The following is a 50,136-nucleotide window of genomic DNA, read 5'->3' as shown; positions in this document are numbered from 1 at the left end:
AACGTAGCAGCGCATCCGTGTAGCCGAAGAAGTCGGTCAGGAAGATGGATAAAAACCATATACCCATCGGGATGCAAAACAGACCGCCAATAACAGAGAAGGCCACACCAAAATGATCAACCTCCCATTCATGCGCGCTCAACGTGCTAACTATGAGATATGTTCCTGAAAGCGTGCACAAAAGAAACACGAATGCGGCCAACCCAACCATACCCTTGAACGTACTCACTCCTTGCCCAATCTCAAGGGTGGTGTGGTTCATCCGGTAGACCATGCGATCGCCGTTGGGCGGGACGCCAGTGTTGGTCCGCACGGAACCGAGAGATCGCCATTGGCGCAATGCACGATCCAGCGGACCATACGCTCCCGCTTTGCGCATGCGACGGATCCACCAGCTTTCTTTCTTTAGCTTGACTGTAGCCATTGTGTTTAATAAGAAAGAAGGCCAGACAGAATATCGGCTCCAATACCGCGCTCGACCAGGACAGGTTTTCCATCCGTCGGAATGACCAGATCGGGTTGAGCCGGATCCGGGAAGTACTGCAAGTTGATCGTCGCGACACTGTACTGCCGATGATCGACGCGCAAGACACCTTTATATTCGTATCCTCCTGAAGGACTTTTCACCAGGCGTGGAGGTGCCTCCCAATAGAAGCTCATGGGCGATTTCGATGCCGTGGGCATTGGGCGCATCTCCTGCATGTGTGGATCGCTTAGTTCACCAGGCAGGTACGATGCGGGATGAACTTCTTCGTTCAGGATGGTTTTGTTGGAGTTGCTGTCGGCAAGCGAGATCGCGCATTTGATGACGCTCGACGTCGATGCGCCCGGCAGCGAAAGGCTGAAGCTCACCGAGTCGTAGCCTGTCACGCCCACGATTGCCCGGTTCATTTGCAAACCGGACCAATCCGTCTCCAGACGGTATGCATACATTACATCGCGAAGCGCTGCCATTTCTGCCCGGGGATCGCGATAGCGCTTGGGCGCTTTACCGTAGTAGCTCATCGCCACCCAGTCCTGCAAAGGGGAATTGGTAGCGACAATCGCTTGCCATGCGAACCACACACCCATACCAATGAAAATAACCCCGGCGGCGATCCAGCCGATCATTGGAATTGTGGCCGCGGCCGCGCCGACAGGTGCGAGGAATGCGAGGATGCCAGTAAAGGCGTCTGCAGCGGACCCGGCAGCTAGTGCACCACCGGCTGAGGTTACCGCTGCAAAAAAGAAAGCTGTTGAGGAACGACGATAGTTTTTCGCTGCCTCATCGTTCCCCACGGACTTCCGATCCACATACTTGAAATACATCTGCACACTCTCGGCAAATGTCGACACCGCCGCAAACAACCCTCCACCAAATGCCACCTTCGCGGCGGCGGTCTTCGCAAGTCCAACCGCTGCCTTCTCCATCCCCAGCGCAGTCAATTCCCCTATTGCCCCGATCACTGCAAGCATCCCGGACACGAGACCGGCGTACACATCCGGCGTATTTGCCCCTGGCTGTGCACTGCCCATGCTCATGCTGATGCCCGCCAAATTGATCGAGGCGAGTGCAAAACCTACCCATGGCAGCCCATTTTTAGCAAAGCCGATCAGCCTTTCGAACGCATTGAATTTTTCCGGCGCAGGAAGTGCCAACGGCACCTGCGACACACCCTTCACGGGCGTCCCTTCGATCGCTTCCGCAGGCATCCACATCCCGATAGCGGTTTTGCTGACAATCGTCTGTTCTTCGACAATCTGCGCCACTCCCTCAGCAGTCGCGACATAAACAGTTTTGGTCGCCGCGCTGTCCGCTTTCACCATCTTCAGTGGCGAGCCTTTGGGCGGCCACACGCCACGAAACATCATTGCGACGAGCTCGCTCGTCTTGTTCACAACAACGGTATTCCCGGACACAACTGTCTTTGTCGTCGCAGAGACGATGACAAGAATGAAGTACCCCGCCTTCTGATAGAGCGCAGGATTGACCTTCGCAAGACGCGGAAACTGCGCGGAAGCTGCGACTGCGATGGTTCCGAGTGCCGCAGAAGGGGGATTCTTTTCGAGCCAGGCTTTGTATTCTTCTCTGATCGCAATGAAACTCTTGACCGTATCATTCATTTTGTCGAGCCGGCCAATGTCAGGCAGGCCCGTTCCAGTCAGATGCCTGGCAAGGCCCGGCGCCGACCCCACAAGCGCTCCCCAAAGCGGCGTGTAAGGATCTTTTGCATTGGCTGCAAACCAGACATCCCACAGGTCAAGCTCGGCTTTGGTTTTACCCATACCGTGCACGCAAAGAGCGAACGCCGTCTGCCGGTCTTGCGACGACTTCATATCTTTGAGGTCGAAGTCCTGCCAGCGCAAATCAGCGTTCGAGTTTCCGTTCCACTTTGCTACGTCATCTGACAGCAGGTCGATCTGTGTGTTTCTAGTGTCAGTTTCCTTCTTGCGCGCCTGCTGATCGTCGTCCAATCGCTTTGCATCGTAGAGCTTGAGAAATTTTTCTTCCCATTGCGCCGACTCCCCCTTCTTTTCGAACACCGTCTTGAACCCAAGGATGGTGTCTCCAACGAAGCGTTCGCGCGCATGTCCGGCTCGATACGCCGCCAGTTGTCCGACCTCCTGATTGCGAAAAGCATTGAGATCGGCAGTCATGCCGATAGGGTCGAACAGCGCAAGCACAATACCCTTGCCATTCGCTTTCTGCGCGATCTCCGCCATTCTGGTCTGCATCGCGGCGGCCTGATCGTGCCGCTGGTTCAACGGCACTGTAAGCTTGCCGCTGCCATTCAGCTTGTTCCATCCCTCGGGCGCCGAGAAGTCGGCGACGTAATTGATCAGGTTGTTTTGCGTTGCGGGCAGCGCATGCTTGACCTCCTTGCCGTTGATCGCCTTTTGTACGTCCACTTTTTGCATGCGCGGTTCTGGAGACGTCTCCAGGGCGGTCAGTACACGGTCTGTCAGTCTGTATCGGCTGAATGCGACCCATACATGTGGTACGTATTGTGGTGACGGAATCGCGATGGTTTGCGCGGCGAAATCTTCTTTCTTCGCCTTGCACGTTGCATCAAGGGGTTTCTCAGTGGGAGCCGATGGTACTTGTCGAGGGTCGGCGTAGATGTTCATGCAGGCGTCCGGACCTACCTCATACACTACCCAACGGCTCTGACGCGTGCCCCGATTAGGGTAGAGAACATAGACGAATCCCCGGTCGAGCTGGCGAAGAATGTACCTGGACGCTTTTAGCGGCTTGTCTGTTACATGTTCGCCTAACGGCGAAGGCAGTGCACCGACATTCGTGACACTGGCAGGCGCGACGGCATAGCGAACCGGCAGGATCGCGAGACCTTCCTTGATGCAGTTTGGACAGCCCATATTCGTTCTCAGATGTTCCCGCTATTGATTTCCGCCGCGATGTTGCGCCATCGACTGTCCTCGATGCTGTTCGCCCAGCCGGAAAATGCTTCGTTCTCGCGGCGTAGATGTGCAATCTGGGCCGCAACAAAAGGATGCTTGTCGAAGCTGGCGTGACATCGCACTGCCAGCGTCCCAAAGGCATGAAGGTCGACTGTCTCGGTCCAGCCATGGATTTGCTGACAGCGGGCAAGCGCTGCGTCGACAAGATCGCCAAGTGCCACGTCGGTTCCGAAGTCGCGAAGTACGCTGTTCAACGCTTCGATGCGAGCGACACCATTGCGCTGCTCTCGCGTCATGAACCACACGGGCGCTATCGAATCGGGCGGGTCTTGCTGCGGGAGCACCAATAGCTGCGCGTCAACGTCGAGAAACGACCAGTGATGAAGCGTAGGTAAGCCACTAAAAAACTGAGACTCGCGCAGGTAGCGGAACAGATGACCTAAGACGCGAGGGTCATAGAAGCGAAAAACAACACATTCGTTGTCATCGAGCGGCAGGATCGCTTTTTGAGTCAACGCGTCCACGAGTGATTGCTCATCGCCCGAAAGAGAGAGCCATCCGCACACGCTCCGTGCCGTACCTTTGCCGCTTTTCCAATCGTCGACCTCGGCTTGCGCGAGTGAAATGGAACGTTCGAGCAGTCGTTGACCCGTGAGATCAGCTGGAAGCAGGAGCAGATACGGCCACGCGTGACGTGGGACCTTCTTCTCGGGCAGGGCAAGGCGATAGACGGGGATGTCATTCGACGAATGCAGCTCGGGGAAAGGATCGCCAAGTGTCGGATCAACGAAGACCGCAACGCGCTGCGATTGCTCCGTGGCATTCTGCGCGAGCTGAGCGGCAATGAAACCAGCGTCCTTTCGACGCAGCGCGCCGATGAATCCAGTTGCTTCAGACAAACGCGCCTCCTGCCGATGTCACTCGTTGCAAGGCAGAAAGGCAACTGAGTATGTCGAACGATTTCGTCTCCGCGTTGGCGTTCACGGGACCGCCTTTTTGCAGCGTGATGCAGTTGAGCTTGACGTCGCCGGGGCAATTCAACTCAATATTCCCGTTTGCCAGCTTGATTTCCGCACCACCGCATTTCAGAGAGAGGCTGCCCTTTGCGCTGATCTCGACGCTTCCTTCAGATGCCAGCATCTTGATGTTCTGGGACGCTGTCATCTCGATGCTGCCGGTCTGCGCCTGGATCTCATTCTTTCCTTGTGCGGCAACCAGCTTCATGCCCCCGGCATTTGCAAAGACGGACACGATTTGACCGGCGGCGACTGTGAAGTTTTCCATCGCTCCAGCATCGATATTTTTGCCCGCCGTAAGCGTGACGTTATCTCCTGCGCTATGCTGGATCGTTTCTGGCGTGACAAGCGCGATGGCCGCTGGAGCGGACACCAGCACGGAGGGCGATTGCAGATCTTTGAGTGCAGCGTTATTGAGCGTGTTCTGGCCTTCGAGGTCGGCAAGTACCGCTTGGGCAGTCTTGACCATTTCGCCCAGCGCTTTCATCTGGGTTAGCGCGCTCGCCAGCATCGCTTGCGCCTGCTGCATGTCCAGTTGCTGTCCGCTCGCGTTGGGCCGGTCATCGGCGGAGATAAACAACCCCTTCCCCGCGCGAATCGCCCCATACCCAGACGTTCTGAGCTCAAACCCCTCCCCCCGCTTCTGCTTCTTCGCATCAACCAGATACCCGAGATTGAGCTGGCTCTTCCCCGAATGCTCGGTCGACAGCTTGATCCCTTCCTGCCCCTCCCAATCTTCCATCCGCAGCTTGTTATTCGACTGCGTGCGAATGACGTTGCGCGATAACCAACGATCGTCGCTAGTAACGTGATCAACCGCCTGGCTATGGTGATGAAACGCGGCGATATACGGTTTATCAGGATCACCATCGCGAAACTCGACAACAGCTTCCGTCCCATCCAACGCCGGAAAGTGGAACCCTGTCTGCAGCGCGCCTGCAAAAGGTTTTGCGAGCCGCAGCGGCACACTTTCCCCGCCCGGATTCCATTCGTCGAAATCCAGGTCGAAACGGACGACGTAATAGCCTTGCTGCGTCAAATACGCATACTTGTATTTACCGGGCGACGTGACGCGAGCGCTCAGCGAACCGATAACACGGGGCCACGCATCTTCATCGAGCCTGACCCGGAATCGCCGACCGGAAGGAATCGCCCTGTAGGAATTGGAATAAGCCGTATCGCGCGCACCGCGATGCCTTACCTCGACGATAACCTGACCGTCAGGCGCATCGGCGAGCGGCGCATCGACGTGCAGGATGCGCGCGGGTTGCAGCGCGAGCACGTTGCTCTCGCCTTCATAGATGATCTGCCATGCAATCGCTGCCTCATGACGCAACTGCGCTTCCCACTGCGCGCCGTCGGCATCCAGATGATTGGTGCCATAGATGTAGGGCTTGCCGTAGGTTGTGGCATCCTCGCTTGCAACATTGGCGTTGGCCTTAAAGCGCTCCCAGGCCTTATCGGGGTTATAGTCGGCAACCGTATAACCCTGCGCGACACTGTACGAATGCGTGCTTAGCCCATATACGGCTTCCACACCCGCTTCCAGCCCAGCCGTCTCTCGATAGGGCACATCGAGTCGGGGCTGATAGACATAGTGATCAATGTCATCGGAGAAATGGACCACATCGCCGTGTTCGTCTTCCGCAATACGGCACCAGATGCCTTCCTTCTGCATGAGCATCTGCACATAGGCCAGATCGCTCACCTGATACTGCATTCTGAAAGCATGCTGCGGATATTGACGACGTAACCGGAAGCGGAACTGATGCCCCTGAAAACCATGCTTTCGCAGCACGGCCTCAATGATCTCGGGCGTAGTCTGATGCTGGTAGATGCGGCTCGCGCGAACCGATGCGAGGCGTGAAAGGTGCGCCTCGACGACGATCTCATAGCTGGTGAAGTCTCTCGTGGTCTTCAGCTTTGAGAAGCGGGTGATCCAGCCTGAAAACCTGCGAGGCTGCGCGTCGGCGGGAACGATCGAGAACTTCGCGTCCTTGCCGAGGTAGTCGGACCTGGCAAGCTGGTCCGGATGCGTGAGGGTAAGAGTAATGCGATAAGGCTCGCCGATGCGCTCGACGGCTTCGAACGAGATCACCGACATCGGGCTTTCATTTCCAGCGCCCAATACATCCAGGAAATAGGCTTGCCTGCCCGTCACGAGTCTCGAATCCGCGGGAGAAAGAGTCGTGTACTTCTGGATGTCGGACATTCCTACTCCTTTGATGGTGCGTAATCCTACACAAGACGGATTAACGGAAGCGATGTGCAAACACCCGTTTGGGCGCACAAGATAAACGTTTGACGTCTTGTTGTGAAGTGACCTTTTGATCGTTTGTTGAGTTAGCGTAATTTTTACAAAATTTGACCCAAACCCGGCTGAATTTCGCTGATGCTCTAGATCGCACCGTGTTAAAAATATTCCTCATAAGGCACGGAATCCTAACTAAGATAAATAAGATATTAAGGACGTAGACATGGCTGAAAGTTTTCAGAACGAGGTGCCTAAGGCACGGATCAACCTTAAGCTCGATTTGCATACGGGCGGCGCGCAGAAGAAGGTCGAGTTGCCGCTCAAGCTGCTCGTGATGGGCGACTACAGCAACGGTCAAGACAACCGGCCTCTCGCAGAGCGCGCAAAGGTCAACGTCAACAAGAACAATTTCGATGCCGTCCTGTCCGACTACGCACCCAAGGCTCGTATCGCCGTGGAGAACACGCTCGCGGAAGATGGATCGGAGTTACCGGTCGACCTGGAATTTCGTTCGATGGACGACTTCAAGCCCGAGAACGTTGCGAGCAAGGTGCCCGAGTTGCGTGCGCTGATGTCGGCTCGCAATCTGCTTCGTGATCTGAAATCCAATCTCCTCGACAACGCCACGTTCCGCCGCGAACTCGAACGCATCCTGAAGGACCCTGCACTGTCCGATCGCCTGCGCGACGATCTGTCGAAGATTGGCGCGTCCAGTTCCCCGGCTGCCTAAGGTCCGGTTATCCAGAAGAGCAGAACTATCATGGCAAAAAACGAAACACGTATTCACGAGACGGCTGGTGCAGATACGGTAGTGCTGGATGCGCCTGGCAAGAGCGTGTATGAATCGCTCTGCGAGAAGATCAACCTGAAGCCCGTCACGGCGGCCCGGCCAACCGATTCGTTCCAGAGTGCGGACGCGTTATCGGAGTCGTCGCTGGACGAACGTGTCGCCCAGGCGATGAACGTGTTCCTGAAGATGATCGCGGACTCGTCGCAGCAGGTCGATCGTCTCGACCGCAGCCTGCTCGATTTTCATATCGAGCATCTCGATCAAAAGATCAGCCGTCAGCTCGACGCGATCATGCACAACGAGGCGTTCCAGCAAATCGAATCGGCATGGCGTGGCCTCAAGTTCCTCGTCGACCGTACGGATTTCCGCAAGAACGTGAAAATTGAAGTGCTGGATGTGTCCAAAGACGCGCTACGCCAGGATTTCGAAGACACGCCTGAGGTCATTCAGAGCGGTCTTTACCTGCACACGTACATCCAGGAGTACGACACGCCAGGCGGCGAGCCGATCGGCTCGATCATTTCGAACTATGAGTTTGACCGTGGCCCGCAGGACATCGCATTGCTGCGCAATATCGCAAAGGTGTCCGCCGCTGCGCATATGCCCTTCATCGGTTCGGTTTCGCCAAAGTTCTTTGGCAAGGAAACGATGGAAGAGGTCGCGAGTATCCGCGACATCGGTAATTACTTCGATCGCGCCGAATACCTGAAGTGGAAGAGTTTCCGCGATTCGGATGATGCCCGCTATATCGGCCTCACGCTGCCGCGTTTCCTTGCGCGTCTGCCATACGGTCAGGACACCGTTCCCGTACGCGCCTTCAACTATACGGAATCGGTCAAGGGCCCCGACCATAACCGCTATCTGTGGGCCAATGCGTCGTTCGCTTTCGCGGCGAACATGGTGAAGAGCTTCATCAAGAATGGCTGGTGCGTGCAGATTCGCGGTCCTCAAGCGGGCGGAATGGTCGAAGACTTGCCCATTCATCTGTACGACCTGGGCACAGGCAATCAGGCAAAGATTCCGAGCGAAGTACTGATTCCCGAAACGCGTGAATTCGAGTTCGCCAACCTGGGCTTTATTCCGCTGTCTTACTACAAGAATCACGACTTCGCATGCTTCTTCTCCGCGCACTCCGCTCAGAAGCCGACGGTGTTCGAGACCAAGGCAGCAACCGCGAACAGCCGCGTGAATGCACGCTTGCCATATATTTTCCTGCTGTCGCGTATCGCGCACTATCTGAAGCTGATTCAGCGCGAGAACATCGGCACGACGAAGGACCGTCGTCTGCTCGAGCTTGAACTGAACACGTGGGTCAAGTCTCTGGTAACCGAGATGACCGATCCGGGCGACGATCTGCAGGCGTCGCATCCGCTGCGCGAAGCTCAGGTGACGGTCGAAGACATCGAGGACAACCCCGGGTTCTTCCGCGTGAAGCTGTTCATTGTCCCGCACTTCCAGATCGAGGGGATGGATATCAATCTGTCACTCGTTTCGCAGATGCCCAAGGCAAAGAACTGATTACGCTACTTCAGATAGCGAAGACTGCACGGTGGCATAGCGCCGCTGTGCAGCCCCGTCGTTTTGCGAGGCACGGCACTGCGAACCAGTGCCCAGCTTCGCGCATTAGCCAGGCATGATGAAGATTACGAGGCCGCTGTGGGCGCAGGGTATTTTTATGACCCCGCAGCACTTTCAACAGCAAGCGATGTGGGACCGGTTTGCTGACGAGCGAGTGGCGCGCATTGCCAGTCCAGACCCTTGGGGCGTCAATCGCATTGCGTTCGACACGCACGCGCTTTCGATCAACCGGTTGCACCTGACCTCGTTGGCGGCGCGGCTGCCGGATGGAACGTCTGTCGATTCGGAAACGTCGGATCGACTGCCGCCGGCACGCGATCTCGGCGAAGTGCCCGCACACCTGGACGCGGCAACGGTATTGGTCGGGCTGCCGCTGATCGATCCGCAAGGCAGCAACTGCATCGAGGACGGCGAACGTCCCGCTCGTCCGCGCCGTTTTCTGCGTGAGTACTTGCAGGTCGTTGACATCAACGGTGAGGGAAAGGAAGAAATCAGCGTCGAGCGGCATGTGCTCGCATTGCTGTTCGATTTCGAGCAGACGGGCGACGGAGATTACGTGACCTGTCCAATCGGTCGCGTTGTGCGGAACGCGCAAGGGCGTTTCGAGTTCGACACGTCATTCGTGCCGCCTTGCCTCACGTTGTCCGCGAACGAACAACTGCTCGGACGGATGAACCGGCTATCGGAAATCCTGCTGGCAAAGAGCGCGAGTCTTGCGGTGCGGCGTCGCGAGCGTTCAGATCAGATAGCTGATTACGCGGTGGCGGACGTATCGCTTTTCTGGCTACTGCATAGCGTCAATACGACGTGGCCGGACCTCGCTCGTCTGTGCCAGGCGCCGGACCAGCATCCCGAGCGGTTGTACGCGGTGCTCGCGCGCCTGGCCGGCTCGCTGCTGACTTTCTCGACGTCGGACACGTTGCAGTCCATTCCCGCGTACGATCACCGTGCACCGGAACCGGTATTCGCAGAGCTGGAGTCGCTGATCCGGACACTGCTGGACACGGTCATTCCATCGCGCGTCGTGCCTGTTGCACTTGAACGCATCAAGCCGACGGTGTGGGTGGGTCGCTTCAACGATCAGCGGCTGGTCGAGGGCGCCGATTACTACCTGTCCGTGCAAGCGGGCGTGGCGGCGCATCAGCTGCTCGAGCAGTTGCCCCGGCTGTGCAAGGCAGGTGCGCCGGATGAGGTCGAGCAGATCGTCAATTCGGCCTTGCCGGGCATCCCGCTGCGAACGATGTCGCGTCTACCCGCAGCCATTCCTGTGCGCATTGAGAACCAATACTTCGCGCTCGACGGCTCACATCCGGCGTTTTCCAGGATGCTCGCCGCGCGCGCGTGTCAGTTCTACATTCCGGCATCGATCCCGGATGTATCGCTTGAGCTCTACGCGGTGCTGCCGACATGACCAACATGATTCGCTCGCAGACCCAGGCCGATTCCCATGTGCTACCCGTCGCGTTGCGCGACACGGCCTTGCTTGTCGCTGGCCTGATGCAGGATGGCGCACCGCAGGTGTACGACACGTTCCGCGCTACGTGCAAGGACCAGGTCGGCCGACTGCGCGAACAGATGAGAGCCGTTGGACATCCCGCCGATATCGTCGAAGACGCAGCTTATGCGCAATGCGCGTTGCTGGACGAAGCCGCTCTGGGTCATCTGGTCGGCTCCGACCGGGACCACTGGGAACGGGAACCATTGCAGGTTGCAGAGTTTCGCAGCCATGACGCGGGAGATGAGCTCATTCGCCGGATCGAGCGGAGGCTCTCGGAACGGCAGCCGTCGCTCACACTGCTTGCCATTTTCAATGCGGTGTTGAGTCTTGGATTCCACGGCCGGTTCGCACTCGACGGCGATGAAGCGCGTTTCGCGCTGATACGGTCAATCGACGAGCGGCTTGAGCGTGGAGGCTGGCGGCGTGCCGACCCATCCACGACGACCGTCGTCACGACGGCTCCCTGGTCGCGCCCGTGGTATCGCCGCATGAATGCGCTCGCGTGGGTGGTGGCCGCTTGCCTGGCGTCAGGGGTGGTGTATCTGTTGCTCGATCGATGGCTGTCCGCTGCGATCGAAAACCTCGCGCGTTGATCGTGATGTCCGTATCCGCTTATCCCTGGCGATCCGTCTTTGTCTGGATTGCGCTGCTTGCGCTGACGTGGCTCGCCCTGTTTTCTCCGTTCACAGCTGGCTGGAACGGGTCGTGCGCCGCGCTCGTATTGCTGGCTGTATCGGCTTGTATCGTCATTGCGACGCGTCGGATGTGGACACGGCGTGCCTCGACACAGCACGTGCTGCGCTCCATCGATGCCGCGCTCGCGTCGTTGCCCGCGGACATCAAACGCAACACGCCGCTCGTGCTGACGGTTGGCGAACCGGGTAGCGTGCTTTCGCGCGTCTTCGACAAAAACGCCGTCATCGTCACGGATGCGGCGATCTGGGTGCGTCATGACGATCCGTCGAAGCTGATGCACCTCGCGGATGCTCTGAAGCGCTGGCGCGGCGGCCAGGGTCCCGATGCCGTCGCCTGGCTGATGACGTCCGACGACCCGGCGAGCGCCGTCACTTTGCAGGCGACGCTCAAACGCTGGCGTGTCGCGATCAACGAAGCTGGCCGCGCGGTGGGATACAGGCTGCCGGTATGCATCGCGCTGTACGCGACGGAAACCCGCGACAGGTCGCTCGATTGCCCCTGGTTCGGCGTTTCCGCTTCGGTCCAGCTGGACCCGCATTCGACGGCCGAGCAGCTTTCGGTCTTGCTCGGCGCATTCGCCGAAAGGGCGGTGCCGGAGGACCGCCGGCCGCGCGCGCTGACTGCAATACAACTGGACGCGCTCGCACGTTGGGCTTTCGAAGCCGTTTTGCCACCGTTGGTGGAGACGCAGCGCGGCATGCAGGCTTTGACGCTGAACGCTTTCGGTGTGACGGCTGTAGCGGGCCCGGTGGTTCCCGATTCGCTGTACGGACAGTTCGTCGCCACGACGACGGCGCTCGATCTGCCGGCCGCAGCGGGTATCACCCAGCGCTATCCATTGCCGATCCCGCTGATTCGTGGCATCGCGCCGCAGCCGGTTCGTCGGGCGTTGCCCGTCGCGCTGGCTCATGCGTTCGTGTGGTTTGCCGTGTGGTTCTGTGCGGCCGCCGCAGCTTCCGCGTGGCAGAACCGCGCGCTCGTTTCCGGCGTGCTGGCCCATATGGCGCGCTATGAGGCGATACCACCGGCACAGGACGCCGCGCGCGTGGACGCGCTCGCGGCAGTCAAGCGGGACCGGGACGATCTGGAGCAATACGCAAGTGCGGGTGTGCCGCCGCGGCTCGGTCTCGGGTTGTATCGCGGCGCGCCATTGCTGCCTGTCGTCAATCGGCTGATTGCTGGTTATCAGCCGCCCGCCCCCGCGCCGTCGACGATCGAACTCGACAGCATGTCGCTCTTCGACAGCGGTAGTCCGAAGCTCAAGTCCGGCTCAAACCGCGCGTTGATCGGCGCGCTCGAAATGATCAAGGCGCACCCGGACAAGCGGATCTTGATTGCCGGCCACACAGATTCCGTCGGTAGCAAGGGCGGCAACCTGGCGCTGTCGGAGGCCCGGGCCGCTGCCGTCCGCGACTGGCTCGCCGATGCGTCCGGCCTGTCCGTCACGCGCTTTGCGATACAGGGTTACGGCGACACGCGCCCCAAAGCGTCGAATGACGGCGAGGCAGGACGCGCGGCGAACCGGCGCGTCGAGATCACTCTAGTACCCGACTGCCGTGCCGATCGCGGCGACGGTTTTACCCATGGCCATCCGGCCTGCTCATAAGGAGAAGAAGAAATGGCAATTCCCGCATATATGTGGCTCAAGGATGATGGCGGCGCCGACATCAAGGGCTCGGTCACCGTTCACGATCGTGAAGGCAGCGTGGAAGTGGTCCAGTTCGATCACGGTATCCACATTCCGACCGACGGCAACACGGGCAAGCTGACGGGCACACGCGTGCACGCGCCGATCACTTTCACGAAGGAAACCGACGCGTCGACGCCGTACCTGTACAAGGCCGTGACCAGCGGCCAGACGCTGAAGTCGGTCGAAATCAAGTGGTACAAGATCGACGACGCGGGCAAGGAGAAGGAATACTTCAACACCAAGCTCGACAACGTCAAGGTCGTGGCCGTGCGTCCGAAGATGCTCGACATCAAGATCCCCGAATTCGAGAAGCACAACCATCTCGAAGAAATCGAACTGCGCTACGAAAAGATCACGTGGTCGTACAAGGATGGCAACATCATCCACGGCGATACGTGGAACGAGCGCTCATAAGCGTTCGAACATGACGGTCCGGTCTGGCGACTGCCTCGAGGGACCGTCATCGTCTCCGGTCCGCTTGTGCGGACCGGCCTGTGCCCCGCCTACCTTCTGCCATGATCGCCAGAGACTTCTCCCTGTTCCTGCGCCGCCTGAACGAGCATTGCGCACACGCCCTCGCCGACGCCGCGAGCCTGTGCGAAACCCGCGCCCATCGCGATATCGAGGTCGAGCATTGGCTCATCAAGCTGCTCGAACTCGGAGACGGAGACCTCGTGGCGCTCATACGGCGCTATGAACTGGACGTCGACGCTATCTGGAACGGTTTGCTGAGTGCAATCGACCGCTTGCCGCATGAGTTGCGCGGCAAGCCTGGCCTGTCGAACCGTCTTGGACAGTTGCTCGAAGCAGCGTGGATGCGTGCTTCTCTGGACTCGCCAGGAACGGGCAGCACCGTCATTCGCTCGGCGCATCTGCTGGCAGCACTCGCCGATACACCATCGCTGCTGCGCGCGCCGGATGCGTGGGCATTGCTGTCGGTATCGCCTGCGCAGATCGAGCGCGTGATGCCGGAGCTCGACGGGATTTCTATCGAAGCGCCGCGCGGCGACGCGAACGCGGCAGCGCAGTCACAGGCCGAAGCGGCGCCGCACCCGGTCTCGCGACACGGAAGCGCTCACGCATCCGGCCGTCAGCATTCGAATGATGCACTGTCGCGCTTCACGATCGATATCACGCAGAAGGCGCGCGAAGGGCGAATCGACCCGGTGTTCGGCCGCGACGTCGAGATTCGCCAGATGGTCGACATTCTTGCGCGGCGGCGCAAGAACAATCCGATCCTGGTGGGCGACCCCGGAGTCGGCAAGACGGCGCTGGTGGAAGGTCTGTCGTTGAAAATCGCGCAAGGCGATGTCCCGCTGGCGATTCGCGACGTCAGCGTGTTGACGCTCGACCTGGGTCTGCTGCAGGCGGGCGCGGGCGTCAAAGGCGAATTCGAGCAGCGCCTGAAAAACGTCATCGAGGCCGTGCAGCAATCGCCAGTGCCGATTCTGCTGTTCATCGACGAAGCCCACACTTTGATCGGCGCGGGCAATTCCGCGGGCGGCGCGGACGCAGCGAACCTGCTCAAGCCGGCACTCGCGCGCGGCGAGTTGCGCACGATTGCTGCGACCACATGGTCGGAGTACAAGCAGTATTTCGAGCGCGATGCCGCATTGGAGCGGCGCTTTCAGATAGTCAAGGTCGACGAGCCCGACGATGACAATGCGTGTCTGATGTTGCGCGGGTTGAAAGAGCGCTACGCGCAACATCATCGCGTGCATATCACCGACGCGGCCGTGGCGTCCGCTGTGAAGCTGTCGCGTCGATATCTGACGGGGCGCCAGTTGCCGGACAAGGCCGTCGATCTTCTCGATACGGCCGCCGCACGCGTGCGAATGAGCGGTGAGGCGACACCTTTGGCCATTTCCACGCGTGAGGCAAAGAAAGCGGCGCTCGAAGTCGAGCGCCTCGCATTGATCGAGGATCAGGCGGCGGCATCCGCAGACGTCCGCGAGCGCGTGAGCGCCATCGACAAACAGCTCGATGAACTACGCGCCGGGTTGCACGAACTGGAATCCGCATTCGCGACGCAAAAGAAAGCGGCGGCGCGGGTCGTCGAATTACGCGAGCAATGGCGGGCAACCACTGACGAAGCAGCGCGCGGCACACTGCAGCAGTCCATCCTCGAGGCCCACGCGGCGCTTACGCGGCACGGCGTCGAGGCGCTGGTTCACGCGGAAGTCGACGAAGCCGCGATCGCGTCCGTGATTGCCGACTGGACAGGCGTGCCCGCCGGCAGTCTGCTCGAAGACGAACTCGCGACGCTGGTCGAACTCGAAACGCGGCTCGCGCGGGTCGTCGTCGGTCAGGACGACGCACTTGCCGCACTTGGCAAGAGCCTGCGCACGGCGAAAGCGGGACTCAGGTCCGAAGAGTCGCCGCTTGGCGTATTCCTGCTGGTGGGCCCCTCGGGCGTCGGCAAGACGGAGACGGCGCGTGCACTGGCCGACTTGATGTTCGGCGGCGAACGCGCGCTCGTTACGATCAACCTTTCGGAGTATCAGGAGGCGCACTCCGTATCGCAACTCAAAGGTTCGCCGCCCGGCTACGTCGGTTACGGGCAGGGCGGGGTGCTGACAGAAGCGGTGCGTCAGCGGCCGTACAGCGTGATCTTGCTGGATGAGGTCGAGAAGGCACACCGGGATGTGTTGAACCTGTTCTATCAGGTGTTCGACCGTGGCTTCATGCGCGACGGCGAAGGGCGCATCATCGACTTCCGCAACACGGTAATTCTGATGACGTCGAATCTGGCCAGCGAGCAAATCGTGACCGCGATCGAAACGGCCAATGAAGACGCGAGCGAAATTGCGCAAGATGTGCCTGTGAGCGACGCGCTGCTGATGGACCGTGTTCGTCCCGTGCTGGTCGAGCACTTTCAACCGGCTTTGCTCGCGCGGTTTCAATCGGTGATCTACCGGCCGCTTTCGACTTCGACGCTTGCGACGATCGTACGCATTAAGATCGATAAGGTCGCGCACCGGATCGCGAAACGTTTCGAAGTCGCGCTGATCTGCGACGACACGCTGATCGATGAAATTGCCCGTGCCTGCCAGACGCCAGACTCGGGCGCACGGAATATCGACAGCTTGCTCGATCAACAGATTCTGCCCGTGCTGTCGCGCGAGTTGCTGGTGCGATCGGCGCAAGGCAAGTTGCCGGCCACGATAAGGGTGTCGGTTAGCGAGACGGAAGGCGTGATCGTCGATTTCGAAGAAACGTTGCTTGCCGATGAGGCTGTCGCGTGAACGGAGGCGGTCCCGGGCTCTTCGAAATGGTGACCGGGCACTTCGCGAACGGCGCAGCCGTCGACGAGTTCGACGCGCAGACACAGACGTTTCTGTCCGTGCAGGACAACATCCATCGCATTCTGAATAGTCGCCGCGACGGACTCGTGCATCTGCCGGACTATGGTCTCGCCGATTTGTCGGAGATTTACCGGCACTTACCGGCGTCGGCGCACAAACTTCGACGCGAGATCGAGGTGACGCTGCTCAAATATGAACCGCGTCTGGCTCGCATCGACATCACGATCGACGACACCGAGGCGGGCATGCTGTTGAGCTTCACGATGTCGTGCCATCTGCACAAGCAAGGGCTGGTGCGATTCGGTACGCACTTCACGCCGGACGGGCGCACCCGGCTGAAGATGCTGAACCGGGATATAGACCGGTTTTGACTCTCGCCTCCCCACCCACCCCTTCGCGCTATCATCTCTATCTTCGACGGTTCAACGACACAGCCGGACATGGCAAGAGAAAATACGACAGGAGTGGGACACCGGGCTGCGGGACCTCAGGCGGCGCGCGCATCGGCCGACGAGGACACCGCGAGCAGCACGGAAATCGCGGAATCCGCCGAAGAGGAAGCCGGCGGCGGCTCGACCTATCTCGTCCCCGGCCTCGAACGCGGCTTGCGCATTCTCGCCGAGTTTTCGGCGCGCGAACCCGTGCTCGGCGCGCCCGAGCTGTCCAAGCGCATCGGCATTCCGCGCACGACCACCTTCCGTTTGCTGCAAACGCTCGAAGCACTCGGTTTTCTCGAACGCGCGAATGGCGACCGGCATTTTCGTCTTGGCGTCGCGGTGCTGCGCCTTGGCTTCGAGTATCTGAGTTCACTCGAACTGACCGACTTCGGCACGCCGATCCTCGAACGGCTGCGTGATCAGACAGGCTTGAGCACGCATCTGCTGATACGCGACGAGCGTGATGTCGTGTTCGTCGCAAAGGCGCAGACGCACGATCCGATGTTCAGTTCGGTGAAGGTGCACGTCGGCACGCGGCTTCCCGCGCACGCGACCGTCCACGGCCAGGTGCTGATGGGCGATCTCTCGCTGATGCAATTGCGTCAGCTATATCCCGAGCAGCAACTCGAACGCTTCACCGACCGCACGCCCGCCACCGTCGACGAACTGTACGAGCGAATCCGCGAAACGGCCGCCCAGGGGTACGCGATCAGCGAGGCATCGTTCGAGCGCGGCATATCCGTGGTCAGCGCGCCCGTGCGCGATCAGACGGGCAAGATCGTCGCGGCGATGACGACGACAGTGCCGCGTTCCGATATCGGCGACGACGAACGCGCACCGCTCGTCGCGAAGGTGTGCAGCGCGGCGCTTGATCTGTCGGCGCGCCTGAACTATCGACCGTCCGCCGACGATCCGACGCTCGCGCAAACGCGTCGCTAGACGCGGCCTCTCTGTCGCGTCGCAAAAGCGCGGCAGAAAGACGAAAACAGGCGGCCTCGATGGGCCGCCTGTTTCATTTCGAGCCTTAAAAAAAGGCCTCACAACATCGCTCAGAACGAGTGATGAATGCCCGTCAGCACGATCGCCTGATTGCGGCCGCCCGACACGCCGGCCGTGAAGAACGCAGCGTTCGCATTCTCGTTCGCATGCTCGTAGAGCACGTTCACATAGACCTGAGTGCGCTTGGACAGCGCATAAATATCGCCGATTTCGAACTGCGTCCAGCGGCGGCCCGACAGCGTGGTCGTCGCGGCGCCGCCCGCGAGCGTGTTGGCCGGCGTGAACTGATAGTTCGCGCCCGCGTCCCAGCTCTGATACGTGTCCGAGAATCCGTTCGACTGCAACTTCACGCGCGTGTACAGCGCATGCACGAGCAGCTTGCCGAGCTGGTACGACAGGCCCGCGCCCATGTTCTCGACCTTGTCGGCGGAGTAGGTGGCGGCCGGCACGCCCTGGAACCTGTTGATGCCCGTCGTGATGATGGAAGGCGTGCGGTTGTGCTCGTTCGAATACACGGCCGCCGCCTTGAAGGGGCCGTTCGCGTAGTTCACGCCGAAGCTCATCGTCTTGCCTGTCGAGAAGTTCGTCGTATTGCCGAGGCCCATCATCGCGCCGACCGTGAAGCCCGCGTAGCTGGCTGACTTGAACTTCACGGAGTTGTCGAACGGTACGACTCCCGTGTCGGCCAGTTCGTCGATATTGCCCGGGTGGAACGCAAACCAGCTCGCCGCGAGATACGCGGTGCTGAGCGGGCCGAGCATGTCGAAGTTGAACGGCGTCTGATGGCCGAGCGTGACCTGTCCGAACTGGTCGGAACTGATGCCGACGTAAGCCTGCCGGTTGAACAGCGTGCCCGCTTTCGCAAAGTTGCCGGTGTTCGTATAGAAGCCGTTTTCCAGCTGGAAGACCGTGTGCAGGCCGCCGCCCAGGTCTTCGACGCCACGCAGGCCCCAGCGGTCCGGCTGCATGTTGCCTTGCTCCTCCATCCACTTCGTATGCCCCCCGACGTTGCTCACGTAAGCAATGCCGGCATCGAGGCTGCCGTACAGCGTGACGCTGCTTTGCGCCCATGCCGTCGATGTCACCACAAGTCCTGCCGCGCCCGCAGCGATGATGCGTTTCACCCTTGGTACTCCTGATCGTGTAGTCGAGAGCCGGACGTGCCGGTTTCTCTTCCTTTGCCTGTCATCTCTCTGGATGGCCTTCTGGTCGCCTGCTGAGTTGGCTATCCGCTACGTGTTCCACCTATGGGCTTATGTATCGCCTATGGAAAGTATAGAGAGTCAATAGCGCGATCAAAAAAGTTTTTGCGACAGTGAAAACCCTCATTCGTCGGATGACCCGGATGCCGTACGCGCGCGCTCTTTATGCGCAGCAACCCATTGATTTGGCCCGGTTTACGGCCTTCTTACGTTGCGAAAAAGCCGCTGTCGGTGTTTTCCCTGGAAGCGCAGAATTTTTATTTTGTCCGCGCAAACATCTTCCTATAATTGACCATACATAAACTGATGTTCCTTAGGTGGAACGTCAAACGGTCGGAACCGGTTGGTCGGAGAAGGTGAGAAATGAGTGAACAGTGGCTTTGCGCCGGACACGCCGGCGCTTTATCCGAAGACGCGCCCGTCGAGTTCAAGCTCGGCGACGGCAAGGAAATCGGCATCTACAAGGTGGGCGATGAGGTCTACGCGCTCGAGAACGTCTGCCCGCATGCGTATGCGCTGCTGACACAAGGCTTCATCGACGGCGACACGGTCGAATGTCCGCTGCACGAAGCCGTTTTTCATATTCCGACGGGCAAGTGTCTGAAGGAACCGGGCGGCCGCGACCTGAAGACGTACGCGGTGCGCCTCGCGGGTGAAGAAATCCAGATCAAGGTGGAATGACATGAAAGAAGCCGTCGTGAACTTCAATCCTTTCCTTAAGCCGTGGCTCGCGCCGCAGCCGAACAACGTCGCCGGCAAGGGCGTGATCGAAAAGCCGGGCGAGACCGGGAACATGATCTGGCAGACGCGCAAGGCTGAGCCGACGCAATACGAAAACGACTTCGGCAATGCACTGGAACAGGTGTTCGAAGCAGGTGCCGTCGAATTGCACGAAGTGGTGGCAGGTCTGAACGGCGTTGGATTCCGCACGCCGGAAGGCGCGCAGTGGAGCGAAGAGCGTCTCGCAGCGGAACTGCGGCTGCTCGCCGAGTAACGCCGCGCGATTCGACCACCCAGCGCACGACCCAAGCGAACACGGAGTTTCCCCATGACGTCTCTCTATACAACGAGCCCCGCGGCCGATCCGATTCAGGCTTATCTCGACCGCGGCATCAAGAACTACTGGTATCCCGTCGCACCGAGCTGGCAGGTGGGCAATGCGCCCATCGGTCTCACGCGACTCAGCGAGCAGATCGTGCTGTGGCGCGATCAGGACGGCAAAGTCCACGCGCTCGAAGACCGCTGCCCGCATCGCGGCGCGCGTCTGTCGCTCGGCTGGAATCTCGGCAATCGCGTCGCATGCTGGTATCACGGCATCGAAGTCGACGGCTCGGGCACTGTGCAGTCCGTGCCTGCCGTGTCGGCCTGTCCGCTCGAAGGCCAGAAGTGCGTGAAGTCGTATCCCGTCGAGGAACATGCGGGCGCGATCTTCCTGTGGTTCGGCGACGACGCGCACAAGGAGCCGACGCCGCTCGCCCTGCCCGAAGAACTGGTCGGCGCGGAGTACTCGCAGTTCCTGTGCGTATCGAACTGGAAGTGCAACTATCAGTATGCGATCGACAACGTGATGGACCCGATGCACGGCGCGTATCTGCACGCGACGTCTCATTCGATGGCAGAAGGCGACAAGCAGGCCGACATGCGCGTGCGTAAAACCGAGACTGGCCTCATGTTCGAGAAAGTCGGCCAGCGCGACGTGAATTTCGACTGGGTCGAACTCGGTGAAACAGGTTGCCTGTGGATGCGTCTCGCGATTCCCTATAAGAAGAAGTTCGGCCCGGGCGGCAGCTTTGGCATTGTCGGCTTTGCAGTGCCCGTCGATAACGACAACTGCCAGGTCTACTTCTGGCGCACGCGCAAGGTGAGCGGCTGGCAGCGCGACGCATGGCGCTTCCTGTATCGCAATCGTCTCGAAGGGCTGCACTGGGCGGTGCTCGAACAGGATCGCTATGTGCTCGAAAGCCTGGCACCGAATGCGCGTGCTCACGAATTCCTCTATCAACACGATGTCGGCATGACGCGCGTGCGCCGCATGCTGCGTCAACGCGCGCAACAGCACTTCGCGGATCTCGAAGCACTCGATGCGAAGCAGGCGGAAGCAGGCGCGCTGACGTCGACGGGGCACGCTCATGCCTGATGTGACGGTCTCCGGCTTGAGCGGACGGCGTGTCGTCGTGACAGGCGGCGCGCGCGGGCTTGGCGCAGCGTTCATCGAGGCGCTTGCCGAAGCAGACGCGCATGTCGTGTTCGGCGATGTGCTCGAAGCGGAAGGCAGCGCGCTTGCGGAGAAGCTGGGCGCGAAGGTCCACTTCATTTCACTCGATCTCGCGAGTCCCGACAGCATCGATGCGTTCGTCGCGCAGGCCGCGCAGAAGATGGGCGGCATCGACGCGTTGATCAACAACGCCGCCATCACCAACTCAGGCGGACGTTTCGCGCAGGAGTTGACCACGCAAACGTGGGACGCCGTGATGAACGTCAACGTGCGCGGCACGTGGCTGATGTGCACAGCAGCGCTGCCGCATCTGCGCGACTCGAAGCGGGGCGCGATCGTGAACATCGCGTCGGACACGGCGATGTGGGGCGCGCCGAAGCTGCTCGCGTACGTTGCGAGCAAAGGCGCGGTCATCGCCATGACGCGTTCGCTCGCGCGCGAATTCGGCGCGCACGGCATCACGGTGAACGCCATTGCGCCCGGGTTGACGGAAGTCGAAGCCACCGCATACGTGCCCGCCGAACGCCACGAGTATTACCTGAAAGGCCGTGCCTTGACGCGCGCCCAGGTGCCCGACGACGTAACGGGCCCCGTGCTTTTCCTGCTGACGGATGCCGCCCGCTTCGTAACGGGGCAGTTGCTGCCCGTGAACGGCGGCTTCGTGATGAATTGACCTTGCTCGAACCAGCAAACCACATGGAGAAAACAATGGCCGACGCCGATCTCGAACGCAAATCGTGGGATCAACCCGCCGACGCAAGCTTCGAACAATGGATGGACACGCGCGTCGCGCGGTTCGAAACGCGCCGCTATGACTGGGACGCGCTGAAGTTCCAGGCCGACTACGACCCGAAGTACCGTCGCGCGCAAATGCGCTATGTCGGCACGGGCGGCACGGGTGTCGCTAAAGACATGAACACCGTGCCCGCAGGCAACTTCACGTTTTCGACGATGGTGATTCCCGCCGGCAACATCGGGCCGAGCCACATTCATACCGATGTCGAAGAAATCTTCTTCGTATTGCGCGGCAAGATGAAAGTGATCTGCGAGCGCGACGGGCAAACATGGGAAGCCGTGCTCGGAGAACGCGATCTGATCTCGGTGCCGCCGGGCGTGTATCGCACGGAAATCAACATCGGTGAAGAAGACGCGCTGATGTGCGTGATGCTCGGTTCGTCGAAGCCGATCACGCCGACGTATCCGCCCGATTCGCCGCTCGCAAAGATCAAGCGCGATCTCGCGAAGTAATCGCACCACTCACGAAGTCATGCCCATGTCCGCAGCCTTGCCCGTCACTGTCGATCGAACCGTCACGCTGGAAACGCGCCTGTCGCACTTCCCGGCACGGCGGATCGCGATTGCACCGCAATGCGCGATCGGCTATCGCGACGCGGGTGCTGGGCATGCCGATGCGTTGCCGCTCGTGCTGTTGCACGGCATTGGTTCGGGCGCGGCTTCGTGGGTGCAACAACTCGAAGCGTTGGGCACGACGCGCCGCGTGTTCGCTTGGGATGCGCCGGGCTATGGCGAATCGACGCCCGTTGCATCGGCTTCGCCCAAGGCAGATGAATATGCCGGCGCGCTCGACGCATGGCTCGATGCGCTCGCCGTAGAACGTTGCGTACTGGTCGGCCATTCGCTCGGCGCGATCATCGCGGGCTCGTTCGCGGCATCGCGTGCGCAACGCGTCGCGGGGCTGTTGCTGATTTCGCCTGCGGCAGGCTACGGCACGGCATCCGAAGACGTGCGCGCGTCGAAGCGCGACAGCCGTCTCGCGATGCTCGCCGAACTCGGCCCGCAAGGTCTCGCGGACCAACGCAGCGCCAACATGCTGTCGCCGTACGCCGATGAAGCATCACGCGACTGGGTGCGCTGGAACATGTCGCGCATCGTGCCGACGGGTTACGCGCAGGCGACGCATCTGCTCGCCAACGCGGATCTCGCCAGCGATGTCGCGAGGGTCAACGGCCCAATCGCCGTCGCGGTCGGGGCGGAGGACTCGATCACCCCGCCGTCGTCATGCGAGCGGATTGCACAGGCGGCGCGCACGCGCCTGCAGATCATCCCGCGCGCGGGTCACGCGGGCTACATCGAAGCGGCCAATGAATACACCGCGCTCATCGACGCATTCTGCCGCGCGAGCGACGGTCAATGGAGCAAAGCATGACCCCCGAATTGACGGGCACTGCGCCTGAAGCAGAAGACGACCGCAACGACGCGGGCTATCGCGTGCCCGGACTCGAACGCGGCCTGCGCATTCTCACGGAGTTCTCGCCGCGCGAACCGGTGCTCGGCGCGCCCGAATTGTCGAAGCGCCTCGGCATTCCGCGCACGACGGTGTTCCGTCTGCTGCAGACGCTCGAATCACTGGGCTTTCTGGAGCGCGCGGATCGCGACCGCAACTATCGCCTGGGCGTCGCGGTGCTGCGCCTCGGCTTCGAATATCTCAGTTCGCTCGAACTCACCGATCTCGGCTTGCCGTTGATCGAAGCTTTGCGCGATGCAACGGGGCTGACCACGCACATCGTGATCCGCGACGGCCGCGACGTGGTGTTCGTCGCGAAGGCGCAGAGTCATGCGCCCGTGTTCAGTTCGGTGAAGGTCAACGTCGGCACGCGGCTGCCCGCGCATGCGACTACGCACGGTCATGTGCTGATGGGCGATCTCTCGCTCGACGAACTGCGCGCGCTGTATCCGGAGAAGACGCTCGAACGCTTCACGAAACACACGCCCGCTACCGTCGACGAACTGTACGAGCGCGTGAAGGACGACGCGGTGCGCGGTTTCGCGATCAGCGAATCGTCGTTCGAAAACGGTATCTCCGTCATCAGTGCGCCCGTGCGCAACGACACGGGCCGCATCGCCGCTGTCATCACCACCACCATTCCGCGCCCGCAGATCGACGCGGCGCTGCTCGACGGCGGCCTGATCGACAAGGTGCGCGGCGCGGCGGAGCAATTGTCGCTGCGGCTGAACTACCGGCCGTCGGCGGAAAGCAGGTACATGAAGGCATTGGGGCTCTGATGATTCAAATCGATCTCACCGGACAGGTTGCCGTGGTGACGGGCGGTTCGTCCGGCATCGGCCTCGCAACCGCCGAACTCTTTTTGCGCGCGGGCGCATCCGTGGCGATCTGCGGACGCGATGCCGACCGGCTCGCAAGCGCCGAAGCTGCTTTGCGCGCCCAGTTTCCGCAAGCGCAATTGCTTGCTGCACGCTGCAACGTGCTCGATGCAGACGAAGTGACGAAGTTCGCGAACGAAGTGCAGCAACGGTTTGGCCGCGCCGACATGCTCGTGAACAACGCAGGCCAGGGCCGCGTATCGACCTTCGCGGACACGACCGACGAAGCGTGGCGCGAAGAACTCGACCTCAAGTACTTCAGCGTCATCCGCCCGACGCGCGCCTTTCTGCCGATGCTCACGCAAGCCGCGCAGCATGGCAACGGCTCGATCGTCTGCGTGAATTCGCTGCTCGCGTTGCAGCCGGAGCCGCACATGGTCGCGACGTCTTCGGCGCGGGCAGGCGTGCAGAACCTGATCAAGTCGCTGGCCGTCGAGCTCGCGCCGCAGGGCATTCGCGTGAATTCGATTCTGATCGGTCTGGTCGAGTCGGGTCAGTGGCGACGCCGTTATCAAACGCAGGCGCAGCCGGGCCAAAGCTGGGAAGACTGGACCCGCGAACTCGCGCGCAAGAAAAACATTCCGCTCGGCCGCTTAGGCCTTCCTGAAGAGGCCGCACAAGCGCTCTTTTATCTCGCTACACCCCTGTCGTCGTACACGACGGGAAGCCATATCGATGTCTCCGGAGGCGTTGCACGTCATGTCTAACAAAACCACCGTCGGCGAACTGATCGCCGCTTTTCTCGAGCAATGCGGCGTCAAAACCGCATTCGGCGTGATCTCGATTCACAACATGCCGATCCTCGACGCGATCCATTCGCGCGGCAACATCCGCTATGTCGGCGCGCGCGGCGAAGCGGGCGCGCTGAACATGGCCGATGGTCTCGCGCGCGTGTCGGGCGGCCTCGGCGTCGCGTTCACGAGCACGGGCACGGCTGCCGGCAACGCGGCGGGCGCGATGGTCGAAGCGCTGACGGCAGGCACGGCGCTCGTGCACATCACCGGTCAGATCGAGTCGACGTATCTGGATCAGGACCTTGCGTACATCCACGAAGCACCCGATCAACTGGCGATGCTCTCGTCGATTTCGAAGGCCGCGTACCGCGTGCGCTCCGTCGAGACCGCACTGGCGACGATCCGCGAAGCCGTGCGCGTCGCGCAAACCGCGCCGAGCGGCCCTGTCAGCGTCGAGATTCCAATCGACATCCAGGCCGCCGAGATCGAATGGCCCGTCGACATGGCAGCGCCGCACATTAATACGCTGACGCACGACACGGCACGCGTCGCGCAACTCGCCGACGAACTCGCGAAGGCGAAGCGTCCGTTGCTGTGGCTCGGTGGCGGCACGCGTCATGCGCGTGCTCAGGTCGAGCGCCTCGTGAAGCTCGGCTTCGGCGTCGTGACCAGCGTGCAGGGCCGTGGCGTGCTGCCCGAAGATCATCCCGCGACGCTCGGCGCATTCAACGTGCAGCCGACTGTCGAGACGTTCTACAAGAGCTGCGATGCGCTGCTCGTGGTCGGCTCGCGTCTGCGCGGCAACGAAACGCTCAAGTACAAGCTCGCGCTGCCGCAGCCGCTGTTCCGCGTCGATGCCGATGCGCTCGCCGACAACCGTGGCTATCGCAACGAACTGTTCATTCATGGCGACGCAGCCGCCGTGCTCGATCAACTCGCGACGCTGCTCGAAGGCCGCATGAAGATCGACCCGGCATTTGCAGGCGATCTCGCCGCGACGCGCGAGGTCGCTGTCGCTGAAACGGGTAAGGGCCTGGGACCGTACAAGCGCCTCGTCGACGTGTTGCAACATGCCGTGGGCCGCGACTACAACTGGGTGCGCGACGTGACGATCTCCAACAGCACGTGGGGCAACCGCATGCTGAAGATCTTCCAGCCGCGCGCGGGCGTGCATGCGCTCGGTGGCGGCATCGGCCAGGGCATTCAGATGGCGATCGGCGCGGCACTCGCGGATGCGGCGGCGAAGACCGTGTGCCTCGTCGGCGACGGCGGTCTGATGGTCAACGTCGGCGAACTGGTGACGGCCGTGCAGGAGAACGCGAACGTGATGATCGTGCTGATGAACGATCAATGCTATGGCGTGATCCGCAACATTCAGGACGCGCACTACGGCGGCCGCCGCTGCTACGTGCAACTGCATCAACCCGATTTCGCGCAGTTCTGCGCGAGCTTCGGCCTCACCCACTATCGCATTTCGTCGCTGGATCAGGCTGACGACGTGATCCGCGAAGGCATCGCGAATAGCGGCCCGGTGCTGGTCGAAGTGGACATGCTGTCTGTCGGTTCATTCGCCACGGCATTCGCCGGCCCGCCCGTGCGCAAACAGGAGCCTGAACATGCCTAACGTTGCGGGCATCAATCGTCACGCGCCCATCGATATCGCGATGATCGGCTTCGGCGCCATCGGTCAGACGGTGTATCACGCCGTCGCCGCCGATCCGCAAGTTCATGTGTCGCATGTGATCGTGCCCGAGCATCAGGCCAACGCCGTGCGCGAGCAGGTCGGACCGGATGTGGATGTCGTGTGGTCCGTCGATGCGCTGAAGTCGCGTCCGCAGTTCGCGCTCGAATGCGCGGGGCACGGCGCGCTGGTGAGCCACGTCGTGCCGCTGCTGAAGGCGGGCACGGATTGCGCGGTTGCTTCGATCGGCGCGCTGTCGGACCTCGCGTTGCTCGAAGCGCTGAACGCCGCCGCCGATGAAGGCCACGCAACCGTGACGCTTTTGTCAGGCGCAATTGGCGGAATCGACGCGCTTGCGGCGGCTAAGCTCGGCGGCCTCGACGAAGTGCAGTACATCGGCCGCAAACCGCCGACGGGCTGGCTCGGCACGCCCGCCGAACAACTCTGCGATCTGCAGACGTTGACGGAAGCGCGCGTGATTTTCGAAGGCAGCGCGCGCGAAGCGGCACGCCTGTATCCGAAGAACGCGAACGTTGCGGCAACTGTCGCGCTTGCAGGCCTCGGCCTTGATCAGACGATGGTGCGTCTGATCGCCGATCCTGCCGTGACGCGCAACGTGCATCGCATCGTCGCGCGCGGCGCGTTCGGCGAGATGTCGCTCGAAATGAGCGGCAAGCCGCTGCCCGACAATCCGAAGACCTCTGCACTGACCGCGTTCAGCGCGATCCGCGCGCTGCGCAATCGCGCGGCCCGCTGCGTGATCTGATCTGACAGTCAAAGGAAGTACCACATGCCCCACACCGACATCATTTCGAGCCTCGTGCCAACCGCCGATATCTTCGTCGGCGGCGAATGGAAGCGTGGCCGCGGCGCACTGTACGCGAGCGTCTATCCCGCCGACGGCTCGGTCAACGCCGAAATCACGACGGCCGATGCCGACGACGCGCGCGAAGCCATCGAGGCCGCCGACATGGCGTGGCGCAAGCCGAACTGGTCCGGTCTGAAGCCGCATCAGCGCGCGCTGATCCTGTATCGCATCGCCGATCTGATCATGGCGAAGCACGAAGCGCTCGCGCAACTGCAACGCCGCGACAACGGCAAGCCGATTGGCGAAACACGTGTGCTGGTCGCGAGCGCGGCGAATACGTTTCGCTATTTCGCAGCATGCCTCGAAACGCTCGACGAAGAGGTGACGCCTTCGCGCGGCGACTATCTGACGATGAGCGTGCACGAGCCGATCGGCGTGATCGCGGCGATTACGCCGTGGAATTCGCCCATCGCTTCCGATGCGCAAAAGCTCGCGCCCGCGCTGGCAGCCGGGAACGCCGTCGTGTTGAAGCCGGCTGAAATCACGCCGCTCGTGTCGCTCGCGCTCGCGCGCATCTGCGAGGAAGCGGGTGTGCCGAAGGGTGTGTTGAGCGTGCTGCCCGGCAAGGGCTCGGTAATCGGCGATGTGCTGGTTCGTCATCCGCTCGTCAAGAAAGTTTCGTTCACGGGCGGCACGGAAGTGGGGCGCGGCATCGCGCGCATCGCTGCCGACAAGCTGATGCCCGTGTCGCTCGAACTCGGCGGCAAATCGCCGACGATGGTCTTCGACGACGCCGATCTCGATCACGCGGTGAACGGCGTGCTGTACGGCATCTTCAGTTCGTCGGGTGAGGCGTGCATTGCGGGCTCGCGTCTGTTCGTGCAGCGCTCGATCTATCCCGAGTTCATGAAGCGCCTCACCGCGAAAGCGCGTGAATTGCGCGTCGGCGATCCGGCGAGCGAGGACACGCAGATGGGGCCGCTGATTTCCGCGAAGCATCGCGAGTCGGTTGAGCGCTATGTGGCGCTGGGTCTCGAAGAAGGCGGACGTCTGCTGTGCGGCGGCGAGCGGCCCGTGGGCGACAAGCGCGAACAAGGCTTCTTCTATCAGCCGACGATTCTCGAAGGCCTGTCGAATGGCGCGCGTGTCTGCCAGGAAGAAATCTTCGGGCCCGTGCTCGTCGCGATGCCGTTCGACGACGAAGCGTCGCTGCTGAAAGAAGCGAACGACAGCGTATTCGGTCTCGCCGCCGGCATCTGGACGCGCGACTACAAGCGCGCATGGCGCGTCGCGCGCGCTTTGGAAGCGGGCACGGTCTGGATCAACACGTACAAGCTGTTCTCGATTTCGACGCCGTTCTCAGGCTGGAAAGAAAGCGGCATGGGTCGCGAAAAAGGCCGCCTCGGCATTCGTGAGTACATGCAGCAAAAGAGCCTCTACTGGGGCTTGAACGACGCCCCGCTTGCGTGGGCGAACTGAAAAGGCACGCAACATGAGCATTCTCGGCATTGAACAGATCACGTACGGTGTGACGGATCTCGAGACCTGTCGGCGCTTTTTCGCCGATTGGGGCATGAAGGAAACCGCGCACGACGAAACGCGCGCACGCTTCGAAACGTTGAACGGCTGCACGGTGCTCGCGGTGATCGCGCACGATCCGTCGCTGCCGCCCGCCTTCGAAGAAGGCCCGACGCTGCGCGAAGTGACGTGGGGCGTCGCCACGCCTTCCGATCTCGACACATATCGCGCGAGCCTCGAAGGCGCGCAAGGCTACTACGCGAGCGACGACGCCGTCGGCTGTATCGATCCGAACGGCATGGCGATCCGCATCGAGGTGACGCGCAAGCGCGCGGTCGACGTGCACGGCTCGCCCTCGAACGTGTGGGGCCAGACGCTGCGCGTCGATACGCCCAGCCCGGTCTACGAGCGCGCAGAACCCGTCGAAGTGGGCCACGTCGTGTTCTTCACGAACTGTCTTGCCGAGCAGGAGAAGTTCTATCAGGAACGGCTCGGCTTCGAGATGTCGGACCGTTATCCGGGCCGCGGCGCATTCATGCGCTGCGCGCCGCACGGCGGCCACCACGACATCTTTCTGCTGCAACTGCCGACCGGCAAGCGCGGGTTGAACCACGTCGCGTTCACCGTGCGCGACATCCACGAAGTATTCGGCGGCGGCATGCACGTCAGCCGTTGCGGCTGGGACACGCAACTCGGGCCGGGGCGTCACCCCGTTTCGTCCGCGTATTTCTGGTACTTCCAGAATCCGGCAGGCGGTTTGATCGAATACTACGCGGACGAAGATCAACTGACGCCCGAATGGCAGCCGCGCGATTTCGAACCGGGCCCGACCGTGTTCGCCGAATGGGCGATCGACGGCGGCATCGACGGCAACACGCGTCGTCAGAAGAACGCGAAGGCGCCGGAAGGCAAGTTCATGACGGAGCGCAAACATGACTGACGCTGTCATTTCACACGCTGCCAGTGACGCGGACGCACCGCAGACCATCGTCGTGATCGGCGGCGGACAGGCGGCGGGATGGGTCGTGAAGACGCTGCGCAAGACAGGCTTCGAAGGCCGTCTGGTGATGATCGCGGATGAAATTCATCTGCCCTATGAGCGGCCGCCGCTGTCGAAAGCGGTGCTGTCGGGCGATGCCGATATCGACACCGTGCGCCTCTTCGCAAGCGACGATTTTGCTTCGCTCGATGTCGAAGCATGGCAACCCGATGTCGCGACGCAGATCGATCGCGCGCAACGCATCGTGCGCACGCAATCGGGCCGCGCAGTGCAGTACGACCGGCTCGTGATCGCAACGGGCGGCGCGGCGCGCAAGTTGCCGGCGTCGCTGGTGAAGACGGATTACATCGCGTATCTGCGCACCCTGGACGAAGCGTCGGCGCTCGGCGAACGTTTGCGCGCCAGCCAGCATGTGCTCGTGATCGGCGGTGGCTGGATCGGGCTCGAAGTCGCGGCGACGGCGCGCAAGCTCGGCGTGGCGGCGACGGTCGTGGAAGGCGCGCCGCGTCTGTGTGCGCGTTCGGTGCCGCCGGTCGTGTCGGACTTTCTGCTGGATCTGCATCGCTCGAATGGCGTCGACGTGCGTTTATCCGCGGCATTGACGTCGCTCGATACGCATCCTGAAGACGCAAGCAAAGTACGCGCGACGCTCGCGGACGGCTCGACCATCGATGCCGATTTCGCCGTGGCGGGCATCGGGCTCACGCCGCATACATCGATTGCCGAAGCGGCGGGCTTGCCCGTGAACGACGGCATTGTCGTCGACGAACACGGCATGACGAACGACCCGCGCATCTTCGCTTGCGGCGATGTGGCGAATCATCCGAGCGCATGGTTGAAACGGCGCGTGCGCCTCGAATCGTGGGCGAATGCGCAGAACCAGGCGATCGTCGTCGCGAAGGCCGCGCTTGGCCAGTTCGAGCCGTATGCGGAGATTCCGTGGTTCTGGTCGGATCAATACGACGTGAATCTGCAGATTCTCGGCGACATTCCCGCCGATGCCGAACTCGTCGTGCGCGGCGATGTCGGCGCGCGCCGCGCCACGCTCTTTCATGTCGCGGACGGTGGTGTGCGCGGCGTGATCGCAATCAACACGCCGCGCGACCTGAAGCTCGCGCGCAAATGGATGACCCAGGGGCGCACGGTCGATGTCGCGGCTCTGGCCGATGCCGACAAGGCGCTTGCCTAACACAGTACGGGGCGGAGAAACGACGCATGAGCACTATCGACAATACGTTTGAGGCACACAGCAGCGCCGGTGTCTCCCATCCCGCGACGCGCGGCTCGATCATTGCGCGGCTCGAACGCTTGCCCGCGAACGCGATGCTGGTGCGCGCGCGCATACTGATCGGTCTCGCGACGTTCTTCGACGGCTTCGACGTCATCGCGATCGCCGCGACGCTGCCGATCCTGATCGGTAAATGGCATCTAACACCGTGGGACGTGGGCCTGATGATCGGCGCGAGTTCGGTTGGTCAGCTGATCGGCGCGTTTCTGTTTCCGTGGTATGCGGAGCGTCACGGCCGCGTGAAGGCGATCGCGCTGAGTTCGGGGCTGATCGGCATTACGAGTATTGCTTGCGGCTTCGCGCCGACGTTTGCGGTGTTCTTCGTGTTGCGCATCGTGCAGGGCATCGGGCTGGGCGGCGAGTTGCCCGTGGCCGCGACGTACATCAATGAAATTTGCCGCGCGCATGGGCGCGGGCGCTTCGTGCTGCTGTACGAGATCGTGTTCCCGGTCGGCCTGCTGGCGTCGAACGCATTGGGCGCGTGGATCGTGCCGCGCTTTGGCTGGGAGGCGATGTACTTTATCGGCGGCATGCCGTTGATTCTGTTCTTCGTGCTGCGCAGGCTCGTACCCGAATCGCCGCGCTGGCTCGCTGAACGTGGCCGCATGAACGAAGCCGCCGATGCCGTGCACGCATTCGAGCGTACCGCCAAAAGCGCGCTGCCGCCGATGGAAGATCCCGCTGGTTTCGAAGCGATGGCTGCGCGTCACCCGAAGCGCAAGATGAGCGATCTGTTCGGCAAGGCGTACTGGAGGCGCTCGGTGGCTGTCGCGATGCTGTGGATGACGTGCGGCGTGATCCAGTATGGTCTGTCGACGTGGCTGCCGACGATCTATCGCACGGTGTATCACGCGCCGTTGCAACTCGCGCTGAATCTGGCTGTCGCGGCTTCCGTGCTCGGCGTGCTGGGCTCGCTGCTGTGCGCGATGCTGGTCGACAAGGTGGGCCGCAAGCCGATCATCAACTGGTCGTTCATGTTGTGCGCGTTGTCGCTGGTGCTGGCGGGCGTGTTCCATGACGCTTCCGTGTACGTGGTCGCCACGTGCTGTGCGTTCGCGCTCGGCTGGCTGGCGTGTGGTTTCATCACGGCTTATGTGTACACGCCTGAGCTGTATCCGACGAGTATTCGCGCCTTTGGGTGCGGTGTCGGCGGCGCATGGCTGAAGCTTGCGGCGATTTTTGCGCCGACGCTGGTATCGAAGACGATGGTTGGCGGGAATCTCGATATGGCGTTTTATCTGCTCGCCGTCGTGCCGTTTTGCGCGGCGCTAGCCGTGAAGTTTCTCGGGATCGAGACGAAGGGCAAGGTGCTGGAGCAGCTGGAGGCTTAAGTTTCGCTGACGTGTTCAAGGTCGGGCCACGATGCGCGGGTGTTGCGCGTCGTGGCCCGAGTTGCTTTGAGGTGAGGGTTTTCGGGAGTGAGGCGAGGGAGATGATTTTCACTCACTGCATGCGTGGTCTGTCGCGATCGCAGGGTCGAAAAAGCCCGGTTTTGCCCGAGATTCCGCGCTTTTGGCTGCAGCGGGGAGGCAACGACCTGCGCTTCATGTAACTCGGGGTACTCGCATGTGACTCAAAGGTGAGAGTTTTCAGGAGATTGATTTCGCGCGATCGCGATCTTCGAGGGTGATCGCCGTCACGTGAACGTCTGTTTCGCGTCGTTGTGCACCTGCGAAAAATGTACTATAAAACGTACATGAGCGCGCACATCCCATCCCATTCCCCCGCTGCCGTCGGGGAGCAGATCAGGCAACGAAGGAAACTTGCCGGTCTGACGCAAGACGCGCTCGCACGCGTGGCAGGCGTGAATCGTCGTGTGGTCGCGGATCTGGAAGCAGGGCGGAATGTCGGCACGCATGTACTTCTGACGGTGCTCTCGCGGTTGGGCGAGCGCATCGAAATCGTTCCCGACGAAGCCGGGAGCTTTTCAAAAGCGCTGCTCGCGTTGTGCCAGACCGCTTCGACGAGCTATGCCGGCGACCTGCCACCGCTGATCATGGAAAACTTCCTGCTGACGGGCGACGTGCCGCCGCGCTGGCGAACGCACATCGACTACGCAGTTGAGGAGTCGCCGCCGATGCTGTTCGAGAAGGTGATAGCCGGATACGACGCAGCAACGCGGAAATTGATTCGCGAAAAGCTCAAGGAATGGGCCGCGCGGCGCAAATTGAATGTCCCCGAGGAATTCTGCCTTGCCTGATATCGATACGAAAACGTGGGAGAGCCTGTTCGATCATGCCGTCGCGTTAATCGACACTTGCGAGAAAGTTGGCGAACGCCCGCCAAAATGGCGGTTTGGCGGTGGGACGATGCTGATGCTGGACTTCAATCACAGGTACAGCAAGGACATCGATATCTTCATCACAGATCCACAATACCTGACGTTCTTTTCGCCGCGCCTCAACGACACAGCCGAGGAGTTTGCGACTGAGCACGTCGAAGCGGCGCACTATCTGAAGATAATCGGCAAGGGCGGCGACATTGATTTCGTCATCTCCCCGACGTTGACGAGCGAGCCGACGGCCGTCAGGAAGATTCGCGGCAGAACAGTGACGACGGAAACGCCCGTCGAGATCGTCGCGAAGAGGGCTTTTTATCGCGCGGCTGGCTTCACGAGTCGAGATCTGTTCGACATGGCGCTCGTGCTCGAACGGTGCCCTGATGACTGTGAGCGCGAGGCCAAGGTCTTGCGCGAGCGCGCGCAGATAATTATTGATCGCCTGCAGGAACACCGCGAGCGGCTGGAGGCGGAGTTCGACAAGATCATTACGTTGGAGTACAGGCCGACGTTTCAGCATTGCTACGATACGGTGGTCGCGTTCCTGTCGCAGTCAAAACGGGAGGCGCGCAACAAGTCGTCGCGTTCGAAGCGTCGGCCTTCGTTGGGTTGATGTGCGGTGCTTCGAGCAAAAACTCGACGCACTGTTCACGGAGTCCTCACCCCTGCGGCAACTCCCTCACATCCGCCGTCGCGACCGCCCCAAACGTCTCGCTCAACACGTAATCAACCAGCTTGCCCGCCGACTCTTCCGGCGTCGCCAGCTTCCCCTCTCGCTTCAGTTCTTCGAACTTCTCGCGCATCGGGAATTTCTCCAGGCCTGTCGAGCGAATCTCCGCCTGCATGTTCGTATCGACCACACCCGGCGCCACGCTGCAAATGCGCAGCGCGCGATTCTGGTCAAGCGCGACAGAACGCGCATGGTGATCGAGCGCGGCCTTCGTCGCGCAGTAAATGCTCCAGCCCGAATACGGATGCCGCGCCGCGCCGCTCGAAATATGCACGATGCGCCGGTCGGCTGCGTCCGGGCTCGCCGTGGCGAACGCGCTCGCCAGCATCAGCGGCGCCGACACGTTCAGCGTCACGGCTTGCGCAATCGCCGCAACGTCTTGCGCTTCGATGGGGCCGACCGGCTGCACCATCCCTGCATTGTTGAACAGCAATGCGGTTTGCGCGCCTCTCAGGAAGTTGCGCAACGTGTCGCCCGCGAGAAATTGCGTCAGGCGTTCGGCATCCGCCAGATCGACCGCGACCTGTTCGAAGCCGGCCTGATTCGCGAGCGCTTCGTTGCGCGAGCGCGAAATGCCGAGCACGGCGATGCCTTGTGCCAGCAGCCGTTGTGCGATCGCCTCGCCGAGGCCGCGCGTATGACCTGTGACGATGGCGCGAACGGAAGTAGTAGCGTTCATGTCGATGTGCCCGATATTCAATGAGACCGTTGACCAGTTCATCATTTTCTCACGCGCATTCGACGTGTGCAGCCGCTTCGCTTACTCGTGCCGAAAGCGCTCGCGGTATTGCTTGGGCGTCGCGCCGATGCGCTTCGTGAACACAATACGCATGCGGTCCGCCGTGCCGAAGCCGCAATCGTAGGCGATCGTCTTGAGCGCGGCGCCGCTGCTTTCCAGCAGCTTGCGCGCAGCATCCATCCGCGCGCGCTCGACGAACTCATGCGGCGTCACGCCCGTTTCCTGCACGAAGATGCGCGCGAAATTACGCGCGCTCATGCCAGCCACATCCGCGAGTTGCCTGACCGTAAAGTTGTCGCGAATGTTCGCCATCACATGGGTCTGGATTTTCGCAACAGGCGACGTTTCGTCTGCGGGTGCGGTGAGGTACGGGCTGAATTGCGATTGCCCGCCCTGGCGCTGCGAGAACACCACGAGGCGCTTCGCGACCTTCAACGCCGTCTGCGGGCCGTGATCTTCGGTGACGAGCGCGAGTGCGAGGTCGATGCCCGCCGTCACGCCCGCCGACGTCACGAGCCGATCGTCCCGCAGATAGATACGGTCGAAATCGACGCGCGCTTTCGGAAATTGCGCCGCGAGCTGCTGCGCGTGCTGCCAGTGTGTCGTGACGTTGCGATCGTCGAGCAGGCCCGCGTGACCCAGCGCGAACGCGCCCGTGCAGATCGAGCCGTAGCGTTCGCATCGCGACGCGACGTTCGCGAGCCAGTGCGTGAGACGCGCGTCGGGCGTGCTCTCCGGCAAGGCGGGACCGCCTGCGATCAGGGCGAGATCGAACGTGCTGCGCTGCTGGTCGAAGGTTTCGTCGGCGACGAACCGGATGCCGTTCGACGCGCGCAGCGGTTCGCTGTCCGCGGCGAGCAGCGTCACTTCATAGCGCGCCTTGCCGTCGATGAACAGATTCGCCTCGGCGAACACATCGAGAGGACCCGCGACATCCAGCGCCTGGACGCCCGGAAAGATCGCTATGGCAACGCTCGGCATTCAGTGACCTCGCAGACAACGCGTGATGGAAAACGGCAGCAGACGACTTGCGCGAGGGAAGAGGATAGCAAAAATGCTTGTTAGCTGATTCGGCGCGGGCAGAAGGCCGGGTTCCGTCTCACACGAACCCCGGCTTTGGATTTCCCGATGAGGGACCGCGCGACCATGCAGGATCGGTCGCGGCCCCGACGGGCATTCTTAAGATGGGTCGAGCTTCTCAGAATGTCGAAAGGGTGAGGGCATTCTCCACGGAAGCGACGCCGGGCACGCCTCGGGCGACGCGCGTTGCCAGGTCGACCTGTTCTTCCTCGGGTACCCAGCCCTCCAGCAGGATCGCTCCGTTGCGCGCGCGCACCGTAATGCCCGTCGCGCGCAGACCTTTTGCCCGCGCCAGCGCTGTCAGCACGCGCTTGCGCAGTGCCCGGTCAGCTGCCTTGCCCGATTGCGTGGCCGGGCTCGCCACTGTTCCGGATGCGCTTGCGGCACTGCTTGCCTGCGCGCATGCATGACACGAAATCGCGATGGCCACGGCGCCAGCCACGATATGAGCGGCTCGAATGATCTTCAATTTGCTGTCCTTTTATCGGTTGAATGGTTGAGCGGCGCAATCCGCGCCTCGAAGCCGCGTTCAGAAGCGATGGGTCATCCCGGCCACCGCAAGTGTCTGGCTCGTGCCGGGGCTCGACACCGCGACACCCGGCCAGCTCATCGTGGCCGTTCCGTTGTTGCGCATGTAGCCGCCGCGTGCATACAGCGCTGTGCGTTTGGAGAGACTGTGGTCTGCGCCGATCTGCACGCCCCATGTGTTGTCATGCGCGCCGCGCACGACGCGCTGGAAGCCCGCGATTTCGATCGCATCGGCAGGCGTGGCCTGGATCGTCGCGCCGAGTTCGGAGATGCTGAACGAGTGGGCCGCGTTGAGCCGCGCGGCGAGCGAACCAGCGGCCGCATCCTTGGGCCGGTGATAGCCGTAGTTGAACTGCAGATTGACGATGCCGACGCGATAGCTGAGCGCGCTGGTGAAATGCTCGGTGGACAGCGACGCAAGCATGGCAGGCAAACCCGGCACCGTCTTCGCACCCGGATGCTGGTTCTGATACGCCAGTCCCACGTAGAGTCCGTAGCCGGAATAGGTTGCGGCCAGATCGAGCATGTTGCCCGTGGAAAGCGGCAGCGGCTGGGTGACGCTGGCTGCGAGCGCATACATGCCCCAGATCTGCGCGCCACCCATGTTCGGGCTCTTGTAGATGACTGCGTTGCTCGAACGGCCGCCCGCGCTTTGCACGGCGAGTGTGTTGCGGTCCACCGTGGTTGCGGCGGCGGCCAGTGGCGACAGCACTTCGTTCGCGCGGAACGGGTCACTCGGATACAGCGCCCAGAAAGTGGGCTGATACTGGCGTCCAAGGCTGATCGAGCCGTACTTGTCGTGTGCGAGACTCACCCACGCCTGGCGATAGAACATCGCGGTCGAGTCGCCGAAGAACGCGCCGTTGTTGACGTTGTAGCCGTTTTCGACGTTGAAGACGGCCTTCAGGCCGCCGCCCAGATCCTCCGTTCCCTTCAGGCCGAAGTACGAGCCGCTGTTGCCGCCGCTGCGCTCCGACCACGACCCCTTGCCACCGTTGTTCAGATATTGGCCGAATACGTCGACCACGCCATACAGCGTCACGCCCGTTTCCGCCGCCGCCCCGCCTGCGGCCAGGAATAGCATCGCGCCTATCATGCTTCGCCTGCTCGAACACATACCTGTCTCCCGTTTTGGAACAGGCAGGCCGGCCGTCGTGCGACAGCGTCCTTACGCCCGCCTTTCGAACGACAGTGTGTCAGGCGACTTAATCAGGATAACTACCCTAAACGGGGGGCGCGCAAACCGCCGCCGCCGCTCACTACGGAGCACCGGGACGGCATTTGACGCACAATTGCGAATATTCTGTCAGTACGATAAGACTGCTGCCATGGTCCTTAAGAACCTGCTTCGCCGCCTCGACCTCACTACGCTGCAACTGTTCATCGCCGTTTATGAGGAAGGCACGCTGACGCGCGCCGCGGAACGCGAGGCCATCGCCGTGTCGGCGGCGAGCAAGCGGCTGCTCGAACTGGAGCAGGCCGTCGGCGCGACGCTGTTTCAGCGCAACGCGCGCGGCATGACGCTCACGCCGGCGGGCGAAACGCTGCTGCATCACGCGCGCCGCGTGATGCGCGGCATCGAGAACATCGGCATCGAACTCGCGGGCCACGCCAGCGGTGTGCGCGGCTACGTGCGGATGATGGCGAACCTTTCCGCGATCGTCGAATTCTTGCCCGAGGATCTGCGCGCGTTTCTCGCCGTCAACGACCGCGTGAAGATCGATCTCGAAGAGCGGCCAAGCGGCGGCGTGGTCGAGGCCGTGGCCGACAGTCTCGCCGACCTCGGCATCTGTTCCGGCGAAGCCGACGCGCGTGGCCTCGAAGTGACGCATTACCGGCACGACGTGCTGTGCGTCGTGATGCGCGACGATCATCCGCTGGCCGGCCGCGCGAGCGTCGCGTTCGAGGAAACGCTCGACAGCGATCACGTCGGCCTGCATTCGGCCAGCTCGATCAACGCGCGCACGCATATGGCCGCGCGCCAGGCGGGCAAGGCGCTGAAGCTGCGCATTCACGTGCCGGGCTTCGACGCCGTATGCCGGATGGTGCAGGCGGGCATGGGCGTCGGCGTGCTCCCCGTGAACGTGTATCGCATCATGGGCCGGCCATTGGGTCTCGTATCCGTCGCGCTCGAAGACGAATGGGCCGCGCGCAGCCTCATCATCGTGACGCGCGATTCGGCGCGTCTGTCGCCCGTCGCGAGGCTGCTGTTCGATCATCTGTCGGCGGTGGAAGCCTTGTCCGGCAAGGCTTAGCGCCGAGCGTTCGCGAACCGCGAACGGTCCTTGGCGAAATGCGGTTGGACGCCCTGGCGGCGCCCCTTCTAACCTTGTCTCCAACCTGAAACAAGATTGGAGACAGCATCATGAGTGGTCCGTTGCAGGGTATTCGCGTCGTCGAGATCGGCACGCTGATCGCGGCGCCGTTCGCCGCGCGCCTGCTCGCCGAGTTCGGCGCCGAAGTCATCAAGATCGAAGCACCCGAAACGGGCGACCCGCTGCGCAAATGGCGCAAGCTGCATGAAGGCACCTCGCTCTGGTGGTATCTGCAATCGCGCAACAAGAAGTCGATCTGCGTGAATCTGAAGTCGCCGGAAGGCGCCGACGTCGTCAAACGTCTGGCCGCCGACGCCGACGTCGTCATCGAAAACCTGCGCCCCGGCGCGCTCGAAAAGCTCGGCCTCGGCTGGGACGTGCTGCACGCAATCAACCCCAAGCTCACGATGGTCCGCATCTCCGGCTATGGCCAGACGGGCCCGTATCGCGATCGTCCCGGTTTCGGCGCGATCGGCGAAGCGATGGGCGGCATTCGCTATACGACGGGCGATGTCGACGGCGCGCCCGCTCGCGTCGGCGTGAGTCTGGGCGATTCGCTTGCTTCGCTGCACGGCGTGATCGGCGCGCTCATGTCGTTGTTGCGCGTGAAGACAGGGCAGGGCGATGGACAGGTGGTGGACGTGTCGCTGGTCGAGAGCGTCTTCAACCTGATGGAAAGCCTCGTGCCCGAGTACGATCTGCTTGGCCATGTGCGCGAGCGCAGCGGCGGCGCGCTGCCTGGCATCGCGCCGTCGAACACCTATCGCACCGAGGATGGCGGCTTTGTCGTGATCGCTGGCAATAGCGATCCGATCTTCAAGCGCCTGATGCAGGTGATCGGCCGTGCCGATCTCGCCGACGATCCCGCGCTGGCCCGCAACGACGGCCGCGTCGCGCATAGCGCGATGCTCGATGCCGCGATCGCCGCGTGGACCTCGCATCAATCCATCGACGACGTGCTGGCCGCGCTCGAACGCGCCGAAGTGCCGTCGGGCCGCATCTATTCGGTGTCCGACATCGTTGCCGATCCGCATTATCAGGCGCGCGAGATGTTGGTGAAGGCCGATTTGCCGGGCGGCGCGTCGGTGAAGATGCCGGGCATCGTGCCGAAGCTGTCGGAGACGCCGGGCGAAGTGCGCTGGCAAGGTCCGACGCTCGGCGAGCATACGTCGAGCGTGCTCGCCGATCTCGGCTATGAGCAAAGCGATATCGAGCGGCTGCGCCGCGAAGGAGCCGTGCAATGAACTACGATAACGACGACATTCAGTTCGACAAGCTGATCGTGCAGGAGGTCGCGCCGCGCGACGGCTTGCAGATCGAGCCGACCTGGGTCGAAACGGCCGACAAGATCGCGCTGATCGATCAACTGTCGACAGCGGGCTTCACGCGCATCGAGGCCGGTTCCTTCGTCTCGCCGAAAGCGATTCCCGCGTTGCGCGACGGCGAAGTGGTGTTCACGCAGATCGAGCGCCGCGCGGGCGTGATTTTCGTCGCGCTGGTGCCGAACGTGAAGGGCGCCGAGCGCGCGCTGAATGCGCGCGCGGATGAGCTGAATCTCGTGATGTCCGCGAGCCAGACACACAACCGGGCGAACATGCGGATGAGCTGTGAGGCGTCGCTGGATGCATTCGGCGACATCGTGCGGCTGGCGAAGCATTTCTCCGTGTCGTTGAATGCGACGGTGGCGACGGCGTTCGGCTGCCCGTTCGAAGGCAAGATCGACGAAGACCGTGTCGTCTCGATCGTCGAAACGTACCGTGAAATGGGCATCGACGGCATCACGCTCGCCGATACGACGGGCATGGCGAATCCACGCCAGGTCGCGCGGCTCGTCAAGCGCGTGCTGCAACGCGTGCCCGCCGACGCGCTCACGCTGCACTTCCACAACACGCGCGGGCTCGGCCTCGCGAACGTGCTGGCCGCCTATGAAGCGGGCGCGCGCCGTTTCGACGCGGCGCTCGGCGGCCTCGGCGGCTGTCCGTTCGCGCCGGGCGCATCGGGCAACATCTGCACGGAAGACCTCGTCAACCTGTGCGACGAGATCGGCATTCCGACAGGCGTCGATCTGCAGAAACTGATCGCGCTGTCGCGCACGCTGCCTGCTTTGCTCGGTCATGACGTGCCCGGCCAACTGATGAAAGCGGGCCGCAATTGCGACGTGCACCCCGTGCCCGATTACGTGCGCGCTATCTGAACATCACCCAACTGAACAACACCGACGGCGGGACGACGAATCCGGCCTGTAAGGAGACAACCATGAGCACACCAGGCGCAGTTGCGGCAGGCGGCCGTGACGACAAACTAACGGCCACGGCCGACATCATCAGAAAGGTCACGTGGCGGCTCATGCCGCTCATCATGATCTGCTATCTGTTCGCCTTCTTCGACCGCATCAACATCAGCTTCGCGAAGTTCCAGCTGCAAAGCGATCTCGGCTTTTCGGATACGGCATACGGTCTCGGCGCGAGTCTGTTCGTGATCGGCTACGTGCTGTTCGAAGTGCCGAGCAACATGCTGCTGTACAAGGTCGGCGCGCGCAGATGGATCGCGCGGATCATGATTTCGTGGGGCCTCGCGACGGCCGCAATGGTGTTCGTTCAGAACGAATGGCAGTTCTACGGCCTGCGGTTCGTGATCGGCGCCATGGAAGCGGGCTTTGCGCCCGGCGTGCTCTACTATCTGACACTGTGGTTTCCGGCGAGCTATCGCGGACGCGTGACGTCGCTGCTGTTTCTCGCCTCGGCATTCTCGGGTCTCGTCGGCGCGCCGCTCTCGGGCCTCGTGCTCGGGCAGATGGACGGCGTGTTCGGCATTCGCGGCTGGCATTGGCTGTTCATGCTCGGCGGCCTGCCTTGCATCGTGCTCGGCATCCTCGTGCTCAAGGTGCTGAAGGATCGCATCGAAGACGCGGGCTGGCTGTCGCCTGCCGAGAAGAGCTATCTGTCGAGCCAGATAGCGCAACAGACGCAGCCGACCACGCATGGTCACTCGCTGCTCGGCGCGATCCGCACGCCCGGCTTTCTGACGCTCGGCCTGATCTACTTCCTGATTCAGATCGCTTCTTATGGCCTGAATTTCTGGGCACCGCATCTGATCCGCGTCGCCGGTACGCAAAGCCCGACGATCATCGGTCTGCTGACGGCCGTGCCTTATATCTGCGGCGCGATCTGTATGGTGATCGTGGGCCGTTTGTCGGATGCATCGGGCGAGCGCCGCAAGTTCGTGAGCGGGCTGCTCGTGATGGCGGCGGTCGGTTTCTTCGCTGCGGGCTTCTTCGACAAACAGACGGTGATGCTCGTCGTGGCGCTCGCCGTGCTCGGCGCAGGCGTGATCGCTTCGATTCCCGCGTTCTGGGCGCTGCCGCCGAAACTCGTGACGGGCGCGGGCGCTGCGGGCGGTATCGCGCTGATCAATACGCTGGGTCAGTTGGGCGGTATCGTCAGCCCGGTGATGGTGGGCAGGGTGCGCGACGTGACGGGCAGCACGACGCCCGCGCTGTACGTGATCGGCGCGTTGAGCCTGATCTGCGCATTGATCATTCTGTATGGTCTGCCGCAATCGTTGCGTCAGAAGGATCACACAGGGCGCGCGGCTTGACGCTTTCGTGAGTGATCGGAAAAAACGCACGGCATCGAGCCGTGCGTTTTGCTTTCAAGCCTTCAGTTTGGCAGCCGCCGCATCTTCGCGCGACTGCACCTGCAGCACGGCATCGCGCTTGTCGAGCAAGTGCTGCCGCAAAATCGCGCTCAGACGCTTGCCGTCGCGCGCCTCCAGCGCCTTGAGCATGTCGTCGTGGTCGTGGATCGCGCTGTCCCACTTCGGAATCTGAAAGTTCGAGCGAAAGCGCAGCGCCTGCAAGCGGCGGTTCACGGCGATGTACGTCTGACGCAGCGCCGAATTGCGCGCGGCCTCGTTGATCTTGTCGTGAATCGCCTGATTGCGGCTGTAGTAACCGGCCAGATCGTTCTGCGCGCGGCACGCGAGCATCGCGTAATGCAGCGCCTTGATCTCGGTCAGTTCGGCGGCCGTCATCCGCTCCGCCGCGAGTTCGCCGGAAAACGCTTCTAGCCCGCTCATCAACTCGAACGTCTCGCGCAGTTCCGCTTCCGACATCTTCGACACCGACGCGCCGCGATTCGGCTCGATATCGATCAGGCCTTCCGCCGCGAGCACCTTCAGCGCCTCGCGCAACGGTGTGCGCGAAATGCCGAGCGTTTCGCACAGTTCGCGTTCGTTCAGTTTCTTGCCCGGCTCCAGCACGCCTTCGACGATGAAGCGCCGGATGTGTTCCACCACCGTGTCGTGCAAACGCTGGCGTTCGACCTTCGGCATCAGGGGAGGCGGTGTCAGGCCTGCATCAATGTCCGAATTTTGCATACAAAAATCCTCAAGCACGATTTGCACCGATTTTAAATCATCCAACCCGGTAGCTGACTGCGAGGGTAAACACCGCCTTGGGATTGTCACGAATCGTTTGTTATAGTTTTTTGCATGCAAAATTCAATCGAGGAGATCGACCGATGCTGAAACTCGACTTTCATCCCGCAGGCCGCCACTTTTTGCAGATTCCGGGTCCGAGCCCGGTGCCCGACCGCATCTTGCGGGCGATGAGCTATCCGACCATCGACCATCGCGGGCCAGAATTCGGCGCGCTGGGCCTGAAAGTCCTGGACGGCATCAAGAAGATCTTCAAGACGCAGCAGCCCGTGGTGATCTACCCCGCGTCGGGCACGGGCGCATGGGAAGCGGCGCTGTCGAACACGCTGAGTCCCGGCGACCACGTGCTGATGTTCGAGACGGGGCACTTCGCCACGCTGTGGAAGAAGATGGCCGAGAACCTCGGCCTGAAGCCGGAGTTTCTGGGTTTGCCGGGCATCGAAGGCTGGCGGCGCGGCGTGCAGCCGCAAATGATCGAAGCGCGCCTGCGCGAGGACACGCAACACGCGATCAAGGCCGTGTGCGTCGTGCACAACGAAACGTCCACGGGCGTGACGTCCGACATCGCCGCCGTGCGCCGTGCGATCGACGCAGCGGGCCATCCGGCGCTGCTGCTCGTCGATACGATCTCGGGCCTTGCCTGTGCCGATTATCGCCATGACGAATGGGGCGTCGACGTCACGGTGTCGGGTTCGCAGAAGGGCTTGATGCTGCCGCCGGGCATCAGCTTCAACGCCGTGTCGCCTAAGGCGATCGAAGCGGGCAAGCAGGCGAAGCTGCCGCGCGCGTTCTGGGACTGGACCGAAATCATCGAGATGAACAAGAGCGGCTACTGGCCGTACACGCCGAACACGAACCTGCTGTATGGGCTGTACGAGGCGCTCGACATGATTCTCGGCGAAGGGCTCGACAACGTGTTCGCGCGGCACGACCGTCTCGCCGAAGCATGCCGGCGCGCGGTGCGTGCATGGGGCCTCGAGATTCAATGCGCCGACCCGTCCGTGTATAGCCCGGTGCTGACGGGCGTGATGATGCCGGATGGCGTCGATGCCGATGCGGTGCGCAAGGTCATTTACGAACGCTTCGACATGTCGCTTGGCACCGGCCTCGGCAAGATGAAAGGGCGCATGTTCCGCATCGGCCATCTTGGCGATTGCAACGACCTCACGCTGATGGCGACGCTTGCCGGCGTCGAAATGGGCCTGCAGATCGCGGGCGTGCCCGTTGCGGCGAGCGGCCTGCCCGCTGCGATGGAGTTCCTGATGTCGCAGCCGAACGCACCCAAGCTGAAAGCAGCCGCTTGATTGTCCACTTAAGCAGCCGCATAAGCTGCCGATAACCAGACGACGAAGGAAGCGCAAGCGGCGACAGGTAGCTTCCTTCATCTCAGACGCAAGCCCCGAAGCACCCACGCGCCCGGCCAGCGCGACGCACAGCAGCGAACAGAAAGACAAAGACGCAAGCGAACCACCAACGCGACCAACGCCAACGGCAGACCCTGCGGACGGCGGCTCGCGCGGCATGAAGGCCGAACACGCCGTGCGAATGCCCCGTCCGCCAGCAACGGAGACAGACGATGAAGCGGTTTCGTGTAACCAGTGCGACCAGTATCGTTCTACTGATGCTATGCATCATGTACTTCATCACCTACCTTGACCGCGTCAACGTCAGCACGGCGGCGGCGGGCTTCGGCAAGGAGTTTCATCTTTCGCACACGGAAATCGGCCTTGTTTTCTCGGCCTTTGCGTATCCGTATCTGGTGTTTCAGATTATCGGCGGATGGGTCAGCGACCGTTTCGGCGCGAAGCGCACGCTGATTGCGTGCGGCGCGATCTGGGCGCTGGCAACCTTGCTGACGGGCTTCGCGGGCGGCCTCGTGTCGCTGCTGTTTGCGCGCGTGCTGCTCGGCTTCGGCGAAGGCGCGACCTTTCCGGCCGCGACGGCGGCGATGTCGCGCTGGGTCGCGAAAGAAAAACGCGGCTTCGCGCAAGGCATCACGCACGCGGCGGCGCGCATCGGCAATGCCGTTGCGCCCGGCGTGATCGTGCTGGTGATGACGACATGGGGCTGGCGCGAATCGTTCTATATCTGCGGCGCATTCAGTCTGTTGTGGGTCGTCGTCTGGGCGATGACGTTCACCGAGTATCCGAAAGAGCATCGCCGCATCACGCAGGAGGAACTCGACATCTTGCCGCCGCCCAAAGCGAAGATGGCGAACGTGCCGTGGAAAGCGCTGTTCAAACGCATGACGCCCGTGACCATCGTGTACTTCTGCTATGGCTGGACGTTGTGGCTGTTCCTGAGCTGGATTCCGCAGTACTTTCTGCATAGCTATCAACTCGACCTGAAGAAGTCGGCGATATTCGCTTCGGCGGTGTTCTTCGCCGGCGTGATCGGCGATACGCTGGGCGGCATCGTCACCGACAAGATCTTCGAGCGCACGGGCAACCTCAGGCGCGCGCGCAGCTGGATGGTGTCGATCTGCATGCTGCTCACGCTCGCGTCGCTGGTGCCGCTGATGCTCACACACAATCTTTATGTATCGATGGTGTGTCTGTCGGCGGGCTTCTTCTTCGCCGAAATGACGATCGGCCCGATGTGGGCGATTCCGATGGACATCGCGCCTGAATACTCGGGCACCGCAAGCGGCATGATGAACACGGGCTCGGCGCTCGCCGCGATCATTTCGCCCGTGCTGTCGGGCTATCTGATCGACACGTTCGGCAGCTGGGAGTTGCCGTTCGCGGGCAGCATGCTGCTGATGGCGATCGGCGTCGTGCTCGCGTTCCGCATGCAACCCGAAAGCCGTTTCGAAACCGGCGCAGAGCCGGGGGCACAACCCGCCACGCGCTTTAACGCGTGAGCCTCGCTAACGTTTGAATGACCATGCTGACTCGACAACTTGCCGACGCGCGCGCCGATCACACCACGCTCGCGTCGCTCTCGCCCGAACTGATTCCCGCCGACATGAGCGCCGCCTATGCGATCCAGCACGAGTTGCTGGCGTTGCGCGGCGCGCGGATCGGCGGCTGGAAGATCGGTGCCAAATCCGCTGAAGGCGCGATTCAGGGCGCGCCGTTGCCTTCTACCGATCTGCATGCCGACGGTGCGCGTTTGCCTCGCGCGCACTACACGCCGCTCGGACTCGAACTGGAAATCGCGTTTCGCTTCGGGCGGCATTTCGAGCCGTCGGCCAACGCGTATCACGAAGTCGAAGTGCTCGATGCAATCGATTCGATGGCCGCGACCATCGAAATCGTAGCGAGCCGCTTTGCGCAGTGGCCCAACGTCGACAAGCTCGCGCAGCTCGCGGATCTACAGAATCACGGTGCGTTGATCGTCGGCGAGTTCACGAAGTACCGGCGCGATTTTCCGTTCGTGGCGCCCGCGCTCGGCTTCACGTTCGAAGCCCAGGACGTGGTGAAGGCGACGCCATCGAACCCGTGCGGCGATCCACGCCGTCTGCTGACGTGGCTCGTCAATCACTGCACGCAACATCATCGCATTGCCGTGACGCCGGACATGATCGTCACGACGGGTTCGTATACGGGCATGTTCTTTCCGCAGCATGCGGGCACTGCGCGCGGGCATATCGACGGGCTTGCGCCTGTCAGCGTCACGCTCGAATAGTGTCGTACTACACGCCTCGCTTTTTATAGGCCGAAGCACATGTCGAATGCCGATTCTTTGCTGGTCAAGCCGATTTATCTAGTGCCGTCGTCGGCGCGCCTGAGCACGCCGTTTGCGAACCGCTTGCGCAAGGAGTTGCGCGGCGACGTGCTGTTCGATGCCGCAAGCCGTGGACGCTATTCGACAGATGCGTCGATCTATCAGATCATGCCCATCGGCGTGGTCGTGCCGCGCGATCAGGACGATCTGCTCGTCGCGCTGGACGTCGCGCGCAGCGAACGCGTGCCGCTGCTCGCGCGCGGCGCGGGTTCCAGCCAGTGCGGGCAGACGGTCGGCGAAGCGCTCGTGATCGACACCAGCAAATGGCTCAATCAGGTCATCGCGTTCGACAAGGAAAAGCGCACGGTGACGGTCGAGCCGGGGATCGTGCTCGATCATCTGAATGCGTGGCTGAAGCCGCATGGTTTGTGGTTCCCTGTCGATGTGTCGACGGCGGCGCAATGCACGATTGGCGGCATGGCGGGCAATAATTCGTGCGGTTCGCGGTCGATCGAATACGGCAACATGGTTCACAACGTCGAAGCGATCGACGCGATTCTCGCGGACGGCACGCAGGCGCATTTTGCTTCGCTGCGCGATGCGCCGCAGGGCGCGCGCCTGCAGCAGATTGTCGAAGACGTGAAGGCGATCGCGTTGCGCGAGCGCGATGAGATCGTCGCGCAGGTGCCGAAAGTGCTGCGCCGCGTGGCGGGCTATAACATCGATCTGTTCGATTGTCAGAATCCGCGCGCCTATACCGACGACGGCTTTGCCAATCTCGCGCATCTGCTGGTCGGCTCCGAAGGCACGCTTGCGTTCAGCCGCCAGTTGACGCTGAAACTCGCTCCGCTGCCTGCGCATAAGACGTTGGGCGTCGTGAACTTTCCGACGTTCTGGCAGGCGATGGACCTGACGCAACACATCGTCAAGCTCAAGCCCGTTGCCGTCGAACTGGTCGATCGCACGATGATCGATCTCGCGATGAGCAATCCCGCGTTCCGGCCGGTGATCGAGAAGGCGCTGGTCGGCAGGCCCGAAGCGGTTCTGCTCGTCGAATTCGCGGGCGAGAACCGCGATGCACAACTCGCGTCGCTGAAGCAGCTGGTGGAGCTGATGGCCGATCTTGGCTTGCCTGACTCGGTCGTGCAGATGCCCGACGCAGGCGAGCAGAAGGCGCTGTGGGAAGTGCGCAAGGCGGGTCTGAACATCATGATGAGCATGAAGGGCGACGGCAAGCCCGTGTCGTTCATCGAAGACTGCGCGGTGCCTTTGGAGCATCTTGCCGAATACACGAGCCGGCTGACCGAGGTGTTTCACCGCAACGGCACGGAGGGGACGTGGTACGCGCATGCAAGCGTCGGCACGCTGCACGTGCGGCCGATTCTCGACATGCGCCGCGACGGCGCGACGAAGATGCGTGCCATTGCCGAACAGGCGGCGGCGCTGGTGCGCGAGTACAAGGGCGCGTATTCCGGCGAACATGGCGATGGATTGTGCCGCGGCGAGTGGGTGGCGTGGCAATACGGTCCGCGCATCAATCGGGCATTCAGCGAGATCAAGGCGCTGTTCGATCCGAACAACCGGATGAACCCGGACAAGATCGTGCGTCCGCCGAAGATGGACGATGCGAGCAACTTTCGCTTCGCGCCCGGCTACAAGGTGCAGTCGTTGACGCCTGCGCTCGACTGGTCGACGTGGAATGTGGAGCGCGATCCGATGACGGGCGTGGAAACTGCGCGTGGCACGGGCAACGATCTGGCGGGCGGTCTCGCGAAGGCCGTCGAGATGTGCAACAACAACGGGCATTGCCGCAAGTTCGATGCGGGCACGATGTGTCCGAGTTATCGCGTGACGAAGGACGAGCAGCATGTCACACGCGGACGGGCGAATACGTTGCGGCTTGCGCTGTCGGGGCAGTTGGGTGATGAAGGGCTTGCCAGCCAGGACGTGAAGGACACGCTTGATCTGTGCGTCTCGTGCAAGGGCTGCAAGCGGGACTGCCCGACGGGCATCGATATGGCGAAGTTCAAGATCGAAGCGCGCGCCGCGTGGACGCAGAAGAATGGCTTGGGCTTGCGGGAAAGGATGATCGCGTTCATGCCGCGTTACGCGGCGTTGGCGGCGCGTTTGCCAGGGGTGTTTTCTATTGCGGCCGATATGCCATGGGTCAAGCGCGCGTTGGGGTTTGCGCCGCAAAGGTCGCTGCCACGGTTTGTGAAGCCTTTTTTGAGTAGTAGATATGTGAAGGCTGCTTCGTTGGGGGCGCAGAGTGCGCAAAAAGAAGTGCTGCTATTCGTCGATACGTTTAACAACAGCATCGAGCCGGAGAATGCACGCGCTGCGCAACAGGTACTCGAAGCGGCGGGTTATACCGTGTACTTCAATACTGTTGAGGGCGAGCGTCCGCTTTGCTGTGGCAGAACTTTCCTCGCAGCAGGACTCGTGGATGAAGCGAAGCGCGAGGCGCGCCGGATGCTCGATGCGTTCAGGCCTTTTGTCGAACGCGGCGTGGCGGTTGTTGGGCTGGAGCCTTCTTGTCTATTGTCGTTGCGGGATGAGTTTCTGCAGTATGGATTCGGTGAAGAGGCCGCGCGTCTGTCGAAACTTGCGATGTTGTTTGAAGAGTTTCTCGTTTCCGAGCATAAGGCTGGTCGAGTGAAGCTCGATCTGAAACCGCTCGACGACGCGAGCCAGGCGTTGGTGCATGGGCATTGTCATCAGAAGGCATTCGATGCGTTTTCGCCCGTGCAGACGGTGTTGAAGTGGATTCCCGAATTGAAAGTATCGACCGTTGAATCGTCGTGTTGCGGGATGGCTGGGAGTTTTGGGTATGAGGCGGAGCATTATGAGGCTTCGATGGCAATGGCTGAGTTGTCGTTGTTGCCTGCGGCGCGTGGGATCGATGCTCGTACTCTGATGGTCGCAGATGGGACTAGTTGTCGGCATCAGATTTTTGATGGGGCAGGGGTTGGGGCTACGCATGTTGCGAGGGTTTTGGTGCGGGCTTTGAGGTAGTCGTTCTTTTGTCTGCGACGCTGGTTGGTTTCTTTGGATTTTCGCTGGCATCCGCGTTACGTTAGCGTGCTTCAGGCGTCGCCCCTGTGCGGGGCGGCACCTACTTTTCTTTGC

44 protein-coding genes are annotated in these 50,136 nt (G+C 61.8%); 33 read left to right on the top strand and 11 right to left on the bottom strand.

Annotation, left to right across the window (positions count from 1 at the left end; all coding sequences use genetic code 11):
- The 4 genes from KFO72_RS25750 to KFO72_RS25735 all read right to left on the bottom strand — a co-directional run.
- The coding region (locus KFO72_RS25750) for a hypothetical protein (protein WP_225033337.1) at window positions 1–424 on the bottom strand (424 nt) is incomplete at its 3' end.
- A 5-nt stretch (window positions 425–429) separates the two neighbouring features.
- Window positions 430–3,357, bottom strand: coding sequence for a T6SS effector BTH_I2691 family protein (locus KFO72_RS25745; protein WP_318248518.1), 2,928 nt, complete (start codon window positions 3,355–3,357; stop codon window positions 430–432).
- A gap of 8 nt (window positions 3,358–3,365) precedes the next feature.
- Window positions 3,366–4,298 carry a DUF4123 domain-containing protein gene (locus KFO72_RS25740; protein ID WP_225033335.1) on the bottom strand — a complete coding sequence of 311 codons (933 nt, stop codon included), beginning with the start codon at window positions 4,296–4,298 and terminating at the stop codon, window positions 3,366–3,368.
- Window positions 4,291–6,627 carry a type VI secretion system Vgr family protein gene (locus KFO72_RS25735; protein WP_225033334.1) on the bottom strand — a complete coding sequence of 779 codons (2,337 nt, stop codon included), beginning with the start codon at window positions 6,625–6,627 and terminating at the stop codon, window positions 4,291–4,293. The genes KFO72_RS25740 and KFO72_RS25735 overlap by 8 nt, the downstream gene beginning before the upstream one ends.
- Before the next feature lie 265 nt (window positions 6,628–6,892).
- Between KFO72_RS25735 and tssB the strand changes: the two genes are divergently transcribed.
- The 9 genes from tssB to KFO72_RS25690 all read left to right on the top strand — a co-directional run bounded on the left by tssB (window position 6,893) and on the right by KFO72_RS25690 (window position 17,602).
- Complete coding sequence (gene tssB / locus KFO72_RS25730; RefSeq protein ID WP_054933305.1) at window positions 6,893–7,399, top strand: type VI secretion system contractile sheath small subunit; 507 nt, start codon at window positions 6,893–6,895, stop codon at window positions 7,397–7,399.
- Window positions 7,400–7,429: 30 nt separating this feature from the next.
- Window positions 7,430–8,977, top strand: coding sequence for a type VI secretion system contractile sheath large subunit (gene tssC, locus KFO72_RS25725; RefSeq protein WP_107202278.1), 1,548 nt, complete (start codon window positions 7,430–7,432; stop codon window positions 8,975–8,977).
- 118 nt (window positions 8,978–9,095) lie between these two features.
- A complete protein-coding gene (tssK, locus tag KFO72_RS25720; RefSeq protein WP_225033341.1) occupies window positions 9,096–10,448 on the top strand; it encodes a type VI secretion system baseplate subunit TssK in 1,353 nt (450 codons plus the stop codon).
- Window positions 10,445–11,128 carry a DotU family type IV/VI secretion system protein gene (locus tag KFO72_RS25715; RefSeq protein WP_054933307.1) on the top strand — a complete coding sequence of 228 codons (684 nt, stop codon included), beginning with the start codon at window positions 10,445–10,447 and terminating at the stop codon, window positions 11,126–11,128. Before tssK ends, KFO72_RS25715 begins: the two co-directional genes overlap by 4 nt.
- A 5-nt stretch (window positions 11,129–11,133) precedes the next feature.
- Entirely contained in the window at window positions 11,134–12,837 is a 1,704-nt protein-coding gene (locus tag KFO72_RS25710; protein WP_225033340.1) for an OmpA family protein, read from the top strand.
- Window positions 12,838–12,849: 12 nt separating this feature from the next.
- Complete coding sequence (locus KFO72_RS25705; protein WP_042304470.1) at window positions 12,850–13,335, top strand: Hcp family type VI secretion system effector; 486 nt, start codon at window positions 12,850–12,852, stop codon at window positions 13,333–13,335.
- A 101-nt stretch (window positions 13,336–13,436) separates the two neighbouring features.
- Window positions 13,437–16,166, top strand: a complete 2,730-nt coding sequence (gene tssH / locus KFO72_RS25700) for a type VI secretion system ATPase TssH (RefSeq protein ID WP_225033339.1) — start codon at window positions 13,437–13,439, stop codon at window positions 16,164–16,166.
- A complete protein-coding gene (gene tssE / locus KFO72_RS25695) occupies window positions 16,163–16,597 on the top strand; it encodes a type VI secretion system baseplate subunit TssE (RefSeq protein WP_107202275.1) in 435 nt (144 codons plus the stop codon). The genes tssH and tssE overlap by 4 nt, the downstream gene beginning before the upstream one ends.
- 69 nt (window positions 16,598–16,666) lie before the next feature.
- Window positions 16,667–17,602 (top strand): IclR family transcriptional regulator, encoded by a 936-nt coding sequence (locus KFO72_RS25690; protein ID WP_054933309.1) that lies wholly within the window; start codon window positions 16,667–16,669, stop codon window positions 17,600–17,602.
- 110 nt (window positions 17,603–17,712) lie between these two features.
- Here the strand turns inward: KFO72_RS25690 and KFO72_RS25685 are convergent, their stop codons facing one another.
- On the bottom strand, window positions 17,713–18,786 hold the full coding sequence (locus tag KFO72_RS25685; protein WP_060604756.1) for a porin: 1,074 nt from the start codon (window positions 18,784–18,786) through the stop codon (window positions 17,713–17,715).
- 441 nt (window positions 18,787–19,227) lie between these two features.
- Here KFO72_RS25685 and KFO72_RS25680 point away from each other — a divergent pair, with 441 nt between their 5' ends.
- The 14 genes from KFO72_RS25680 to KFO72_RS25615 are packed head-to-tail and all read left to right on the top strand — an operon-like array spanning window position 19,228 to window position 32,562.
- On the top strand, window positions 19,228–19,545 hold the full coding sequence (locus tag KFO72_RS25680; RefSeq protein WP_035998998.1) for a non-heme iron oxygenase ferredoxin subunit: 318 nt from the start codon (window positions 19,228–19,230) through the stop codon (window positions 19,543–19,545).
- 1 nt (window position 19,546) lies between these two features.
- A complete protein-coding gene (locus tag KFO72_RS25675) occupies window positions 19,547–19,858 on the top strand; it encodes a recombinase-like helix-turn-helix domain-containing protein (protein WP_035999001.1) in 312 nt (103 codons plus the stop codon).
- A gap of 54 nt (window positions 19,859–19,912) precedes the next feature.
- A complete protein-coding gene (locus KFO72_RS25670) occupies window positions 19,913–21,001 on the top strand; it encodes an aromatic ring-hydroxylating oxygenase subunit alpha (RefSeq protein ID WP_225033333.1) in 1,089 nt (362 codons plus the stop codon).
- Window positions 20,994–21,752 carry an SDR family oxidoreductase gene (locus KFO72_RS25665; protein ID WP_054933312.1) on the top strand — a complete coding sequence of 253 codons (759 nt, stop codon included), beginning with the start codon at window positions 20,994–20,996 and terminating at the stop codon, window positions 21,750–21,752. Before KFO72_RS25670 ends, KFO72_RS25665 begins: the two co-directional genes overlap by 8 nt.
- Before the next feature lie 35 nt (window positions 21,753–21,787).
- On the top strand, window positions 21,788–22,327 hold the full coding sequence (locus tag KFO72_RS25660; RefSeq protein WP_035999007.1) for a cupin domain-containing protein: 540 nt from the start codon (window positions 21,788–21,790) through the stop codon (window positions 22,325–22,327).
- Window positions 22,328–22,352: 25 nt separating this feature from the next.
- On the top strand, window positions 22,353–23,246 hold the full coding sequence (locus KFO72_RS25655) for an alpha/beta fold hydrolase (protein ID WP_225033332.1): 894 nt from the start codon (window positions 22,353–22,355) through the stop codon (window positions 23,244–23,246).
- Window positions 23,243–24,103: an IclR family transcriptional regulator gene (locus KFO72_RS25650; protein WP_107202304.1), complete on the top strand. Its 861-nt coding sequence runs from the start codon at window positions 23,243–23,245 to the stop codon at window positions 24,101–24,103. The genes KFO72_RS25655 and KFO72_RS25650 overlap by 4 nt, the downstream gene beginning before the upstream one ends.
- A complete protein-coding gene (locus KFO72_RS25645; RefSeq protein WP_060604762.1) occupies window positions 24,103–24,909 on the top strand; it encodes an SDR family oxidoreductase in 807 nt (268 codons plus the stop codon). Before KFO72_RS25650 ends, KFO72_RS25645 begins: the two co-directional genes overlap by 1 nt.
- Window positions 24,902–26,560: a thiamine pyrophosphate-binding protein gene (locus KFO72_RS25640; protein ID WP_225033331.1), complete on the top strand. Its 1,659-nt coding sequence runs from the start codon at window positions 24,902–24,904 to the stop codon at window positions 26,558–26,560. Before KFO72_RS25645 ends, KFO72_RS25640 begins: the two co-directional genes overlap by 8 nt.
- Window positions 26,553–27,383, top strand: a complete 831-nt coding sequence (locus KFO72_RS25635) for an aspartate dehydrogenase (protein ID WP_054933316.1) — start codon at window positions 26,553–26,555, stop codon at window positions 27,381–27,383. The genes KFO72_RS25640 and KFO72_RS25635 overlap by 8 nt, the downstream gene beginning before the upstream one ends.
- 24 nt (window positions 27,384–27,407) lie before the next feature.
- Window positions 27,408–28,904: an aldehyde dehydrogenase gene (locus tag KFO72_RS25630; RefSeq protein ID WP_225033330.1), complete on the top strand. Its 1,497-nt coding sequence runs from the start codon at window positions 27,408–27,410 to the stop codon at window positions 28,902–28,904.
- A 13-nt stretch (window positions 28,905–28,917) separates the two neighbouring features.
- Window positions 28,918–29,883, top strand: a complete 966-nt coding sequence (locus KFO72_RS25625) for a VOC family protein (protein ID WP_054933318.1) — start codon at window positions 28,918–28,920, stop codon at window positions 29,881–29,883.
- A complete protein-coding gene (locus tag KFO72_RS25620; protein ID WP_060604775.1) occupies window positions 29,876–31,132 on the top strand; it encodes an NAD(P)/FAD-dependent oxidoreductase in 1,257 nt (418 codons plus the stop codon). The genes KFO72_RS25625 and KFO72_RS25620 overlap by 8 nt, the downstream gene beginning before the upstream one ends.
- A 26-nt stretch (window positions 31,133–31,158) precedes the next feature.
- A complete protein-coding gene (locus KFO72_RS25615; protein ID WP_054933320.1) occupies window positions 31,159–32,562 on the top strand; it encodes an MFS transporter in 1,404 nt (467 codons plus the stop codon).
- A gap of 305 nt (window positions 32,563–32,867) precedes the next feature.
- Here KFO72_RS25615 and KFO72_RS25610 read toward each other — a convergent pair whose 3' ends face one another.
- Window positions 32,868–33,089 (bottom strand): hypothetical protein, encoded by a 222-nt coding sequence (locus KFO72_RS25610; protein WP_225033342.1) that lies wholly within the window; start codon window positions 33,087–33,089, stop codon window positions 32,868–32,870.
- Between KFO72_RS25610 and KFO72_RS25605 the strand changes: the two genes are divergently transcribed.
- Window positions 33,003–33,431, top strand: coding sequence for a hypothetical protein (locus KFO72_RS25605; protein WP_225033338.1), 429 nt, complete (start codon window positions 33,003–33,005; stop codon window positions 33,429–33,431). The two genes, KFO72_RS25610 and KFO72_RS25605, sit on opposite strands and share 87 nt — an antisense overlap.
- Window positions 33,424–34,122 carry a nucleotidyl transferase AbiEii/AbiGii toxin family protein gene (locus KFO72_RS25600; protein WP_225033329.1) on the top strand — a complete coding sequence of 233 codons (699 nt, stop codon included), beginning with the start codon at window positions 33,424–33,426 and terminating at the stop codon, window positions 34,120–34,122. Before KFO72_RS25605 ends, KFO72_RS25600 begins: the two co-directional genes overlap by 8 nt.
- A 46-nt stretch (window positions 34,123–34,168) precedes the next feature.
- Here the strand turns inward: KFO72_RS25600 and KFO72_RS25595 are convergent, their stop codons facing one another.
- The 4 genes from KFO72_RS25595 to KFO72_RS25580 form a co-directional block, all read right to left on the bottom strand.
- Window positions 34,169–34,918: an SDR family oxidoreductase gene (locus KFO72_RS25595; protein ID WP_054933340.1), complete on the bottom strand. Its 750-nt coding sequence runs from the start codon at window positions 34,916–34,918 to the stop codon at window positions 34,169–34,171.
- A gap of 81 nt (window positions 34,919–34,999) precedes the next feature.
- Window positions 35,000–35,959 carry a GlxA family transcriptional regulator gene (locus tag KFO72_RS25590; RefSeq protein ID WP_060604781.1) on the bottom strand — a complete coding sequence of 320 codons (960 nt, stop codon included), beginning with the start codon at window positions 35,957–35,959 and terminating at the stop codon, window positions 35,000–35,002.
- A gap of 217 nt (window positions 35,960–36,176) precedes the next feature.
- On the bottom strand, window positions 36,177–36,527 hold the full coding sequence (locus KFO72_RS25585; RefSeq protein ID WP_054933325.1) for a BON domain-containing protein: 351 nt from the start codon (window positions 36,525–36,527) through the stop codon (window positions 36,177–36,179).
- A 60-nt stretch (window positions 36,528–36,587) separates the two neighbouring features.
- The gene (locus tag KFO72_RS25580; protein ID WP_225033328.1) at window positions 36,588–37,703 is read right to left on the bottom strand and encodes a porin; all 1,116 of its coding nucleotides are present in this window, start codon (window positions 37,701–37,703) and stop codon (window positions 36,588–36,590) included.
- A 211-nt stretch (window positions 37,704–37,914) separates the two neighbouring features.
- Between KFO72_RS25580 and KFO72_RS25575 the strand changes: the two genes are divergently transcribed.
- From KFO72_RS25575 to KFO72_RS25560, 4 genes are all read left to right on the top strand, one after another.
- The gene (locus tag KFO72_RS25575) at window positions 37,915–38,841 is read left to right on the top strand and encodes a LysR family transcriptional regulator (protein WP_054933327.1); all 927 of its coding nucleotides are present in this window, start codon (window positions 37,915–37,917) and stop codon (window positions 38,839–38,841) included.
- Between the two features lie 110 nt (window positions 38,842–38,951).
- Window positions 38,952–40,145, top strand: coding sequence for a CaiB/BaiF CoA transferase family protein (locus KFO72_RS25570; protein WP_225033327.1), 1,194 nt, complete (start codon window positions 38,952–38,954; stop codon window positions 40,143–40,145).
- A complete protein-coding gene (locus KFO72_RS25565) occupies window positions 40,142–41,095 on the top strand; it encodes a hydroxymethylglutaryl-CoA lyase (protein ID WP_225033326.1) in 954 nt (317 codons plus the stop codon). Before KFO72_RS25570 ends, KFO72_RS25565 begins: the two co-directional genes overlap by 4 nt.
- A 62-nt stretch (window positions 41,096–41,157) precedes the next feature.
- Window positions 41,158–42,498, top strand: coding sequence for an MFS transporter (locus tag KFO72_RS25560; RefSeq protein WP_176054309.1), 1,341 nt, complete (start codon window positions 41,158–41,160; stop codon window positions 42,496–42,498).
- A gap of 54 nt (window positions 42,499–42,552) precedes the next feature.
- On the opposite strand, the gene KFO72_RS25555 is transcribed toward KFO72_RS25560, so the two are convergent.
- On the bottom strand, window positions 42,553–43,278 hold the full coding sequence (locus KFO72_RS25555; RefSeq protein WP_054933331.1) for a GntR family transcriptional regulator: 726 nt from the start codon (window positions 43,276–43,278) through the stop codon (window positions 42,553–42,555).
- A gap of 143 nt (window positions 43,279–43,421) precedes the next feature.
- Between KFO72_RS25555 and KFO72_RS25550 the strand changes: the two genes are divergently transcribed.
- The 4 genes from KFO72_RS25550 (at window position 43,422) to KFO72_RS25535 (ending at window position 50,022) form a co-directional block, all read left to right on the top strand.
- Window positions 43,422–44,642 (top strand): pyridoxal-phosphate-dependent aminotransferase family protein, encoded by a 1,221-nt coding sequence (locus tag KFO72_RS25550; protein WP_062917250.1) that lies wholly within the window; start codon window positions 43,422–43,424, stop codon window positions 44,640–44,642.
- 272 nt (window positions 44,643–44,914) lie between these two features.
- Entirely contained in the window at window positions 44,915–46,201 is a 1,287-nt protein-coding gene (locus tag KFO72_RS25545) for an MFS transporter (RefSeq protein ID WP_060604795.1), read from the top strand.
- A gap of 17 nt (window positions 46,202–46,218) precedes the next feature.
- On the top strand, window positions 46,219–46,968 hold the full coding sequence (locus KFO72_RS25540) for a 2-keto-4-pentenoate hydratase (RefSeq protein WP_054933334.1): 750 nt from the start codon (window positions 46,219–46,221) through the stop codon (window positions 46,966–46,968).
- A gap of 39 nt (window positions 46,969–47,007) precedes the next feature.
- Entirely contained in the window at window positions 47,008–50,022 is a 3,015-nt protein-coding gene (locus KFO72_RS25535; RefSeq protein WP_224102146.1) for an FAD-binding and (Fe-S)-binding domain-containing protein, read from the top strand.
- Window positions 50,023–50,136: the final 114 nt, after the last annotated feature.

It is taken from the genome of Paraburkholderia sp. XV (assembly GCF_020177535.1).
GTDB lineage: Bacteria > Pseudomonadota > Gammaproteobacteria > Burkholderiales > Burkholderiaceae > Paraburkholderia > Paraburkholderia caribensis.
The sequence above is the reverse complement of the archived record's forward strand: the minus strand, read 5'-3'. Positions and strand labels throughout refer to the sequence as shown.

Bases quoted from the DNA above. Each gene is read 5' to 3' on its own strand.
- KFO72_RS25535 (WP_224102146.1), top strand. From the start codon at position 47,008: ATGTCGAATGCCGATTCTTTGCTGGTCAAGCCGATTTATCTAGTGCCG.
- KFO72_RS25550 (WP_062917250.1), top strand. From the start codon at position 43,422: ATGCTGAAACTCGACTTTCATCCCGCAGGCCGCCACTTTTTGCAGATT.
- KFO72_RS25555 (WP_054933331.1), bottom strand. From the start codon at position 43,278: ATGCAAAATTCGGACATTGATGCAGGCCTGACACCGCCTCCCCTGATG.
- KFO72_RS25690 (WP_054933309.1), top strand. From the start codon at position 16,667: ATGGCAAGAGAAAATACGACAGGAGTGGGACACCGGGCTGCGGGACCT.
- KFO72_RS25610 (WP_225033342.1), bottom strand. From the start codon at position 33,089: ATGCGTGCCGACATTCCGCCCTGCTTCCAGATCCGCGACCACACGACG.
- KFO72_RS25570 (WP_225033327.1), top strand. From the start codon at position 38,952: ATGAGTGGTCCGTTGCAGGGTATTCGCGTCGTCGAGATCGGCACGCTG.
- KFO72_RS25575 (WP_054933327.1), top strand. From the start codon at position 37,915: ATGGTCCTTAAGAACCTGCTTCGCCGCCTCGACCTCACTACGCTGCAA.
- KFO72_RS25565 (WP_225033326.1), top strand. From the start codon at position 40,142: ATGAACTACGATAACGACGACATTCAGTTCGACAAGCTGATCGTGCAG.
- KFO72_RS25660 (WP_035999007.1), top strand. From the start codon at position 21,788: ATGGCCGACGCCGATCTCGAACGCAAATCGTGGGATCAACCCGCCGAC.
- KFO72_RS25745 (WP_318248518.1), bottom strand. From the start codon at position 3,357: ATGGGCTGTCCAAACTGCATCAAGGAAGGTCTCGCGATCCTGCCGGTT.
- KFO72_RS25635 (WP_054933316.1), top strand. From the start codon at position 26,553: ATGCCTAACGTTGCGGGCATCAATCGTCACGCGCCCATCGATATCGCG.
- tssC (WP_107202278.1), top strand. From the start codon at position 7,430: ATGGCAAAAAACGAAACACGTATTCACGAGACGGCTGGTGCAGATACG.
- KFO72_RS25620 (WP_060604775.1), top strand. From the start codon at position 29,876: ATGACTGACGCTGTCATTTCACACGCTGCCAGTGACGCGGACGCACCG.
- KFO72_RS25615 (WP_054933320.1), top strand. From the start codon at position 31,159: ATGAGCACTATCGACAATACGTTTGAGGCACACAGCAGCGCCGGTGTC.
- KFO72_RS25630 (WP_225033330.1), top strand. From the start codon at position 27,408: ATGCCCCACACCGACATCATTTCGAGCCTCGTGCCAACCGCCGATATC.
- KFO72_RS25675 (WP_035999001.1), top strand. From the start codon at position 19,547: ATGAAAGAAGCCGTCGTGAACTTCAATCCTTTCCTTAAGCCGTGGCTC.
- tssB (WP_054933305.1), top strand. From the start codon at position 6,893: ATGGCTGAAAGTTTTCAGAACGAGGTGCCTAAGGCACGGATCAACCTT.
- KFO72_RS25625 (WP_054933318.1), top strand. From the start codon at position 28,918: ATGAGCATTCTCGGCATTGAACAGATCACGTACGGTGTGACGGATCTC.
- KFO72_RS25590 (WP_060604781.1), bottom strand. From the start codon at position 35,959: ATGCCGAGCGTTGCCATAGCGATCTTTCCGGGCGTCCAGGCGCTGGAT.
- KFO72_RS25580 (WP_225033328.1), bottom strand. From the start codon at position 37,703: ATGTGTTCGAGCAGGCGAAGCATGATAGGCGCGATGCTATTCCTGGCC.
- KFO72_RS25640 (WP_225033331.1), top strand. From the start codon at position 24,902: ATGTCTAACAAAACCACCGTCGGCGAACTGATCGCCGCTTTTCTCGAG.
- tssH (WP_225033339.1), top strand. From the start codon at position 13,437: ATGATCGCCAGAGACTTCTCCCTGTTCCTGCGCCGCCTGAACGAGCAT.
- KFO72_RS25680 (WP_035998998.1), top strand. From the start codon at position 19,228: ATGAGTGAACAGTGGCTTTGCGCCGGACACGCCGGCGCTTTATCCGAA.
- KFO72_RS25670 (WP_225033333.1), top strand. From the start codon at position 19,913: ATGACGTCTCTCTATACAACGAGCCCCGCGGCCGATCCGATTCAGGCT.
- KFO72_RS25705 (WP_042304470.1), top strand. From the start codon at position 12,850: ATGGCAATTCCCGCATATATGTGGCTCAAGGATGATGGCGGCGCCGAC.
- KFO72_RS25650 (WP_107202304.1), top strand. From the start codon at position 23,243: ATGACCCCCGAATTGACGGGCACTGCGCCTGAAGCAGAAGACGACCGC.
- KFO72_RS25715 (WP_054933307.1), top strand. From the start codon at position 10,445: ATGACCAACATGATTCGCTCGCAGACCCAGGCCGATTCCCATGTGCTA.
- KFO72_RS25545 (WP_060604795.1), top strand. From the start codon at position 44,915: ATGAAGCGGTTTCGTGTAACCAGTGCGACCAGTATCGTTCTACTGATG.
- KFO72_RS25560 (WP_176054309.1), top strand. From the start codon at position 41,158: ATGAGCACACCAGGCGCAGTTGCGGCAGGCGGCCGTGACGACAAACTA.
- KFO72_RS25665 (WP_054933312.1), top strand. From the start codon at position 20,994: ATGCCTGATGTGACGGTCTCCGGCTTGAGCGGACGGCGTGTCGTCGTG.
- KFO72_RS25655 (WP_225033332.1), top strand. From the start codon at position 22,353: ATGTCCGCAGCCTTGCCCGTCACTGTCGATCGAACCGTCACGCTGGAA.
- KFO72_RS25645 (WP_060604762.1), top strand. From the start codon at position 24,103: ATGATTCAAATCGATCTCACCGGACAGGTTGCCGTGGTGACGGGCGGT.
- tssK (WP_225033341.1), top strand. From the start codon at position 9,096: ATGAAGATTACGAGGCCGCTGTGGGCGCAGGGTATTTTTATGACCCCG.
- KFO72_RS25710 (WP_225033340.1), top strand. From the start codon at position 11,134: ATGTCCGTATCCGCTTATCCCTGGCGATCCGTCTTTGTCTGGATTGCG.
- KFO72_RS25595 (WP_054933340.1), bottom strand. From the start codon at position 34,918: ATGAACGCTACTACTTCCGTTCGCGCCATCGTCACAGGTCATACGCGC.
- KFO72_RS25735 (WP_225033334.1), bottom strand. From the start codon at position 6,627: ATGTCCGACATCCAGAAGTACACGACTCTTTCTCCCGCGGATTCGAGA.
- KFO72_RS25540 (WP_054933334.1), top strand. From the start codon at position 46,219: ATGACCATGCTGACTCGACAACTTGCCGACGCGCGCGCCGATCACACC.